Below are 55,907 nucleotides of genomic sequence, written 5' to 3'. Positions count from 1 at the left end.
AACATTTGCAGTATCATCATTTCTTTGGTCGCGATAGCGTATCCCTCCTTTTTGTCAGAATGGTGTTCAATCAATAGATCTGCATATCTCAAAGACGTTTCGTGGCTGCCAAATGAAGAATAAACCTCGCATGCGATAACAAGAAGATTAAATTGATTCGGGAATATCTGCAATGCCAATTCAATTTGCTCTTGAGCTTCATTTTGCTTTCTCAACCCGGCTAGGATTTTGGATGCTTCACCATGCCCTTGCCACATGCATGGATGATGACAAATAAGAAGTCTTGCGTATGACAATGCCTTTTCATAGTTTCCAAGCAAAGAATAAACTTCGATTGCAAGACTGAATAGTTGAGCTTGATTTGGAATCTTTTTAAGCCCTTCTTCAATCATATTTGATGCCTCTTCCAATTGTTTTAGACTCGCTAAACTCCTAGCCGCAAAATTGTACCCTTCCCACGCATTAGGATAGCAAGAAATCAACAACTCTGCATGTTGTAGAGCATTTTCATAATCTCCAATTGAGGTATATATATTAGTTGAAAGAATGAGAAGTTTGAAATGGCCAGGAAATTTATTAAGCCCCTCGGCGAGAATTTCTTGCGCCTCTTTATGTCTTTTTAGTGCTACAAGATCAGTCACTGCACGCACAAAACCAATCTCAACATCTGAATAATGTGAAATCAAACTTTTAGCACACAGTAGGGATTTCTCGTACTCTCCATATGAATGAAAAACATCACTCCCAATGACTAGGATATTAAAGTTATTTGGTAACTTTTTTAGTCCTAGATTGATATAATTTTCAGCCTTTCTTGGTTGCTCTAGTTTGGCTAGATTTACTGCCAGAAGTCCATAACCTTCCCATTTTTTGGAATGATTGTCGACTAATAATTTTGCGTATTTCAGTGATTTTTCATGATCACCAAATTCACGATAAATGTCGCTTAATATGACGAGCAGATTAAAGTTGTTGTCAAGCTCGGCCGGGCTTTCAAAAAGCTCTCTCTTTGCTGCTTCTGCATAATTTAATTTTAGATTGGCAATTGTTGAAGAGTTTTTGGTCAACAGCCCGCCAAAATTGAAGACTCATATTAAATTAGCATATGCGGCTTCGGTTCATTCCAATTGCTGATACATTGAGGTTTTAGTGCAAAGTCCTGCGTGATAAGTAGTTAGAGGAGGAGCAAGACCTGCCATCAAAGTAATGGAGAGCACCCTCCTCGCTACACATTTGTAATTGCTGCATCAATGTATTTCAACGGCGTATGCATTGGCCACGATTAGAGTTGTAACCAGTGCCGGGTACCTGATCAAGCTAGCGGATGGCACTCACCACGGCGCCAGGGTTCTTCTGCTGCATCGCCTGCCCAGCCGCGGCCATCAGCGTTTGGATTGACCACGACAGCAGCTCCTGCCGATCGATGCCGCTCTCATCGATATCGTCCTTGAACCGCGCCCATGCCTTCTTCAGAAGCCGGAAGCCCTGCGCTCTGGAGCCCCCCCCCCACGCTTGTCTCGCAAAAGTGAGTGAAGCGGTGTTGGGCTGCACCTCCAGGATCATCCCCTGGAGGTGTATGACTCCCTCAAGTGTCTCTGTTGCGGTAGCTCGCGGCATAACCGATCAACTCGAGAAAGCCGCTGGTAGAGCCGATTTTTGGCCTAACAAACATAGGACTATTTGGAGCTCGTTTTGGAGCACCCCTAGATGAAACTCAAAAAAAGTGGCTTCCCTGCTCAGAGCAAAAAGCCAACGCTGATGGTTTTTTTTTGAGGAACGGACCATACTGGGATCGACCCAGTGACAATCTCCTTGCGCGGTATATTGGTCACTTTTACTTTATTGCACTGACTATAGTTATCATGTCTCACATTAAAAGAATCAAGCTTGAATGATTTACCAATTTATCGCACCTAGCGGATCTGAAATAAAATCCTTTGTGAGTAACACTTTTATTGCGTGATTTTTTCGAATTATAAATGTGATTGGATGTAGGGTCGAGCTTCGGTGAATGATATCGGGAAATATTAATCTCTTTTTTGTTCTTGTCTTTAGGTACTCCATGTCAATTTGATTGTCTCTCTCCAGAAAGCCTTTAAAGATCAACTCTTTGTGTATCTCTTCAAAGTCCTTTTCATCGAGGGCTCCCTTTTTTTGAAGCTTGTCATTGTGGTCGTTGAGTCGATCGTACTGAACGATGTTCGGTAAGGATGTTGCGCTCAACAGCGAAGACTTTACCTTAGAGATCGCTTCGCTGTCAGAGATATCGATAAATTCAATTGTCTTACACTTTTCATAATCATCTGGGTCGCAATATGGTAATTCATCGTCATCGAATAGTTTATAGTCGTAAATGTATCTATCCATGAGATTGTTGAAATTGCCCTCGTGCTTTTTTAATAAGTCGCTTTTATTTAGTTCATCGCGACCACAATACCTTATGTGTGAATATAAGCGCTCCGATGGATCTCTTACGAGGCAAATCTTCTTAGTGAAAATTCCTAACTCTTGAAGGTGTTGGTTGTAGATCCCTTGCTTTCCTCCATGGTTGGCTAGGAATGAGCCCTGCAAATCATTAAGTGACTTGCCTTTAAAAGTTTCTACTAAAAAAGCATCATGCCTGCTTTTTTTTCCTAAATTACCGTGCCAAAGATAATGCTTAGATTTCGCGTTGTAATGTCTTTGCGATGTCTGGTAATCTTCAATAGATTCTAGCAATAAGCGAATTGGCTCTACAAAGTTTGTGCCGGCACATTTTGGAATATGAATAAAAATAAGATGTTTCCAGGATTGAAGTTTGTCGTCTTCTCTGGGGTCTGAATAATATGAAGGATGAAATGCAAATTGAATTTTTGATAGTTCTTCAGTAATGCTCTCGATCAAATTTCTTGTGGTTTTGATTCCTTCAGTAAATCCAAAAAGAGGGTCAACTCTTTTGTGCGGATTTTCGCGAGATTGTCTATAGTAAATCTGATAAGCGCGCTTTTCCTGCTCAACTCTTCCTAAGTCTCTTAAATAAGAGGTAAGGTACCGATATTCATATCCATTAGAACGAAAATCAGTGATCTCACTATTGAATAATGATTTGATGCCGGCAATGATGCACTTATATCCCTGCTGGTATTGCTGCGTGCTACGCAGCGCCGATCCAAGACCTTGGTATGTTTCCCAGTCTTCATGAAGAGCTATTGATTTATTGAATGCTTCTATTGCTAGTTGGTATTGCTGTATTTGATGTAGCGCTGATCCAAGGCCTCGGTATGATTGCCAATCTTTATGAATAGTAATCGATTTATTGAATGCTTCTATTGCTAGCTGATATTGCTGTGTTTGATGTAGCGCGAATCCAAGACCTTGGTATGACTGCCAGTGTTCTTTTAGGGCAACTGATTTGTTAAATGTATCAACTGCTGCTTGCGAGTTCCCTTCCTTAAGAAACTTATATCCATCTCCGATAAGTTGAGAAAATAAATCAACCGAATCACTGGCCTCAAAATTTTTTTGTTTTGCCAAGATTATATACAAAAATATTGTTTGTAGAATACAGCATCCCGCTTCCTTCCGCATCTCAATGGTCCTTCAGATGACGGTTATGAGTAAGACCTACACCTATGAGCGCATCAACGACGGGAGCTTCCCCATGCAGATCCAATTGGGTTCTTGGATGGTTGTCTGGAAAGAGCAGGAGCTCACCAAGTGGATTTAAGAGCAGATGGCATCCAGATGACCCCGACAGGAGGGGGACCTAAATATCCGTAAAATTCTCTATTGGCAGGCCACTCGTCAGTGCTCAGTTTTTTTGTGCCCCTTCGATACATGCAGCGGTAGTTCCGTTCATGCCACATGCGTTGACCCGTTTTAGAACTTGGATGAGGTCAGAGACCCATGAAGCAGTTAATCAGGTTTCAACGACCTTTAGGGTGGTGCCGCTTGCCCCCCCTATTTTTTTTAAGGCTCTCCTACGGATAGCGACACATGGAGGGATTGGGGATTATTAGGTCAACCCTTTGTAATGGATGAATGCGTCGAACAGAGCAGAGGGTGGTTCCTCTGCTCTTTTTGCGTTGCTACCCCCAGTAGTCCTTTGGTCGTAACGGCGACGACCAGTAGGTGAACCCCGCGTAATCCTTCGGTTGCTTTTTCAGTTAAGGGGCAATGCGTTGACCTCTGAGGCGGTGGGTCCCATTCTTTTTGTAGACAGTGATTTAAGAATGTTAAAGCCGTTAGCGAAGCAGTTTCGCTTAATTCTTTAATGCACGATAAATGATGAAAATCAGTCTTCTTATAGTAAATGAAATTTGTTTAGAGAATGTTCAGTGAGAATCCTGTGTCTCCCTCGGAAATTTTGCTGGCAGAAAATTTACAACCTTCTTTTATTCTGGCATTAATAAAATCAGTTAGCTTTAAAACCTCTTCGACCATGCTGGGAATATGGGTCTTAAAATTTAAAGGCATGTGTGCATTTTTTGGGCGAGCAAGTGCATACTTTGAACGGAAGAATTTTGGAAATGCAAAATTATATTTCAACGATATTAGCCATGCTGAAGTCATTTCTCTGTTGAAGTCGATTACATCATCAAATACAAAAAGACAGTTGTCGTTAGCTAGACAGGTTATCAATGTAAATTCTGCTAGTGAATCTAATTCATGCGCTGTATCAATAAAAATCAGGTCGTATTTTTTCTGCTCTTTGACTAAGCTTCTAAGGACTGGGATTGAGCATCCGTGGTAACTAGTAACTAATTCGGAGTATTTAGATATATTGTTTTGCCATTCTAGATGCTCCCAGTGCATGCATTGGGCGAAGCTATTTGTTTTGTTTTTAACATCAGTGAATCCTGCATATACATCAATTGCTGTGTATTTGCAGTGGCTATATTTTGCACCTTGTAGCAGTGCGATAGAAGTTCCTCCGATGTATGTACCGACCTCAAGAATGTTTGATCCAGCCGGTAGAACACTCGCTATATTTCTAAGGAACTTAAGAGCATCGAGGCTGCAAAGGCTTCTGACTCTCTCGAGTTCCTTGTCTTCTTCTGAGCTGAAGTTATCTTTGATCGAGTCGTTGTACTGATACTTTTCCTGCAGATCAATCAATAGGTCATCTAATCCAAGCGCTTTGGCAAGAATTCTTGCCCTCTTGTGTAGACCAGCAATATACGTAAATTCAATTAATTCTTCTTGAGAAAAAGTGGGAATTGTTATTCGGTCCATAAGTTTTTGTTGGCTTGGTTTCTTGCTTGAAGTTATTTCAGTATAAGTTCAAAGCGATGCTGTTTTCTTGAGTGGATTAAACCTATCTTTTGATATTATTCTTTAACATGTTTATTGCATTATTTTCTAGTATAGCATGTTATTTTCTTGAGTCAAGGTGCTTGTGCGTGAAATAATTGTTTTTGTCTTCGATATTGTTAAGAGCAGTCGTGACTTAAGTACGAATGATTTCGTTGTCTTCTACTATTCTGACCCTGAACTATTGTCGACTTACAAGTTAAACTGGTATACCATGATAAACGTCTGCACAGAGTTGGGATAACGCATAAACCCTTATCGTGAAGGCAACTCCTAGTGAAGGACAGTCAACTTGTAGAACTGGGACTCCTACCAACTGATCTCTCAGGAATGGGCAATAAAGGGTCTCCTTAGCATTGACTCACAAGATGCACACCAGACCACAACCACCAGCTGTGTTGGAGAGCTGTCGTGTTACGTGGTTTATTTATGTGACTCCTGAAGGAGGATGGGTGCTGTCCAGACTGACCACAGCGCTCAGCTTCCTGCGCGTCATTGAGTACTTGGGATCCCGCTCATTTTTCCATGCCCAGATAGAAGAGACCACCTTCTCCTTGCCGATTCCCCTGGGCCTCAACAACATCGTCTGGAACTTGTGAAAGCTGCTCCGGGGGATGGAAGAACACATGACATCCAAATGAATCCTCCAGATCAGGGATCTAGACAGCTATAGAACTCTCCGCAGGCAAGGCACTCATCAGCTCTCCCTTTTCTTTGTCCCATTCGATTACAGGGAACTGAACGCTGCTACGGATGGCGGCCTAGGCAGGGATCGCGAGTATTGGATCAACCCACTGGAAGAGGGAGAATGCGTCGAACGCAGGCACAGGATGGGATCGCTCCCTTTTTCGTAGTATGAAAACTATATTCACGGCACTCCTGAATCTCTGAAGAGGTTTGTCTCGCTGGTACTTCAGCGATTTCGACTCGTTCTTTACCCCTTTTTGTACTGCTAGGACTCTTTGCTTCCTTTTTTAGTGCTTGTAGTCGACCGAACGGAATCTTTACCACTCTTCTGACGGTTTTGTTGCTCCTCTTCCGTAACGACTGAACATTCTTGTGATTCCTTGCGCATTAAACATTTTCATTGAATACTATTTTGCTTTTTCTCGTTGCTTCTGTTAGTTTAAGGCAACTGTTTGCTAACAGTCGACAATCTTTACTCCCTTGATTAGCCAAATACATCTTACTTGCTTGGCAATCGATATCTATGATTCATTTTTCATCAGACAATAAATGTTTGTTGGTGATTTTGCAGTTGCTTCCCTGAAGAATTACTTGATGCGAAAGTCTTGCCTTTAGGTATAAAGACAAAGGTTGGCTACTTTTTAGTAACAACTAGAATAATTTCATCGCTCATCAGTAACCGCTATGTTATAATAATTGCATTCTCTATTAGGCCATGTTAAAAAATACTTTTAAAAGCTTTGATGATTACTTTAGCTCGCAAGTTGAGACTCACCTGGAAAAAATTACTTTATTATGGTTTTGCGGCCTAACTGCACTTCCTTTAAGAGAAGCATCAGAAAGATTGTTGAGAAGACAATCTCTTAGCTTAGTTTGCATGGGCTCGCGCAACGGTATAGAGCCACATCTTTTTCATGATTATGGTTTTGCCCGTGCACTAGGGACTGATATTGCACCTACTGCCAATATTTTCCCTTATATGATGCAACATGATTTTCACGATTTCAGGCCCTCCTATGTAGCTCCTTTTGATGTTTTATATTCGAATTCATTCGACCATTCTTATGATTTTGACAGATTTCTTTTGGCAAGCAGATCATTTTTAAATGACCAAAGCTTGATTATATTTGACTACAGCCCTTCGGATAATTTATATGTTAGCCCAGGCTCTGCTGACTGCCTTGCAATCAGTATGGAGGAGATGATAGAGAGAGTATATTCTGTCTTAGGTTATCAACTTGTCTGCAACGCCTCTGCTGATCCCAATATTGCTTCAGGCTGGAAGCACTATAAAGATTTGCGCCATTTAATTTTTGCGTCTCCATCGGTTTTTAAATCTAATCCCTCTATATGTGATTCTCTGAAATCTGAATATCTCGACTACTCATGCTGCGATAAAAAATTTGTTGACGACTATCTCAGAAAAGTCCAACTGATTGCAAATCATCATTTCTCTTTCTATAAGGCAGATTAAATTCTTATTGGATGTTTTAAAAATGAAATAGATAAAACCTTTCTTTCCCCATCTATACATGGTGTTCCACGATGAAGTCCGTATGTATCTTCAACCCATGCTGTACCTTTGCTTGTTGGCATTTTTATCAAACTTTCTTTTCCATAAATTTTCTCAAGGCTTTTTGCTCTAAATCGTCCTTGATGGAAATGAGTCTCATAAATTGTTTTTGCATCAAATTCAGTAACAAAATCCGTAAACCTTTCATCGTAGTCGCACATAATCTCTCTTTTGTCTGTGTAATTGCTACGTTGAAAATACTCATGGTTTCCACCTTCACTTGTGCTTAAATTTATGAAAATTTTCACAGCTTCAGTGCTGTCTATGTCTCTATGAAAAAGAAAGGCTTGATCTGATAACTCCCTCCTAGTTGGTACACGAGTATAAGGTTTTGAATGTAATATGTCCGGAGTACATATCCATACTTTGTTGGTACCAAGGTATTTTTTGATTGCACGTAAAACGCTTGGCGGGATTAGCTTGAGGAATTCGTATGAGACAGAGGAAGCTAGTTCTGAGTGTTCTGAGGCTTGTAATTTTTCATCGCGTTGCAAAACCCTATTTAACATGTCTTTGTTTATATCAAAATTTGCCCATCCCACATCTTTTAGCTGAAAAAAAATTTTGTTGCTTAACGGGTCGCGTTTCGACTCAAGTGAGTTGAACTCCGTGTTGGGTGTTGTTCTGAGGTATTTTCTCCACTCTCCTCCAGCGGTTAGTCCTATTGAATGCCTAAGTTTATAATAGCCTACAGATTTATCGGCGATACTCGTATCTGAATAACCAAATCCTCTCAATCTATATTGCGATACAAGATCATTGTAGAAATGTTGAGCACCTTCCTTTTCAATTTTTCTTATTTCGTTGATGTCAACCAATACTGAACACCCGTATTCTATTTCAATTATATCACTGCTAGGCTTCGGTGGTCATAAATATTGTTAGTCGTTTCTTCTCAATCGCAGTTCCTCCACCTGCAGCGGTATTCATCTTGATATTGATTAATCATAGCTTACCTTGTCTTTACTAGAGCTATAATAAATCCTAGTCGAATGTCGTGGTTGAGTCATGGCTATAGTGAAACTTCTTTTCGATCCACTTTTCCCAATTTTCTCACACTTCACTTCCATGTTTCATCGGTATGAATATACCTGCTCTGATGATCACAACCCACGTTTAGAGCACAATTCTCCTCTACAAGATACGCTGCCTGTGCGATCTAAAGGGATGCTTTTCAGGCCATGAATAGTGATCGTCTAATTATCAAGATCCTTCAAAAGCCAACCTATGAGAGTGACCTCGGAGGAGACTCAAAATTTCCTTGATTTTGTAGATCATGAGTTGGATTTACAAAATTTTTCCCTCGATAGTTGGAAGGAATATCTTAAAAGACTCCCTACTGTCTATAATAATGATGTCACATTCCGCTTACTTTTTGATTGGCATTGGAATCTGGCCTTAAAGCAAGGTCGAGCAGGCGTCAGGCTTCCCTCTGTTCATTTAGAGGTTTCTATTTTTACAAAGCAAGTCGAGTTGATACAGGCAGTAGGTGAGTATTTCTATCATCTAACATATCAGTATCGTGAGTTAATCCTTTTCCATGCACGAACTAATGTAAGAAATAAGTCACTTCTTGAAATCGGAGGATCACTGCCAAACGACTTGCTATTTGACCATTTAGGGGTTAGATCATACATAAATATTGAATCCCCTGACTATATTGACGCCAGGTCGAGCATCGATATGTCTTTAGGCGGTACAATAACCTCGAAGCATGGCGAACACGAAAGGAGGCGAACCATCTTCTGTAACGCTGAAGATATTGGTGAACATGTTCTCCCTGAATCAATTGATCATATATTTTCTGTTGCATGTTTTGAGCATATTTATGACCTTCCTGCTGCACTTCAAGCGTGTTATGCGTGTAATAAATTTGGTGGCACTCTTTACTCGTATTTTGCACCTATTTATTCATGCATCACTGGAGATCATGGGTCAATTCCTACACACGATAAATTTCAAGAGAAGCCTCACGGCCTCCACTTGCTAACACCGGTGGATCAGAGAAAAAAACTAATTAAAGCAGGAATTAAAGACCCCATGGAGATTCAAAATTTTCTTGGTAAAGTTAATTTTGATAGAGTACCTAATCGTCTTCTTTATGATGACTATGAGAGGATATGTACCGAATCCTTGTATTATGTCTTAGAGCTTGATCGACAAGATGATTATAACTTGTCCAAGGTCTTCCCACGACAGTTTGCGGAAGTACGACGTTCTAATCTCAATATCAATAATATGATGACGTCTGGCTTTCGCATTAATCTTTTAAAACTTCAAGCTCTACAACATATCATGTAAATACATCTTGTTTTTTCGATGTACTTTGTTTTCGCTAGATATATGGTGCATTGGAATTAAAATTAGCTGTTTTGCATAACAATGTTGTTATGCTCTATTTCTTGATATTGTCTACCATTTTGCTTAGTGCTCTTAACTTTTCTTTTTGCTTTCTGGCATTTATACTTTTTTCTTGTTGTTGGTGGCTTTCAGTTCGTTGTGCATTGTTTGTAAGCCTAGAGATTTCTAATTTTTTTGTTGAGCTCAAAGTTTACCGGACACCCAGCCAAGACGATAATCAAGACTATCTCGCCATTTTTCTTGATTAAACGCGTTCCAGCAATCAACATATGTTATGCATTTATCCTGTACCCACCTTTTTTCTCCATCTATTGAATTTGGAATTGTTAGTGATTCGCAAGATGGGCCATAGAGAGGTAGCCATTTAGAAAATGATGAGTTAGATGCAATTACATTTTTCGCGTAAAATAATGTTGCTGCATCCATTTCTATTTTGTCGCTGGATTGGATTACACAATTGATATTTGCTGAACGGCAAAAGGATTGGATCAATCCTGGTACAGGATTTACGCAGAGGTCTTGAGGGTTTTCTGGCTCACAAACTATAACCACATTTTTTGCTTTAGAATTAGATATCGCATCTATATAGTAATTAAGTGGAGGAAGGAATAGGGCACCGATAAATAATGCATCTCCAGCTCTGACGTGCACGACTATAGACTCCGATGAAATATGTATACTTTCGCGAGTTGGCAACTTTGAAAACAATGAGGTGTTGAGCCCCCTTAAAAGGGTTAGTGAGAAGTCCTGTTTGCTTGCAACTTCTAAAACATAATCTCGTAAGGTGCCCTCATCCCCATCATAGACGTTAAATTCTTCATTGAAACAATCTGTGCATGAAAGCATTATGCTTCGATTTTTTGATAGCTTGCAATTTACAAATAATATGAGGTTTAAAGCATGCATTCCATGAACCAATTTTGCTAGCTGGTCCAGAGTGTCGCCAAGCCTGCCATTTAAGAAATTTACCTTTAATCCAAATTCTCTTCTAGGTATCCCTAAAAAGAATAGTACATCTCTTGGCAGAGCAATGCCAAAACCTGATAACTCCTCGATTGTACGCCTCATCTTGTTTTTTTCTGCTGCTGAGGCTGATTTGCAGGTGCTTACTAATGCTTGTAAATACTCACTAGATTCAATCTCCTTTGTGGGAATCCGTTCCATCAATAAACCAAGAGCTCTTGTAGGTCCGCGCAATTCACAATGAGAGAGCGCATCCACGACAATGTCTTGCAGGGTTGTGCGTCTATCCATGGGCTTGCTCATTGATTGAATAATTTGGTGGGATCATAGTGCAAATACTTTTTTATCACTACCAAATCCCATTGTCCCTCGTTGCATGAGCATCTGATGATAAATGATGTTTCTGATGACTGTAGGTTATTAGTTTATTTATTGCTCATTTCACTTTTTCTTCATTTCCATTTGTTCCCTCATTGCATTATCTAGGGCAAGTGCCAAGAGTGCAGGAGGTGCGTTAACGGTTGGTATTCCCGCAGCCCTGCGAGTACCGTCGCTAAATATGAGTTGTCTCCCTTTGGTTCCCTATTGATGCCTTTCCCTTTTTAGCATTCTCAAGATCGTATCTTGAGCGAAATGGTTTTCTCCTATTAGTCTTGACTTCTCTTTTTTGTGATTATGTTTAGCGCTACGGCCCAAAGATGTTATTCGCTCTAAGTCTTATGTATTTGCTGATCCACTTCGAAATTGCTTTCAGGTTGTCCAAGGCAGTGTGAGAGAGTCCAAAGGTGCGTGTCTCGGGCTTCCAGCCTCTCCATTTTTCTTCGGCATCGGAGAGAGATTATTTGTTTGGGAGAGATTTGTTTTATGCTTCAATTCTTCCGAGGAAGCATCTCGTCTGGTGTGCATTCACTTGGATGCCTCGTTTTTGCATTGCTTTTATTGTTTTATGAATGGAACAGTAGGACCAGCCCCTGTTCAACTTGATGAAATTCTCGTTCTTCGCGGCTGAGGTCAAGCCCCACATTTAGCCCTTCTTTGAGTGCTTCCTGAAAGGGCGGCGTTGATGGCGGAGCGCTGTCAATCCAAAGTGCTGCAATACCCACCGCCGTGGCATGCCAACGGAATCGGCTCGTTGTGCCGATGTCCGGTTCATTCAACGCCTCCTCCAGGAGGATGTTGATGGTGAGGTTTGTGCTGGACATGTGCACCAGCATCGTGATCTATGGCTGGCCCTGCAATGAGCTGAGAGACTTCGTAGTGTTTGATTCACTCCATAGGGATGTCTTCGGCTTCGGATGACCTCCCTCAGCGCATCGCTCTTGTTCATGAGTGGTTCTCGCCTCGTTCTGTCGGTGGAGCAGAACAGGTTGTTCAAGAAGTTGATTCCCTTCTGCGCAGCCTCGGCTGCGAGCCGCAGATGGCGGCCCTGATCGACGCCGAATCTCGACAGCTGGGCATTTTGGTGCACTGACGATCCGTCCTCACCAGCCCGATTCAGCGCCTGCCGTGGTGGCGCAGCCATGTGCAGCAGTATTTGCCGCTGTTGCCCTTTGTTATCGAGCAGATCGATCTTGGTGCTGCTGAGATAGTGATCAGCAGCAGCCTCCTGGTTGCCAAGGGTGTGCTGACGTCTCCGGACCAGCTGCACATCAGTTATGTGTACACACCCGTGCGTTACGCCTTGGACCAGATGCACGCTTATCTTCAGCGTTCGGCGCTGGCTCGGCGTGGTTTGGGCCCTTTGATTCGCTGGCAGTTGCATGCTCTGCGGCAATGGGACCATCTCAGTGCTCAGCGGGTGGACCACCTCATTGCCAATTCTCGTTTCACGGCGCGTCGAATTCGCAAGTACTGGGGGCGGGAGGCCCGCGTGATCCATCCCCACCCCTGGAGGTGGAGCGCTTTCGCTGGAATGCCGATCGAGACGACGTCTACCTCTGTCTGTGTCGTTTGGTCCCGTACAAGCGGGTGGATCTGTGGTGGAAGCCTTCAATCGCCTGGGCCTACCCCTGCTTGTGGTGGGGGATGGTCCGGAGAAGGCGCGATTGGAGGCTCTGGCTGGTACCACGGTCACCTTGCTCGGCCGTCAGTCCCAGCAGCAGGTGGAAGAGTTCATGGCCCGTTGTCGGGCCTTTGTGTACGCCGGCCTGGAGGACTTCGGCATTGCTCCGGTGGAAGCAATGGCGTCCGGAGCTCCGGTGATTGGGTTGGGGCGGGGTGGTTTGGTGGACACGGTGCGTTGTGCGGCTGCAGGGATTCCTGAGCCCACTGGGGTGCTGTTCCCTGAACAAAGTGTCGAGTCGTTGGTGCAGGTCGTGGAGTGGTTTGAACAAGACGCATTTGGCATTCTCTGGATGCAGAAGCCATTCGTGCGTGGGCCGAGCGCTTCAGGCCGGAAGCCTTCGCGGCGCGCTTTGAATCGGTTCTGCGAACAGCCTGGAGTGCTCATCAGCGGGGCTGTGCCGTTGCAGCGAGTGGCCCTGCGGAGATGCCAGTGCTGCACCTGTGACGTTGAGTGTGGTGAGTCCCAAGTTGAGCCTTTGATCTCGGCCTCCCGGCCATCGTTGATTCAGTCCGCAGAGCGTGCAGCTCGCCGTGGCAAGTACAAGCCTCACCTTGCGCTGATCTCAGCCCCGCCATCGGATCTTTCGACCGGCACGCTGATCCGCCATCAGAACCGTTGGGGCCGAGTCTTTAAGCGCAGCGGAGACATTGTTTTTTCTCTCGCCGTACTCAGCATCGGTTCTCCGTTGTTGCTGCTTCTGGCGGGATTGGTGAAGCTCAGTTCACCGGGGCCTGTGTTTTACGTTCAGCGTCGGGTGGGCCGGAACTACCAGCGTTTTGGATGTATCAAGTTCCGCACCATGCGGGCCGATGCGGATGCCGTTCTTGCGCGTGTTCTGGAGGCAGATTCCTCGCTGCGTGCTGAGTTCGAGCGTGACTTCAAATTGAAACGTGATCCCCGAATCACTCCCCTGGGTCGTTTCCTGCGCCGCTCGAGTCTTGATGAGCTGCCACAGTTCTTGAATGTTCTGCGTGGGGAGATGAGCGTGGTCGGTCCACGCCCAATCGTCGCGAAAGAACTGGTTCGTTATGGCCCTTACATGGACGAAGTTGCCTCCGTCCGCCCTGGGTTGACCGGCCTTTGGCAAGTGAGTGGCAGAAACAACTTGAGTTACAAGAAACGGGTCAAGCTTGATCTGGCCTATGCCCGGGGTCGTTCGTTCGGCCTGGACTTTGCCATCATCCTGCGCACATTTGGTGTGTTGCTCCTTCCGATGGATCGCGGTGCTTACTGACTTGTGTTCAGCGGCTCGTGGTCCATTGGATGATCCCAAGACCACTGAGCCAGACGATCTCCAGTCGGCTTGATGCCTTCAGGACAGCTTTAACCAATGGCTCGTTTGCCGTTGGTTTGCCGGCCCCAAGCACAGGTTTCTGCACCAAGCGCTCTCCATACCTGTTCTCGCCGCCAAGTTGGATCCCGATGCAGTGGGCATAGATCGCTTCTGAACGACCTGCATTGGGGGATGGATCCGCAGAGCCATCCCGCTCAGCCGCTTGCACCCGCTGCGCCCATTGCGTCCAGGGTGGGCAGACCAGGGGCAGCGTCAGCATGACCAGACGGCAGGGCAGCCAGGTGAGTAGATCATCGAGGCGAGCGCCAGCCGTCCCCAACCAGCGCAGCCGGCCGCTGCGGTACCCGAGCATGGAATCCAGTGTGCTGCTGGCCTTGAAACCCCAGGCCAGCGCCAGCGGACCAGGGCCAGTGGGCAAGACCATCCACAGCAGGGAACCGATCCCCATCCAGAACAGTGGTGCGAACACGCCATCCACAGCATTTTCTGAGGCTGTTTCAGCTGCGGCCCTGAGCATTCCCGTTTGATCCAGGCTCTGAACGTCGCGTCCAACGATCCAGCTCAAGTTCCGGCGGGCTGGTTCGAGATCCCCCTCCGCTGCTGAGGGCAGTGCATCCACCACGGCGAGCACACTGTCCTTGAGGCTGCGAGCCGCCAGGGCGCTGGCGAGGCTCAGGGTCAGTATCGGAATGCTGAGCCATCCCCATGGGGAGGGAAGCCACAGCAGCCGCTCCAGACACCAGCCCGTCAGAACGCTGCCAAGCACAAGGATCAGGCTGATCAAGCCTCCCCCGATGCGCAGCTTGATCGGATGGTCCCCCGCCCATCTCTCGACCCAATGGCGCAACTGCTGAATGCTCCACCCCATCACCACCACGGGGTGGATCCACCTGCGCGGGTCACCGATCAGTCGATCAAGCATGGCTGCCCCGATCACCAGCAGGCCTCCCAACGCTTCTGAACTCATGGGAGGGGCGTGGCCAGAAACCAACAAAAATCCCCGCTCTGCACCGTTAGGGCAACAGAGCGGGGGGTGAGCTGAGTGATGGTGTCTGATGCCACCGGCTGTTCAGCGCTTGCGCTGGGTCAGGCGTCCTTCAGCCAGCTAAACATCGAGCGCAGGCCTTTGCCCACTTTCTCGATCGGATGCTGGGAATCACGGTCGCGCACCTTCTTCATTTCCGGCTTGCCGGCTTCGCATTCGGCCACGAAGTTCCTGGCAAAGGTGCCGTCCTGGATGTCTGCCAGAACGCGCTTCATCTCGGCCTTGGTGTCGGCGGTGATCAGACGGGGGCCGCTGACGTAGTCGCCGTACTCCGCGGTGTTGGAGATCGAATCGCGCATGGAGGTCAGTCCTCCCTTCACCATCAGATCCACAATCAGTTTCACTTCGTGGAGGCACTCGAAGTAAGCCAATTCGGGCTGGTAGCCCGCTTCCACCAGGGTCTCGAAACCAGCCTTCACGAGTTCAGACAGACCGCCACACAGCACAGCCTGCTCACCGAACAGGTCGGTTTCGGTCTCTTCCTTGAAGTTGGTCTCCAGAATGCCGGCACGGGTGCCACCGATTCCCTTGGCATAGGCCATTGCCATGCCGCGGGCGTTGCCGGAGGCGTCCTGTTCGATGGCGAACAAGGCGGGCACGCCCTGGCCGTTCTGGTACTCCCAACGCACGGTGTGGCCAGGGCCCTTCGGGGCGATCATCACCACATCCACATCGGCGGGGGGCTTGATCAGCTCAAAACGGATGTTGAAGCCGTGGGCGAAGCTGAGCACCTTGCCTGCACTCAGGTGGGGTGCGATTTCCTTCTCGTAGACGTCCTTCTGGAATTCATCGGGCAGCAAGACCATGATCCAGTCGGCCTTGGCTGAGGCATCGGCCACGCTCAGCACTTCAAGGCCGTCCGCCTTGGCTTTCTCGGCGGAGCGGCTGCCGTCATACAGGCCCACCACCACATTCACGCCTGAATCCTTCAGGTTCAGAGCGTGGGCATGACCCTGGGAGCCATAACCAATGATGGCCACGGTCTTGCCGTTCAGCAGACCGAGATCGGCGTCGGAGTCGTAAAAGAGCTGGGCCATCCGGGGCGGGCTTGCGGAACACTGCAGTGGACGAGCTTACGCAGCGGCCTGCCCCGTTCAGTTCAGGCCTCGTTCGGATGGGAGATGACGCGGTCGATCAGGCCGTATTCCTTGGCTTCTTCGGCGCTGAGGAAGTAGTCCCTGTCGGTGTCCTTCTCGATCTTCTCGAAGCTCTGGCCACTCATGTCGGCCAGGGAGCGGTTGAGCATCTCCTTCATCCGCAGGATCTCCCGTGCTTCGATCTCGATGTCACTGGCCTGGCGACGGCTGGTGCCGCCGAGGGGCTGGTGAATCATGATCCGGCTGTGGGGCAGGGCGACCCGCTTGCCTTTGGTGCCAGCGGCGAGAAGGAAGGCACCCATGGATGCAGCAAGGCCAACGCAGATGGTCACCACCTCGCTCTTGACGTACTGGATGGTGTCGTAAATCGCCAGTCCAGCCGTGACGGAGCCGCCGGGGGAGTTGATATAGAGGTAGATCGGCTTGCTGCTGTCTTCCGAGTCCAGATAGAGCATCTGGGCCACCAGGCTGTTGGCGATGCCGTCATTGACCTCAGAGCCAAGGAAGAGGATCCTCTCCACCCCGAGACGGGTGTAGATGTCGACCCAGCGCTCCATCTGGCTGCCGGGCAGGCGGTAGGGAACGCTGGGGGTACCGATCGGCATGGTTCAGAACGTTGATGAAGGAAGGGCAGGAGGTTTGGGTCTGAAGCCGTCGGTCAGACGGGGGGATTGCCAGGCAGGTCCTTGCGGCTGCTGAGCACGCGGTCGATCAGTCCGTACTCAACGGCTTGTTGAGGGGTGAGGTAGCTCATCCGGTCGGAGTCCTTGCTCAGCTCCTCCACAGAACGACCTGTGTTGGTGGAGAGGATCTCGAGCATCGCCTGCTTGTTGTGCAGCACTTCTTTGGCCCGGATCTGGATGTCCGTCGCCTGGCCGCGGGCGCCGCTGCGGGGCTGGTGCAGAACGATGGAGGAGTGAGGCAACGCGGCCCGTTGACCTTTGGTCCCTGCCGAAAGAATCACTGCCGCCGTGCCCATGGCCTGGCCGATGCAGATGGTGTGCACCGGAGGCTTCACATAGCGGAGGGTGTCGCAGATGGCGAAGGCTTCGGTCTCGAATCCGATCGCATCACCCGAGTACCAGCTTGTGCCAGTGGAGTTGATATAGAAGTAAATCGGCTTCTCTGGGTTGTCGAACTCCAGATAAAGCAGCTGAGCAATGATCAGCTCAGTCACGTCGATGCCCATCTGACGCTTGGCGTCGTCGTCAGAGAACAGGGGCAAGCCCAGGTAGACGATTCGCTCCTTGAGCAGGAGTGAGGGAAGGTCAGGAGGTGGTGTGCGCATCACGGCGCTGTCGCCGTAGTACGGGGCCGAAGTTGTCATCTCCACCATCGCGGTGGGGGGAGCCTAGCCGGGGTCAGCGGGCTTGCGGTTGCTGGTTTTGGCCGGTTTTCCCTGACTTTTCGATTTGGATGAGGGCTTGGTGTCGGTTGATGCATCGTTCTCGTCCAACCGTGCAAACACCATGCGGCCGGTTGGGGTTTGCAGGGCACCGGTCACCACCACAGGTTTGCGTTGGCCGATCAGCGATTTCGCCTCGTTGACCACCACCATCGTTCCGTCATCGAGGTAGCCGACACCCTGGCTGTCCTCCTTGCCCTCTCGCACGATCTTGAGTTTGAGCTCATCGCCTGGTTGCACTTCAGGCCGCAACGCGATCACTAGCTCACTCAGATTCATCACCTTCAGGTCTTTGACCTGGGCCACCTGCGCGAGGTTGAAGTCTGCGGTCACCAGCGTGCCGCCGGTGTCGGATGCCAACTGCAGCAATCGTTCGTCCGTTCCCTTGCCGTCGTAACGGGTGCTGTTGATCACCAGCCGCCGCCCGTAGGTTTCCCGCAGATCCTTCAGAAGCTTCAGGCCACGTCGGCCCTTGGCCCGCTTTTCGACGTTGGTGGAATCCGACAGCTGCTGCATCTCATCGATCACCGATTCGGCAACGATCACCTGCCCTTCCAGCAATCCGCAGGCGAGCATGCCGCGGATCCGGCCATCGATGATCACGCTCGTGTCCAGGATCTTGGCCGTGGCGGGGGTCAGCACCCCATCAGCCACCAGCAGCGCCTCCGTGCTCGCGGGATTGAACAGGCGAAGCAGCGTGCGGCCGTGAACTTCCGCCAGGTTGCTTCCGAGAATGCCAAAAAAGACATTGCTCACCACCGCCAGAAGGGGTTTGAGCAGAACAATTCCTCCGGAGAACGGAAGCAGCAGAACAGGCAGCAGCAGCAGGTTGGCCACCAGCAACCCCAGGATCAGGCCGACAGCCCGGCTCACCAGCAGATCGGTGGGCATGGTGCGCACCTGTTGCATCAGGCGCACCCGCAGCTTTTTGAACACCAGGCCTGCGATCAAGCCAATGCCACCGCCAGCTCCGCTGAGCTGGAGACGCAACTGTTCAGCATTGGTGGTTGCACTCACCAGGCCGTCGGGCAGCAAGTGAATCCCCATCCACCCGGCAGCTGCACCGGAAACCACAAACAGAAGCAGGATGAGCGGATCCACCATGGGTTCAGGTCGTGGTAGCTCGATCCGGATGCCAGAAGCATGCCTTATCCCATCCCGCCCCGCAGCGCCTACCTCCACATTCCCTTCTGCCACCGGCGCTGTTATTACTGCGATTTCGCCGTGGTTCCCCTGGGGGACCAGGCCCGAGCCGACAACGGGCCTGGCAGTCGCTCGATCCGTGAGTACCTGAGCTCGCTGCATCGGGAAATCGCCTCTGCCCCAGGGGGTCCGCCCTTATCCACCGTGTACATCGGCGGGGGAACGCCATCGCTGTTGTGCCCCGATCAGATCGGAGCACTGATCGATGCCTTGACTAACAAATTCGGTCTTCAACCGGGTGCGGAAATCACCCTGGAGATGGATCCGGCAACCTTTGATGCCGCGCAGTTGGCCTCCGTTCTGGCCCGTGGCGTGAACCGCATCAGCCTGGGGGGGCAGAGCTTTGATGATGCGGTGCTCGAGCAGCTGGGGCGTCGGCATCGCCAGAGCGACCTCCATGCGGCGATCGACTGGCTGGTTCAGGCCTGGCGCGATGGCGCGCTTCGGTCCTGGAGTCTCGATCTCATCCAGAACCTCCCGGGCCAGACCCTGGCCGGGTGGGATGCGCAGTTGGATCAGGCCATTGCCAGTCAGGCTCCCCATCTCTCGATTTACGACCTCTCGGTGGAGCCGGGCACGGTGTTTGATCGCCAACGAACGCTTGGCCTGTTGCAGCTGCCGGAGGACGACCTGGCCGTTGCCTTGATGGAGCGGACCACACAACGGCTGTCGGCTGCTGGACTCAGCCGCTATGAGATTTCCAACCACGCCCGTCCGGGCCATGCCTCCCGTCACAACCGGGTGTACTGGAGCGGTGCCGGCTGGTGGGGTTTTGGCATGGGAGCGACATCAGCACCCTGGGGGGTGCGTTTGGCGCGACCCCGCACCCGCGCCGCTTACGCGGAATGGCTGGATCATCGTCCTGAGGAATCAGTCGCCGAGGCTGGACTCCCCCTGGATGATCAATTGCTGGTGGGTCTGCGGCGCCGGGAAGGGGTGACCCTTCAAGGTCTTGATGCCGATGCCCTGGTGCGCCGCTGGCAACCGCTCGTTGAGCGTGGATGGCTGCAGCAGCGGGCAGGTCGTTGGTGCCTTACCGACCCCGAGGGCATGGCCCTCAGCAATCAGGTGCTGATTGAGGTGATTCTGTGGTGGGAAGAGTGTTGTTCCGTGTCTGCTGGACCCAACCCTTCAATGCGTCGATGAACAGGCGGCGGCCATCCACCAGCGCTGGGCTGAAGGGAGGTTGTTTGGCGGTGAGCCCCAGCAGGTCTGCGGTGACGCGCACCTGGCCGTCGCAGCCGTCACCTGCCCCGATGCCGATCACCGGGATGGTCAGCGCCTGCTGCACCCGGCACGCCAGCTCGGCAGGAACATGTTCCACCACCAGGGAGAAGCAGCCCTTCTGCTCGAGGGTGCGCGCCTGATCGACCAGGCGTTCCTGGCTGATGGCGTCCGTGGCCTGGCGCCTGTACCCCAGGCGATGCACGGCCTGCGGGGTGAGGCCCAGATGCCCCATCACGGGAATGCCCATGCGCACAAGACGGTCGATTACGGCGACAACCTCGGGTTCCGCCCCCTCCAATTTTACCGCCGCTGCGCTGGACTCCTTCAACAAACGCCCTGCAGCCGCCACGGCGCGGTCTTTGCCGCACTGGTAGCTGAGAAAGGGCAGGTCACAGACCAGCAGGGGCTGATCGGCCGGCATGGCCGTCAATCCCCGGGCGACTGCCTGGGTGTGATGGAGCATCTGGTCCAGGCTCACCGGGAGTGTTGTGGCATGGCCCAGCGCCACCATCGCCAGTGAATCACCGATCAGCAGCACGTCTGCACCGGCGGCCTCGGCCAGAGCTGCAGAGAGGCTGTCCCAAGCGGTGAGCACGGCGATGGGTTGGCCCTTCTGCTTGAAGCGGGTCAGATCAGAAGGACGCATGCAGATTCAGAACCCCTCGGGGGCTCATTGCTAGCATTCGGCCGATTCGGGCCCATGCGGCTCTGACGCCCAAATCTGGTCAGGACCGGAAGGGAGCAGCCACACGGGATGCTCAGGGCAGGCGTGGGTTCCGGGTCACCACATTCAAATGAGCTGTCAGACCTCGCGGTCTGACAGCGATTTCACAAGCTGCCGTTGTCCTGTTGCTGACGGCGACGCAGGAACTCAGGAATGCGGGCGCCGTTCTCTTCGGGCTCCCCACGATTCAGCATTCCGGGCGCGGAGCGGCTGCGCTCGCTGCGGTACGGCTGCTTGTTCTCGAAGCCTGTAGCGATCACCGTCACGTGGATCTCCCCTTCGAGGGCCTCATCCACCACAGCGCCAACGATGATGTTGGCTTCGGGATCAACAACGTCGTAAATCACCTCGGAAGCAGTGGTCATGTCCTCCAGGGTCATGTCCTTACCACCGCTGATGTTGATCACACAGCCCTTGGCGCCATCGATGCGCTCGGTTTCCAGCAGCGGGCTTGCAATCGCGGCTTGGGCTGCTTCCACGGCTCTTGAGCGACCGGAACCGATGCCGATGCCCAGCAGTGCTGTGCCTGCTTCGGTCATCACTGAGCGAACGTCAGCAAAGTCAACGTTCACCAGGCCCGGGCAGGTGATGATGTCGCTGATGCCTTTGACGCCCATGCGCAGGACGTCGTCCGCACTCCGGAAGGCTTCCTGAAGGGGAGCTCCGCCGATGGCATCACGCAGGCGGTCGTTGGGGATCACGATCAGGGTGTCAACGTGTTCCGCCAACCGAGCGATGCCTTCGTCGGCCTGACGCATGCGACGACGGCCCTCGAAGCTGAACGGCTTGGTCACGATGCCCACGGTGAGAGCACCGACTTCACGGGCGACTTCGGCCACCACTGGTGCTGCACCAGTCCCCGTTCCACCGCCCATGCCAGCGGCAATGAACACCAGATCTGAGCCCTGCAGTGCATCGTGCAGATCCGTGCGGGATTCTTCAGCTGCCTTCTGGCCGATGGTGGGGTTGCCGCCGGCACCCAGTCCGCGGGTCAGGGTCTGCCCCAACTGCAGCCGTTGCTGAGCCTGCGACTGGATCAGGGCCTGGGCATCGGTGTTGAGAACGCGGTATCCAACCCCCTCAAGGTCGCTGAGGATCATGCGGTTGACGGCATTGCTGCCGCCACCCCCAACGCCGATGACCTCGATGCGGGCGGACTGGCTGGGCTGGATACCAGCTGCCGTGAAAGACCCTGAGCCGCTCACCATCTCCATCGTCGAGGCAGAACCGTGTGGTTGCGTTGCATTATGTCCCTGAAGCCTTGTCTCGGCTTCAACAGATCACAAACCAGGAGCTGAGGTTGTGGTCTCCAGATTTTCCACCCGAAGGTTTCAGGGTTCAGTTTTGGGCTGCTTGGGGGCGGGTTGCGCCGGCAGTTGCAGTTCCGGGCGGTCCGGATTGCTGAGATCAAGGCTGCTGTGATGGGCCCCGCGCAGGTGCTTTGGCAACGTCCGGTTCAGATGGAGGATCGTTTCGATTTGGGTGTTTAAGAGGGCCGGTTCGCCACCGAGATGAATCCGCCCCAGCTCAGTGGTGATCAGACTGATGTTGCCGTCGGGATCAAGCACGATGGCTTTCAGCATCCCGGCGAAGCGATTCCGTTGTTGCAGCAGCGCAGCGACCTGACCGCGTTGCGGGCTATTCCAGCCGCGCACCATGATCTCCGTGAGCGGATCTGCTACGGCGTCGCTCAGGGGAATCCATTCACCTGCGGCGTTGAGCAGCCCCCGTTCCCGTCCAGCGGGTCCCCGACGCTCAGCGCGTGCGATGGGAATCTCCGGCTTCAGGCTGATGACGAGGCGAGCGGGGAACATCCGGCGCTGCACGTGAGCGCTGTGAACCGGTAAGACCCCGACCAGCTGTTGTTCCAGTTCCCTTGGACTGACCTCCAGCAGGAGTGAGGGAAAGCGAAGCTTGGCCGCCTCGATCACCTGATTGCTCTCAAGGGCAGCACCTCCGGTCAGGATGACTGCCTCAGGGCTCCGCAGCGTCCAGCCATGGCGCAGCAAGATCCAGCTGAATCCGCCACTGAGCAGCAGCAAGGCCACAAAGCGCCAGAGCTGAAGCAACAGGGTCTGGCGGCGCTGCCGGCGCAAGTCCCGGCGCCGGGCGACCTTCGCGGAAACCGGCCTTTGGGAGGATTTGTTGTTGGTCGAGACCCGGCTCACAGGTCGCATCGGGCCCGTGCCATCAGCTGCTCACCCCAGCTGCGCGCGCGGTCGGCATCAGAGAAGGGCACATCCATCTGTAGATCTTTCCCAATGAGGCGCAGCCGACAACGCCCCTGGGATTCGTCGGTGAGGGGCGCATCACCGGACGCCAGCGACATCAGCTCCACAAGCTCGAGTTTGCAGACGTCAAACGAGCCCTGATCCTGAAAACTTCCCGCCTCGAAGCTGCTCCAGTGCAGTTCTCCGTCTTTCAGACGGGCACCACCACAACCATCGAGCTTGGCGAGTTCGGAGCCTTCGGCCCAGGTGCGAAACAGGTTTTGGCGCCGCCGTTCCAGCCATCCGAGCGACGCCAGCAGCACAAAGGCCAGCAGCAGAGGAAACCAGAGCAGTCCGTGGCTCATGGGTTAGGCGAAGGACGCTGCGTTCATTCTCCTGCGGTTTGGATCAGTTTGTGCACCAACTGTTCGAGTGTTACGCCGCTGGCCGCCCAGAGCATCGGGAACATGCTCTGGGCCGTGAAACCAGGCAGGGTGTTGATTTCGTTGATCCAGAGCTGATCGTTGGTGTCGTCGTAGAAGAAATCCACCCGACCCATGCCGTTGACGCCCACGGCAGCGCAGGCCTGCAGGGCCTGGGCGCGGATGCGGTCAGCCACTTCATCGGGTAGTGGAGCGGGAATCAACGTGGTGCTGCGCCCTGCGGTGTATTTCGTCTCGTAGTCGTACCAGTCCGCATCAAAACGAACCTCACCGATCACCGAAGCTTCGAGCATGCGTCCCCCCAGGACGGCGCATTCCACCTCTCGGGCGTTGACGCCCTGCTCCACCACCAGCCTTGGATCGAGCGCTGCAGCCTGATTGAGGCCTGCTTCCAGTTCTTGGCGGGAACGCACCTTGCTGATGCCCACCGAGGAGCCGAGATTGGCGGGCTTCACAAAGCAGGGGTAGTTCAGTTCGCGTTCAATCCGATCCATGAGGGCCGATCGGCTGATCGCGTTCTCGAGTTCGGACGCGTGAAGGGCCACATAGGGCACCTGGGACAGCCCGGCGCTGGCGAAAGCAGATTTCATCGCCTGCTTGTCCATGCTGACGGCTGAGCCGAGCACGCCGGCGCCAACGAACGGTTTGCCGGTCAGCTGGAACAACCCCTGAATGGTGCCGTCTTCTCCATTGGGACCATGCAGCACCGGGTACCAGAGGTCGACCGCATCACATCCCTCCGGGAACCCCTGGAATCCTGATGGGGGCAGAGGTGGGTTGAGCTCCGGTGCGGTTTCGGAGGCCAGGGTTGCCTCGGACAGATCTGTTCCCCACCAGCGACCATCACGGTCGATGTAGATCGGCTGCACCGTGTATAGCTCTCGGTTCTGCCCGCTGCGCAGGCCTCGGACGACGGTCGCCGCAGATCGGATCGACACGTCGTGCTCTCCAGAGCGGCCTCCAAAGACGAGCCCGACCGTGATGGGACTGGACGGCATGAATGCGGCGACCCCTGAGCGGAGGGAGCGCCAAAGGTATCAGCGTTGTGCTCAGTGGGGCAGTGGGCTGCCGCTGAGTGAAAAGGAGCGCACCGCATCGATGCGCACCGGTACGAGATCGCCCGCTTTGTAGGCACGACCATCCGCTCCGGTGGAGCTGAAGAAGGTTAAGCGATTGGTGCGGGTTCGCCCCATCAGCTGCGATGGGTCCTTGGGGTTGATGCCCTCCGCCAGCACTTCTTCCGTGCGCCCCTCGTAGCGGGCATTGGCCTTGCGGGCGCAGCGTTCCACCAGGGCATTGATTTCGCGCAGGCGTTCCACCTTCACCTCCTCCGGCAGCTGGTTGTCCCAATGGGCTGCAGGGGTATTGGGCCGGGGTGAATAGGCCGCTGTGTTCACCTGATCGAAACCGATCTCTTCGATCAGATCGAGGGTTCGGCGGTACTGCGCATCGGTTTCGCCAGGGAAGGCAACGATCACATCGGCACTGAGGGAGGCATCGGGCATGCGCTCACGGATGCGGTCGATGATCCGCCGGTAGCGCTCAACGGTGTAGCCCCGGGCCATGGCCTGCAACACGTCGTTGTCGCCGCTCTGAAACGGAATGTGGAAGTGTTCGCAGAGCTTGGGCAGGTCGGCACAGGCATCGATCAGCCGCTCGGTGAAGTAGCGCGGATGGCTGGTGGCAAAACGGATCCGTTCAATGCCCTCTACGTCGTGGACGTGATGGAGCAGATCCGTGAGGGTGTGTTGGCGGCGACCCTCCGGCGTGATGCCCGGCAGATCGCGGCCATAGGCATCAATGTTCTGGCCGAGCAGAGTGATCTCCTTGTAGCCCTGGGCGGCAAGACCCTCCATTTCCAGCTTGATCGCCTGGGGCAGCCGTGATTGTTCCTTGCCGCGCACGGAGGGCACCACGCAGTAAGTGCAACGTTCGTTGCAGCCGTAGATCACGTTCACCCAGCCACAGATGCTGCTGTCCCGGCGGGCCGTGGTGATGTCTTCAAGGATGTGGTGGTCTTCGGTGGCGACCACCTGCTGACCGCTGTCCACCTGCAGCAGAAGGGTTTCAAGCCGATTGGCGTGTTGCGGTCCCATCACCAGATCCAGCTCCGGCACCCGCCGGAGCAGGGACTCGCCCTCCTGCTGAGCAACGCAGCCCGCCACCACCAGGGTGAGATTGGGGTTGCTGCGTTTCCTCTGGGCCTGTCTGCCGAGGTAGCTGTAAACCTTCTGCTCGGCGTTGTCCCGGATGGTGCAGGTGTTGTAAAGCACCAGATCGGCATCCAGTTCGGCTGACGCCTCCCGATAGCCCATGGCCTCCAGGATTCCCGCCATCCGTTCGGAGTCCGCCTTGTTCATCTGGCAGCCGAACGTGGTGATCCAGTAGCTGCCGCGCTGGGGGTTGGCGGTGGCGTCAGTGGCGAGGGGGGCGGAGGCGACCAAATCTCTGGCTCAAGCCCTCTCAGTGTGAGTCACAGCGGTGTTGTGTCAGTTTGGAGATTGACAGCCGGATGGCGATGGGCTGGGCCCTCACACGGTTTTCGCTCACCAAGGCCGTGCCCCTCACGATCAGCAGAGGCACCACAGCTGCCGTGGTGCGGTTGGAGCTCAGGTTGGAACGTGATGGGCTGGTGGGCCGCGGCGAGACCGGGGGATTTGAGACCGGCCACCGAGCCTTTGCCCTTGAGGCTGTGGAACAGGAACTGCTGGGGCTTTTGCCGCAACTGGAAGCTCTGGATCCCCACCGTCCGCAATGGTTTGAGCCCCTGCTTGCATCCCTGAGTCCCCCGGCCCGTTGTGCCATCGACCTGGCCTTGTGGGACTGGCATGGGCAACGGCTCGGCCATCCGCTGTGGCGGCTCTGGGGATTGGACCCAGCCGAGGGTGTGGCCACCAGCGTCACCCTGGGACTGGCTTCAGTGGATGCCGTGTTGGATCGTCTCGAACGCTGGTGGACGCAGCTGCCGGCGACGCGGGTGAAGCTCAAGCTGGGCAGCCCTGACGGCTTGGACCACGACCTCAGCCTGTTGGGGGCGGTGGCTCAGGCCATCACGGATCGATCCCAGCGGCAGGGTGTGGCCATCGAACTGCAGGTGGATGCCAATGGCGGATGGACCGTGAATCAGGCCAGGCAAATGCTGGAGCCCCTGGCCGCACACCAGGTGGTGCTGCTGGAGCAGCCTCTGGCTCCAGACCTGGATCCCACGCAGGACACAGCAGGATTCGCGGCGCTGCACCGGCACTGTCCGATGGCCTTGGTGGCGGATGAAAGTTGCTGGGATCTGGAGGATCTGCTGCGCCTGGCCCCAGTGGTGGATGGCGTGAATCTCAAGCTGCTCAAGACCGGGGGGCTCAGTCAGGCCTTGTTAATGGCCCAAGTGGCGCAGAAGAAGGAGCTGGACCTGATGGTGGGTTGCTACTCCGACAGTTCGTTGTTGAACGGTGCAGCGGCCCAGATCTTGCCTCTGATTCGTTGGCCGGATCTCGACAGCCATCTCAACTTGGTGGATGACCCCTTTGTTGGCCTTGAGTTGCAGGACGATCGTCTGCGGCCTTCTGCGATGGCTGGATTGGGGATCCGCCAGGCAGGAGGCACAGCTGCGTGATGAGCGGGATTCAAGCGCCGTCGGGATTTCGGGAGATGCGGTTGGTGCTGCTCCAACACGGCGGTTTGGCCAGCCTCACCGGCAAGACCGGTCTGGCCATGCTCCGCCACCGTGCTGGACCGATCGTCGCGGTGATCGATCCCGACCATGCGGGCCAGTCTCTGCAACGCGTCACCGGCATCGAGCGTGATGTGCCGGTGGTGGCGGACTTGTCTGCTGCTCTGCCCTACGAGCCTGAGGTTGCTGTGGTGGGCCTGGCTCCTTCGGGGGGGCGGCTGCCTGATCCTGTTCGCCACGACGCCTTGGCGGCGTTGCGCGCAGGCCTTCATCTCGCCAGCGGACTCCACACCCGCCTGGCCGAAGATCCCGAACTGGCAGACGCCTGCTGGCGCGACCGTTGGATATGGGATCTGCGCCGGGAGCCGGAAGGCCTCAACGTTGGCCAGGCACGCGCCGCAGAGCTTCCCTGCCGGCGCCTTCTGGCGATTGGCACCGATATGGCTGTCGGCAAGATGAGCGCATGCCTGTCTCTCCTGGAGGCAGCCCAGCGCTCCGGGATCCCCGCGCGCTTTGTGGGCACAGGGCAGGCCGGAATTCTGATCAGCGGAGAAGGGGTCGCCCTGGATGCTGTGCGCGTCGATTACGCCGCCGGTGCGGTAGAGGCGGCGGTGCTTCGCGCGGCGGCGGCTCTGCCGGAGCAGGGTCTTGTGCTGGTGGAGGGTCAGGGATCGCTCTGCCATCCGGCCTCCACGGCCACGTTGCCGCTGTTGCGGGGCACGCAGCCGACGGCCCTGTTGCTCGTGCATCGGGCAGCACAGCAGACCATCGATCGACTGCCTCAGATCCTGCTTCCAAGCCTTGAGGCCTTGGTGGCCACCACAGAATCCCTGGCGAGCTGGGCGCGGCCTGATGGGGCTGCTGAGCCAGCCAAGGTGGCCGCTGTCGCCCTTAACACCGCCCGCCTTGATGAGGCTCAGGCTCGAGACGAGGTGGAGCGCATCCGCCGGACGCTGGGTCTGCCCTGCACAGATCCGATCCGCTGGGGAGCAGAACCGCTTCTCAGGACTTTGTTGAATTGTTGAGAGGGCGAGCGAGGGGATTCGAACCCCCGAATAGCGGCGCCACAAGCCGCTGCCTTAACCACTTGGCGACGCCCGCCGCGTCCGTGAGAATCTACCAACACGAGCTGCAGCCTGCCTGGTGTCCTCTTCATCGCGTCCGCAAGGTCGGTCTGCTCTGGCGATGTTGGCGGGGGGGATTGCAGCGGTCGGGGTGCTCTCGCTGGTGGTGTCCAACCCGTCGTTGGAGGACTATCAAGCTCATGCCGGTGATCAGCTGCTCCAGTTGGGCACCAAGGAACTGTGCGACGAGCCGACCCTGCCGATGGTGCTCCGTCTCTGGATTCGCAATTGCCCTGAGCTGATCGCCTCCCAGCGGGATGCACTGGCGGCGTTGGCGGGTCAGTTCACCACCCGGCGAAACTTGTTGGTGGCCAGTCTGTATTCCACCCGGATGGAAAGGAAGGAGATACTGCCCGGTCTGCGCCTGCCTGGTTTTGAAGTGCTCAGCCTTGGTGTGGCCGGTCGTTTCGTGGTCCTCAGCACCGATGCCAGAAACGGTGCTGAGCGGTGATGGATGCCCCGTCGCTTGAGTCCAAGCCGGGGAGTGGTGTCCTTGAGGCCTGGGCGCCCCTGGGACTGCTGGATTTCGCCTCTTCAACGCCCTTGCCGGAGGTTGAGAAGCAAGGGCTGACGCCCGTGCGCCTGGCCTGGGAGCAGGGGCGTCTGCGGGAGCCCCAGCCCCTGTCTGCCGAACGCGAGCCACCGTCTCGAATGGTGTTGCCGCGCTTGGTCGACTGCCATGTCCATCTGGACAAGGCCTACACCTGGCAGGAGCATCCCAACCTCAGCGGCAGCTACGGGGGTGCCCTGGAGGCCAACCTGCGGGAGCACAGCTCCCGAACCGTGGCCTGCGTGCTTCAACGCGGAGAACGCGCCATGGAGAGAGCGTTCGCCCATGGGCTGCGGGCCATGCGCAGCCATGTGGACAGTGGAGGCCCTGGCGCTGAGCCCAGCTGGGATGCCTTGCTCACCCTGCAGCAGCGCTGGCGCCGCCGCATCGACTTGCAGCTGGTGGCGCTGGTGCCCTTGGAATTCTGGTGTTCAGCTGAAGCGGATGCTCTGGCGCGTCGTGTGGCCGCCAGTGGCGGCTGCCTTGGTGGTGTTCTGACACCTCCTTGTGGAGCGGCCGTGGTCACGGAGCAGTTGGAGGTGTTGTTGCGCCTGGCTGATCGCCACAACTGCGGCGTCGATCTGCACATCGATGAGGCGGATCATGGTCCGGCGCAGGGCATGGTTCAGCTGTTGAAGGCCCTGCAGCGCGTGCCGCTGCAGGTTCCCGTCACCTGCAGCCATGCCAGCAGTCTTTCCCTTCTGTCGGCGTCCTCTCTGGCGCGGTTGGCAGAGCGCATGGCAGCAGCGCAGCTCAGTGTGATTGCCCTGCCCCTGACCAATGCCTGGTTGCTCGCACGGGCGGACGATGCAACTCCCCTTCAGCGTCCGCAGGCCCCGATCCGTCAGTTGCAACGTTCCGGTGTTCCTGTGGCGGTGGCGGGTGACAACGTGGCCGATCCCTGGTTCCCGGGAGGTGACTTCGATCCCTTGGCCCTGCTGGCCGCATCGATTCCGTTGACTCAGTTGTTGCCCTGGCAGCGTCTGGGCCTGGCCCCTTTCACCACGGCACCGCCGGCCATTCTTCAACTGGAATGGGATGGGGTGCTGCGGGCCGGCGCTCCTGCCGATCTGATCAGCATGGAGGTCCAGGGATGGTCGGACCTGATCCGTTGTGCTCCTCAGCGTCAGGTTCTCGTGGACGGCCACTGGCAGTCGTCGCCAGGCGCTAGACCCTGACCAGTGTTACGCCACGCCATGGGTCGCGCCGAAGCCTTGATTGCCCTGCGGCAAGCCCTCAGCGTTGATCCGGAACTGGAGTTGTTGGATGAACCGGGGGAGCTGCAGCGCCATTCCCGGGACGCCTTTGAGTACTCCCCCGTGCTGACGCCGCGGCTGGAGGCCTGCCGTGCTGAGTTGGTGGTGCGTCCGCGCACGGTGGATGCCGTTGAACGGCTGGCTTCGGCCTGCGCCGAGCACCAGGTTCCCTTAACCCTGCGCGGCTCCGGGACAGGGAACTACGGCCAGTGTGTGCCTCTGCAGGGCGGCGTGGTGATGCTCACCACGGCCCTGCGGCAGATTCGCTCGATTGATCCGATCACCGGGGTGGTGACCGTGGAACCGGGCTGTGTGATGCGCGATCTGGATCAGGAGTTGCGCCGCCATGGACGCCAGCTGCGCTTGATGCCCAGCACCTGGCGCAGCGCCACAATTGGCGGCTTTGTGGCAGGGGGCTCTGGGGGCATCGGTTCCCTGCGCTGGGGCTTCCTGCGGGATCCAGGTCATCTGCTCGGGTTGGAGATCGTGCCGCTACGCCCCGATGCCCGGCGCCATCAACTCGGCGAGATGGATGCGGAGGCTTTGAATCACGCCTACGGCACCAACGGCATCATCACGGCCCTCAGCCTGGCCACAGCTCCAGCGGTCAACTGGCACCAGGTGAGTGTGGACTGCGAGCACTGGGAGCAGGCGATTGAGCTGATGCAACGGATCGCTGCCTCGGCCTTGGATCTCCATTTGGCGAGCCTGCTCGAACAGCCGCTATTGCCCCGGATGCCCAGCTGGGGTGGTCCTGCCGTCTCGGCGCACCGGCTGCTGTTGCTTGTTGCCCCCGATGGGCTCAACAGCCTGCAACGGATGGCGCAGTCAGCTGGCGCCATCCTGCGGGATCTCGGCCCTGAGGATTTCTCCGGGGGTAATGGCTTGCGCGAGCTGAGCTGGAACCACACCACCCTGCATGTGCGGGCTTCAGAGCCGGGATGGACCTACCTGCAGATGTTGTTGCCGCAACCGGAGGCCCCAGCGATGGCGGCCTTGAAGCAGCGCTGGGGTGATGCCCTGCTCTGGCATCTCGAGCTTGTGCGTCAGCAGGGCTGTCCTCGGCTGGCGGCTCTGCCGCTCGTGCGTTGGCAGGGGGCAGATCAGCTGAAGCGGTTGATGGACGACTGCAGGGCCGCGGGTGCCGTGTTGTTCAACCCCCACGTGATCACCGTGGAAGACGGCGGCCTTGGCGTAATCGATGCCGATCAGGTGGCGGCCAAGCAGCGCTTTGATCCCGAGGGCCTGCTCAATCCCGGCAAGCTTCGAGGTTGGGAGGAGCGCTCCTGAGGATCAGCAGCCCAAGCTGTCGAAGGTGGAAACTCCGGTGCTGGGGTTGATGCCATCGGCCTCGCTGCACAGCCGGCGTTGATCATCACGATCGAGCAGGGCATCCGTGAAATCGGCCCCCTCGATCTGAGCGTTGCTGAAGCTGCTGCCCGACGCAATGATCCCCGTCAGCACGGCATTGCGTAGATCGGTGGCGACGAAGTCGGCGCGATCCATCAGGGCGTCGGAGAGGTCAGCTCCCTGGAAATCAGCTTCGGTAAAGGCCCCTTGGGTGAGGATCGCGCCATGCAGGTTGGTGCCCCGGAAGTTCGCTCCGCGGCCCACGGCTCCGGCGAAGGATGTGTTGGCCAGGTTCTGCCCCTCGAAGTCGCCGTTGCTCTGGTTGGTGAGCGTGTAGTCCACCTTTTCCTGGAACAGGGCACGATCCTGCAGTCCCACTCCAGCTGAGGTGTCCAGGGCCTGGACCGGCGTTGCCATGAGCAGGAGGGGCAGGAGAAGGCCCAGCAACCAGGAGATTCGCAGCACAGTTCACGCCCAAGCTGTGCTCACTCTGCCGTTACAACGCCGCGAGCGAACAGTTCACCGATCAGATAAAGCGATCCGGCAACAATCGGCATCGGTGTCGGCCATCCATTGCTGCTGAGCTGGTGCAGCACGCTGTCGAGCCCGTCGGCCTCCTGCAGCTGGTGCTCGAGCTGGGGCAGTGCCTGGAGGAGGGCCGAACGACTCCAGCTCCTGTGGCTTGGTACCGGAATGATCCAGGCCTGGTCCTGGGGCTGCAGCAGCGTCTGGAGCATGGCGACAGCGTCCTTATGGGCCTGAATCGCCAGGATCCAAACAACACCGTTGCAGGCACCACTCCACTGGCTGCGTTCTTCGGCCAGCTGCACTGCGGCCGGTGGATTGTGGGCTCCATCGAGGCGAAGCGTGTGGACGCCCCAATGCACGGTTTGCAGGCGACCGGGCCAGTGGGCCTTGGCGAAGCCCTCCTGAATCACCGCCTCAGGCAACGACCAGCCCAGGCCCGAGAGGGCTTGCAAGGCACCGAGGGCCACAGCGGCGTTGCTTCGCTGAATGGCGCCGGGCAAGCCCAGCTGCCAGCTTGAATTCAGCGGCTTCACCCAGTGGAGCGTGGCCTGCTGAGTGCGGCAGGTTGTTTCCAGGACCTCCTGCACTTCAGGGGCTTGGGCTCCACTGATCACGGTCGCCTGAGGCGGGATCGCTGCCGCTTTTTCGGTTGCGATGGCGGTGAGGCTGTGGCCCAGGTGCTCGCAGTGGTCCATCCCAATGCTGGCGACGGCCACCACAGGACGGCAGGGATGGGCCGTGGTGGCATCAAGCCGTCCCCCCAGCCCCACTTCCAGCACCAGCAGGTCGCAGGCGTGCCGGTGGAACTCCAGCAGGGCTGCGGTCACCAGCAGTTCAAACGGGGTGAGCCGATGCCGTTCGTTCAGGGGCTGGAGCGCCTGCAACCGGCTGCGCAGGGTTTCAATCGCAATGGGGGTCCCCTGGATCCGGATGCGTTCACACCAGCTCACCAGGTGAGGGGAGGTGGTGACCCCGCAGCGGAGGCCGGCGGCACAGAGGACTGATTCCAGAAAGCTGACGATGGATCCCTTCCCGTTGGTGCCCAGCACCTGAATCGCGGGAATCGTCCGACAGGGATGGTCGAGCTCGTGCAGGGCCGCATCCATGCGATCCAACTGCAGATCCATGCCACGCAGGTCGAAGCGTGGGATTAGATCAGACAGATCGTCCACTCAGCTGAGGCTGGAGAGGGTTGCCGCCAGACGGCACAGCAGCTCGCGCACCTCGCGCTTGTTGATGGTCAGTGGGGGCACCATGCGCAGCACCGAGGGGCCGGCCGCCACCAGCAGCAGACCGTGGTCGATGGCGGCTTTCGCCAGCGCGGGGGCCGTCCAACTGCTGCCCTCCCGGATCACGATGCCCTGCAGCAGGCCCCAGCCCCGCACGCCTTGCAGGTGCTCGGGGAAACAGTTCACAAGCTCCTGGAGCCCGTCACACAGTTGTTCGCCTCGGGCTGTGACGTTGGTCAGCAGATCTCGTCGTTCGATTTCGGTGGCCACCGTCAACCCCGCCCGGCAGGCAAAGGGATTGCCGCCGAAGGTGCTGGCATGGTCGCCGGGTTCAAACACATCAGCTGACGCGTTCACCAGCAGGGCACCAATGGCATGACCACCGCCCAGGCCCTTGGCCAGGGTGAAGGCGTCAGGGGTTATGCCCAGTTGCTCATAACCCCAGAGGCGGCCACTCCGACCCATGCCCACCTGCACCTCATCCAGGATCAGCAGGATGTTTCGCTCCTTGCAGATCTCGCGCAGGCGTGAGAAGAAAGTGCGGTCTCCAGGGTTGACGCCACCCTCTCCTTGCAGGGGTTCAACCAGAACGGCCGCGATTGAGGGACCGGACTGTTCGTAGCGGTTGATCAGGGCTTCGAGGGCCTTCAGATCGTTGTAGGGGAAATAATCAAACCCGGTCACCATGGGCTCGAAACCCTTGTGGTACTTGGGTTGACCGGTGGCGGTGACCGCCGCGAGCGTGCGGCCATGGAAGCTGGCTGCTGCCGTGAGGATCACTGGCTGTTCGATGCCGCGCCGTTGATGGCCGTGCTTGCGCGCCAGCTTGATCGCGGCCTCATTGGCTTCGGCGCCGGAATTACAGAAGAAGACGCTGTCGGCACAGCTGTTGCACACCAGCCAGCTGGCCAGCTCTTCCTGTTCCGGAATCCGATAGAGGTTGGACACATGCTGGAGCCGTCCCAGCTGCTTGCGCAGAGCCCGCTGCATGGCCCTGTCGCTGTGGCCCAGGGTGCAGGTGGCAATGCCAGCAACAGCATCCAGGTAGCGCCGCCCTTGGGTGTCCTTGACCCAGCAGCCCTTTCCCTTGGCCAGAGCCAAGGGGAAACGGCCGTAAGTGTTCATGACGGCGGAGGGATGGGAGCCGGGGGACTTGAACCCCCAAGACCAGTGGCCGGCTGATTTTGAGTCAGCTGCGTCTACCAATTCCGCCAGGCTCCCGCACGGAGATTGTATTGATTGAAGGGCCCCTCTTCAGAGGATGTTGCGCTTCACCTCAGCGCCGGCAGCGCTGAGCTTGGCTTCAAGGTCGTCGTAGCCCCGATCAAGGTGCTTCAGACCAGCCACTTCGGTGATTCCTTTAGCGGAGAGGCCAGCCAGCACCATGGCAGCGGCTGCACGGAGGTCGGTGCCGGTGACGGGCGCCGCGCTCAGCTGAGCCACGCCTTCAACGATGGCTGTGCTGCCCTTGAGCCGAATCGATGCCCCCATGCGCTGCAGCTCGGCCACATGTTGCAGCCGGTTTTCGTAGATCTTCTCGCTGATCACGCTGGTGCCCTTCGCGGTACACATCAGGGCCATGAACGGTGCCTGAAGATCGGTTGGAAACCCGGGAAACGGTTGGGTGGTGATGTCCACGGCCGTGATCTCGCCGGGGGTGATCGTCACGGCTCTCCCCTTGATCTCGATGGAGCAGCCGCAATCGCGAAGCTTTTGGATTACAGCGCTGAGATGCTCGGGAATCACGGGCTCCACCACCAGTGGTGAGCGCGTGATGGCGGCCGCCATCAGGAACGTTCCGGCTTCGATGCGATCCGGGATCACCGGATAGTTGGTGCAACCTCGGAGCCGCTCCACCCCTTGAACGGTGATCACCGGGCCGCCAGCGCCGCTCACCTGGGCTCCCATGCTGTTGAGCAGGTTGGCCAGGTCCTGCACTTCAGGTTCCTGAGCAGCGTTTTCGATGGTGGAGACCCCATCGGCCAGCACCGCTGCCATCAAAATGGTTTCGGTTGCGCCAACGCTGGGGCAGTCGAGCACGATCTGAGCGCCTGTCAGGCTTTTTTTGCTGCCGGGCACTGAGGCCGTGACAATTCCGTGCTCCACGTTGACGACGGCGCCGAGGGCTTTCAAACCGCGGATGTGTTCGACAACGGGACGAGCCCCGATGCGGCAACCCCCTGGAAGGGGGACCCGTGCGTGTCCCAGGCGTCCGAGCAGGGGCCCAATACTGAAAAAACTTGCGCGAAGGCTGTTGACCAGCTCGTAGGGAGGGGCCGAGCCACTGAGCTCGGCGGCGGTGAGGCGAATGCAGCCCGACTGCCTGTCGACCTGAACCCCCAGAGCTTCAAGGATGGCGCTCATGCCATCGATGTCTGTGAGAGAGGGAATGTTGGTCAGCTCAATGGTCTCCTCGCTCAGGAGGCTGGCTGTCATCAGCACCAGGGCGGAGTTTTTCGCGCCACTGACGCGAAGCGTTCCCTTCAAGGCATGGCCGCCGCTGACATTGAGGCGTTGCTTGAGACTCTCCTGAGACACTTCTGCAACGGCCATCATCGATGAGCTGATCCCCTATGTCCGGATTTTGGCAACAGTCTTTGAGACCGTCTAGACGGCCGGCGTCCAAACTGGACAGTTTGTTACTGGGCCGGGGCAGCCACGGATCGGCGATGCCCTATGTTCATCCGGTCGAACACGACACGCCAGCGGATGTGGCGGAATTGGTAGACGCGCTAGTTTCAGGTACTAGTGGTGGCAACATCGTGGGAGTTCAAGTCTCCCCATCCGCACTAACTTTGTCGGGTAGCAGCTCTCGACAATCATGATCGTTCTCAAGATCTCCAATGCTTCGGAAGTTGTTGCTTCCAAGGTTGGCAAGTTCCTTGAGCTTCTCACTCCTGATTCCATCGATCACACCACCGTTGAGGATCAAGTGATCAAAAAAATGATCGAAAACCTTGCGGCGGAGGGAATCAAGGGGGAGATCGCAGCCATCAACGGCCTTGAGTTGGATGGCGAAAATCTGAGCGTTCACAAAGGCCTGAACGTGCGCAAACACGCAGCGTTCTGAGTCGTTCTCTGGATTCCTCCTCTCCCCTGATCAGCAGCCGACGCAATCCCCTGGTCAAACGTCTGCGAACCCTGGCCACCCGTGCGGGTCGAGAGGCCGAGGGGCTGTTGCTTCTTGAGGGCACCCACCTGTTGCAGGAAGTTCTCAGGCAGGGCAGCGCGCCTGAGGAAATCATCGCCACCGAAGCCTGGTTGCAAGGTCATTCGGCCCTGGCTGCACGTTGTTCTCAGGCGCGATGGCGGATCGTCACCGATGAGGTGTTGCGGGCTGCGCTCACAACAGTCACACCCGATGGTGTTGCCTGCCTGAGCCCCCTGGATCGACTGCCCACTGTCCCTCCAGAGCTGGACTTTCTCCTTGTCTTGGATCGGATTCAGGATCCTGGAAATCTGGGCACATTGCTGCGCACAGCCCTGGCGGCTGACGTCAACGCGGTCTGGATGGGTGCTGGTGTTGATCCCCTCGGGACGAAGGTGTTGCGGGCCTCTGCCGGTGCTCTACTTCAGCTGCCGCATCAACGCTTTGGCCCGAGCGAAGCGATGGCGATTTCACAGCTTCAGCAGGAACTGAAGCTGCTGGTGGCCCTGGGTGTGCAGGTGGTGGCCACGCTTGTGCCCGATGCGACCAAGGCTGACCCCCCTGTTCCCTACTGGGATCTCGACTGGACGCTGCCGACGGCGCTGGTGCTGGGAACCGAGGGTGCAGGTCTGCATCCGGACCTGCAGGCCTGCTGCACCCATGCCGTCACGCTCCCCCACAGCGCACGGGTGGAATCCCTGAATGTGGCGTCTGCCGCTGTTCCTCTCCTTCTGGAGCGGCGAAGAGCGACAATGACCGCCACATCGCAGCAGTTCGGGTGAGCGACGCCAGCTTCGACTTCGACGTCATTGTTATTGGAGCCGGCTACGGCGGCTTCGACGCTGCCAAACATGCCGCCGAACACGGCTTGAAGACGGCGATCGTTGAATCCCGAGATATGGGTGGCACCTGTGTGAACAGAGGTTGTGTTCCCTCCAAGGCGCTGCTGGCTGCCAGTGGAAAAGTGCGGGAACTGGCGGACGACAAGCACCTCGCGAGCTTTGGAATTCATGCTGCTCCTGTGCGGTTCGAGCGGCAGAAGATCGCTGATCACGCCAATCAACTGGTTCAGACCATTCGCACCAACCTCACCAAAACCCTTGAGCGGGCAGGGGTGACGATCCTCCGAGGCCACGGCCGTCTGGAGGGCAGCCAGAAGGTGGGGCTGCGGGAGCCCAGCGGGGTGGACAGGGTGCTGACCGCCAAGGACGTGATCATCGCCACGGGGTCTGATCCCTTTGTGCCGCCAGGCATCGAAACCGATGGCCGCACGGTGTTCACCAGCGACGAAGCCATCAACCTGGAATGGCTGCCCCGTTGGATCGCCATCATCGGCAGCGGCTACATCGGCCTTGAATTCGCTGATGTGTACACCGCCCTCGGTTGCGAGGTGACGATGATCGAGGCCATGGACAAGGTGATGCCCACCTTTGATCCCGACATCGCCAAGATCGCTGGGCGTCATCTGATTGATGGTCGCGATATCGATGCGCGTTCCGGTCTGCTGGCCCGCAAGGTCACCCCGGGCTGTCCCGTGCAGATCGAACTGACTGATTTCAACAGCCGTGAACTGGTGGAGACCCTGGAGGTGGATGCCGTTCTGGTGGCCACAGGCCGTGTTCCCAGCAGCAAGGGCCTCAACCTGGAGTCGCTCAATGTGGAGACGAACCGTGGCTTCGTCCCGATCGACGACGCCATGCGCGTTCTGGTGAACGGCCAACCTGTTCCCCATCTCTGGGCCGTCGGCGACGTGACCGGCAAGCTGATGCTGGCCCACACGGCTGCTGCCCAAGGCACCGTTGCGGTGGACAACATCCTTGGCCATAGGCGCGAGATCGATTACCGCAGCATTCCGGCAGCCACCTTCACCCATCCCGAGATCAGCTCTGTTGGCCTGACTGAGGCGGATGCCAAAGCTTTGGCGGAGAAGGATGGCTTCCAGCTTGGTTCCGTTCGCAGCTACTTCAAGGCCAATTCCAAAGCTCTGGCTGAGCTGGACAGCGATGGCCTGATGAAGCTGCTGTTCAACAAAACCAGTGGTGAAGTGCTTGGCGCCCACATTTATGGACTTCACGCCGCCGACCTGATCCAGGAGGTGGCCAATGCCGTTGCCCGGCGCCAGAGCGTGCGTCAGCTCGCCACCGAAGTGCACACCCACCCGACCCTCAGCGAGGTGGTGGAGGTCGCGTACAAGCAAGCTGCCGCCCAGCTGGCCGCCTGATCCCGTCCCGCTTTTTTCGTTCCAATCTTTCCCCTCTTCCATGGAGATCCGCCGTCGTCCCCCCAACCCCAAGGTGCGGGTGGCCCATCTCGAATATGCGGTGCCCCACGACGACGAGGAACCGCGTCACATCCTCGAGAAGATTGTCTGGGAAAAAGATCGTGAGATCGATGCCGCCCGCGATAAGGTTCCTCTCGACAACCTGAAGCAGCAGATTGCCAAGCTTCCCCCCACCAAGGATTTCCTGGGGGCGCTTCAGGCGGCCGCCACGAAACCCGCGGTGATCGCTGAGGTGAAAAAAGCGAGCCCCAGCAAAGGGGTGATCCGTGAGGATTTCGACCCGGTGGCGATCGCCAAGGCCTACGCCGCTGGCGGTGCAAGCTGCCTCTCGGTGCTCACCGACAAAACCTTCTTCCAGGGTGGCTTTGATGTCCTGGTGCAGGTGCGTCAGGCCGTAGACCTGCCTCTGCTCTGCAAGGAGTTTGTGCTGAGCCCCTACCAGCTGTTCCAGGCCAGGGCGGCCGGGGCTGACGCGGTGCTGCTGATTGCTGCCATCCTTTCGGATCAGGATCTTCGTTATCTCAACAAGGCTGCGGCGGCTCTGGGCCTCACCGTGTTGGTGGAGGTTCACGACGCCACCGAAATGGACCGTGTGCTGAGCATTGGTGGCTTCCCCCTGATTGGAATCAACAACCGTGATCTCACCAGCTTCGAGACGGATCTGGCCACGACCGAACGGCTGCTGGTCGATTTCAACGACCGGTTGAAGCAACAGGGGGTGCTGCTGGTGAGTGAATCGGGTCTGTTCAGTCGGGCCGATCTCGACCGTGTCCAAGCCGCCGGTGCTGGGGCTGTGCTGGTGGGTGAAGCCCTGATGCGGCAGCCGGATGTTGAAGCTGGTCTGGTGAAGTTGATCCAGCCCGGTTAAGGCCGTTCTTCTTTCAGTGCTGATGCAGAATTGCGACATTCTGGCCGTTCTTTGTGCTGATTAGCCTTTTGACCGGTGTCTCAGCCGGGGCTGTTCATGTGGTCGGTGGAGCTGACCACCTGGTGGCGATGGCTCCCTTCTCCCTGAGCAAGCCATGGGCCGCCTTTCGTCATGCCCTGGCTTGGGGTGCTGGTCACTCCGCCGGAGTTGTGGTTCTGGCGTTGATCGCCATTGGTCTGAAAGACCTGGCCCACGTGGAGGCCATGTCGTCTTGGGCGGAATTTCTGGTGGGTGTGGCCCTGCTGGTGGTGGGTGCCCTGGCCGTGCGCACGGCGTTCGGGCTGGAACTGCACACCCATGAGCACCGCCACGACGGTGCCGCCGAGCATCGTCATCTCCATCTGCATGTGCGCGGCGCCAGCAACCACCGTCGCCATGTTCATGCCTCCTCGGGCCTGGGCTTGCTGCATGGACTGGCGGGGGCCAGTCACCTGCTGGCTGTGATTCCTGCTTTGGCCCTGCCGCCCCATGCCGCTGTGGGCTACCTCGTGGCTTACTTGCTTGGATCCATCGGCGCCATGGTGGCCGTTGTGTCGGTGGTCTCGTTTCTCACCCTCCGCAGCGGTGCCCGGATGATGCCCTTCCTCGTGGGCGGTACGGGTGCTCTCTCAATCATCACCGGGGCCGTCTGGCTGCAGAAGACCTCACCGGCTCTGTTCTGATTCCTCGAGCGGGAGCCTGCCCACCACCTCACCAATCAACAGCTTGGCTGGCACCGCTCCGAGTTGGCGGCTGTCGATGCTTTCAACGGGATTGTCTCCCAACAACCAAAGCCCTGTGAAGTCCACTCGGCTGAGGCGCTTGATCAGGCGCAGCCCGCTTCGCTGGGGATGCCAGGTCACGACCACGGATCCCGGGCTGGGTGCGGCCGTCTGTCCCAGCCGTCTGACCAGAACCCGGTCTCCGGGTTCGAGGGTGGGTTGCATCGATCGTCCTTCGATGCGCAGCAGCAGACGTCGCCCACAAAAAAGCAGCAACAGGTCGCGAAGACCTGCTGCTGCGATGAGGGGATGGGTTCTGTCTGAACTCAGGATGCGGTGACCCAGGCGTCGGAACGGCCCTTGGACTGCCAGAACATGCCGTGGATTTTTTCAACGGCGGCCATCAGTTCCTCAGCCTTGGCCTGATCGATGTTCACCTTGCAGGCGCTGCAGAGTTTGGCTGCTTTCCAGAAGGTGTCGTGCAGGTCGGGGAAGGTGGCCAGGTGATCGGGCTTGAAGTAGTCGGTCCAGAGGATCAACAGCTCTTTCTTGGTCTTCTGTGCTTCCTCTTCCTTGATGGCCACGTAGCGGCCGAAGGTGTTGTTGTAAGCGGCCAGGGCAGCGGCGTCACCAGCTGCGGGAGCTTCCATCGCCTTCAGCTTTTTGGTCATCGACAGAACGGCTTCGGCTGCCACGCGAGCGGAAGCCGGGTCGTACACGCCACAAGGACCGTCGCAGTGGGCTTCTGCCACGGGAGCAGGGAGGGCACATGCAAGGGCGGAAAGGGCCGAGCGCAGCATCGGTTCAGAGCGGAATTAGCTTGAGTTGAGCCTATCTTCCGCTTACTTCTTCACGTCGAGCAGTTCCACCTCGAAGATCAAGGTTGCATTGGGGGGAATCACACCTCCGGCGCCACGGGTTCCGTAGGCGAGGTCGGAAGGGATCACCAGCTTGCGCTTGCCGCCCACTTTCATGCCGGCGACGCCTTCATCCCAACCCTTGATCACCCGGCCAGCCCCGAGGGGGAAGCTGAAGGGGGTGCCCCGGTCGTAGCTGGCATCGAACTGCTGCCCATCCTCCAGGGTGCCGCGGTAGTGCACCACCACCGTTTGGCCGGGGGTGGCCTCGTCGCCGCTGCCCATCTCCAGCTCGATGATTTTCAGACCACTGGCGGTGATGGTGGTGTCTGGTGCATCGAGGGGGCCGCCGAGGGCTGAGGCGTCGGCGGGAGCGGAATCGTTGGCCATGGCGAAAAGAGTCGGGTTGGGGTCGTCAGGGTCGAGTTCGAAGCTCAACGCCTGCTGGGGTTTCGAAGCCTCGCTGCGAACGGCAGCAGGCTGCGCCGGGGCTGCGGAAACGGTGGAGGGGGCCACGATCTGGCTGACCAGGGCCAGGAGCAGGCAGGCCACACAGACCGTTGTGCTGATGATGATGTCGCGCACGGAAAGGCTTCTGTTGCGCTGATTCTGACCTCCGGTCCGCGGCGTCGGCGTTCATTCAGGCCGGTTCATCTGCCGAAGCTGTTGCTCGAGGCGATCAATGCGGCCGCGCAGCTCATCCACTTCCTTCTGGCTTGGAACGCCGAAGTCCTGGAGAAGGTTGTCGCGGTTGCGTTCCAGGTTGCGCCCCATCTGCTGTTCCAGTTCGGGGGTTTCCCCGCGCAGGGCCTTGAGCACGTCGTCCACCAATGCGGACGCTTCGTTCGGATCCAGCCGGCCACTGCTCACCCAGTTCTGGGTGACGCCGCGCAGACGCTCAGCAACGAGGGTGGTGGTGCCCAGGCCGCGGAGCAGCAGTTGCTGAAGAGGATTCGCGGCATCCATGGCGACAGGTGGACGGGTCCGATCCAGGATGCCTTTGGCCGGGACTGCTGACCATGGGCAATCACCAACTGCAGGCCGGATCGCGGGCCCTGTTGGGCGGCGTTCTGGCTGGTGTGGCTCCATCCCTCGGCGGACCCCTGCTGATGGTCCCCGCCCTGGCGCTGCTCTGGTCCGTGGTTGAGCGTCCCCGCTGGTCGGCGGCCTGGGGACTGCTGGCCGTTTTGATCAGCCACCGTTGGTTGCTGGCCCTGCATCCACTCACCTGGATGGGCGTTCCCGCCTGGCTCAGCCTGCCTGTGGCGCTGGCCCTCTGGTTGGCCTGCGGGAGCCTTGCCGCTCTGCTCCTGGCCGGATGGTCTGTTCTGTCGCGGCGTCTGCCTCGCCGTTGGCCGCGTCCAGTGCGGCTGATGCTGCTGGCCGGGCTCTGGGCCCTGGCTGAACTGGTGCTGTCGGGGTCGCCGTTGTTCTGGATCGGCGTCGGCGGCACCACCCTTCCCTGGGACCGCCCCCTGGCGGGATTGGCCCGCTGGTTCGGTTCTGGAGGGCTGACCTGGCTGCAGTTGTGCTGGGGCTGCTGCCTGCTGGCGCTGTTCGAGCAACCCGCAGCCTGGCGTCGCTGGGGCCTGCTCGGATTGGCCAGTGTGCTTCTGGCCCATAGCTTGGGCAGCTGGCTGTTGTTGGCGCCGCCGCCGCCGGTCGGTTCCGTTGCTCTGGGGGTCTGGCAACCCGCTGTTCCCACGCGAGAAAAGTTCGATCTGGAGCGTCAACAGGCGCTTCCCCAAGCTCTGGTGGAGGCGATGCGTCAGCTGGAGCCCACCAATCCGGCTGCTGTGGTGGCTCCGGAAGGAGCGCTGCCGGCGCGTTTTCAGCTGCCGGTCGAGGCTCCAGCCATTCCTGTGATCAGTGGTGGATTTCGTTGGGTCCGGGGTCAGCAACGCAGTTCTCTGTTGCTGTATGAGCCGCCGGACTGGTTTCCTGTTCCCTTGGTTGACAAGCACCGTCTGGTGCCGATCGGGGAATGGATCCCGCCCCTGCCCGCCGGGCTGACGGCAGGACTGTCTGCGGTGGGTGGGTTGACCCCCGGTCCGGCCCCGAGAACGATGGCGGTGGTTGAACCCCCTGCGGCCGTTGCGATCTGCTACGAGATCGCCGATGGTGTGGCTCTGGCCCGTGCCGCTGCCGATGGCGCCACCTGGCTTCTGGCCATTGCCAATCTCGACCCCTACCCGCTGCAGCTGCAGAAGCAGTTTCTTGCCCTGGCGCAGTTACGGGCGATCGAGACAGGACGGGATCTGCTCAGCGTTGGCAACACGGGCCCCACGGCGCTGATTTCGGCCAACGGGACGGTGCAGTGGTTGCTTGCGCCTGAGGCTTCAGGCGTCGCTGAGGCCCTCGTTCAGGTGCGCCAGCGCGTCACGCCCTATTCCCGTTGGATCAGCCCCCCACCCAGAACGGTGTCGCCGTCGTAGAAAACCGCCGCCTGGCCTGGCGTGATCGAGAACTGCTCCTCCTCAAAGCTGAGGCGGCAGCGGTGGGGCCGCTGCCGCTGCTGATCGGCCTCGGTGGCCGGGAGGGGTGAAAGCTCCGCACGTACCGGCGTACTGCGGTAGCGCACTTGCACCTCAACGGTTCGCGGCGCCTCGATCGGGTCAATCGACACCCAGTTCACCGCACCCACCACGCAGCTGTCTCGGCCGGCTTCGGCCCGGGGTGCGACGACCACTCGATTCATCGCAGCGTCAAGGCGGATGACGTGAAGTGGTTCGCGCCAGGCCACACCTAGCCCTTTGCGTTGGCCGATGGTGAAGTGTTCGATGCCGTCGTGCTCGCCCACAACAGTCCCGTCCGAAAGCACGATTTCCCCCTGCCGCGGGGGCAGATAGGCATCCAGGAACGCCCGCATCGATCCGTGGTGGTCGGCCAGGCAAAGATCCTGGCTTTCCGGTTTTTCTGCGGTGCGCAGACCGTGGCGGGCGGCTTCGAGCCTTGTATCGGGTTTGGTCAGTTCCCCCAAGGGAAAAACGATGCGCCCCAGAACCTCCTGGGGCAGGTCGTAGAGGAAATAGCTCTGGTCCTTGCGGGTATCGAGGCCCCGCAACAGCTGATGGCGCCCTTGATCGCCGCCATGGCGGATCCGGGCGTAGTGGCCGGTGGCGATGCGGGGCAGCTTGCGCTCCTGCAGGGCCCAATCAAGCATCGGTCCGAATTTCACCGATCGATTGCATTGGGAGCAGGGCAATGGCGTGATCCCATCGCGATAACCATCCACCAGCCGTTGCACGATCTCCTGTTGGAACGTCTCACGCGTGTCCACCACGTGGTGGGGAATGCCGAGCTGCTCACAGATGCCGGCTGCATCCACCAGCCCCTCGGCGCAACAGGCCCCTTTCCCGCTCATCAGCCAGAGCGTCAGGCCTTCCACCTGCCAGCCCGCCTCCACCAGCAGTGCCGCCGTCAGGGAACTGTCGACGCCTCCAGAAAGACCAACGGCCACGCGGTGCTCCCCTGGCCATTGCCGGAGGCGCTCAAGAGCAGCCTCTCCAGCGCGGGTTGTGGTGGATCCAACGGCCATGGGCGGCGCAGGGAGTTCTCTCCATAGTGAGGTCCCGGCAACCGCAACTGGTGTGGCCTTCCGCTGATCCCGATCATCTGCTTGTGGATGCCGCGTCCATGGCCGCCTTTGAACAGAGGTTGTTCGACAGCGGCATGCCTGTTGCGGCCTTGATGGAGAAGGTGGGGCTGGCCATGGCGGCTTGGCTGCTGGCGCGCCGGGATCTGCTGCGCCATGGCGTGGTTGTCCTGGTGGGCCCCGGTCACAACGGTGGCGATGGTCTCGTGGTGGCTCGGGAGTTGCACCTGGCTGGCGTTGAGGTGTCGTTGTGGTGTCCCCTGCCGATTCGCAAGCCCCTCACCGCTGAACATCTGCGCCATGGCGAGTGGCTTGGTCTGCAGCGCCTGGCTGACGAGCCCGACCCCGGCGGAGCCGCACTGTGGCTGGATGCGGTGTTAGGGCTCGGCCAGAGTCGGCCGCTGCCTGAGTTCTTGGCGGATTTGTTCCGGCGTCGGCAGCAGCTGCAGCCTGGGGCGTTGATCAGCCTGGATCTGCCGTCAGGCCTTTGTTCCGACCAAGGAACCGTGTTGGGCGAGCAGGCAGCTTGTGCCTCGGTCACCCTCAGCGTTGGCTGGATCAAGCGCGGGTTGTGTCTGGACCCGGCCCGTCCCTGGGTGGGTGCGCTGGTGCGGATCGATCTGGGCTCGCCGCCTTTGGTGATGGGCAACGCCGCTGCGGTCTTGCCGCGCCGCCTGCCGGTGACAGAGGCCTGCTCGGCCCCGTTACCGCCGCTGCCGCCCACGGCGATGAAGTACGAACGCGGCCGCTGCCTGGTGGTGGCGGGCAGTGATCGTTATCCCGGCGCAGCACATCTGGCGCTGCGGGGGGCCATGGCCAGTGGCTGCGGCTGTGTTCAGGCCGTTGTGCCGCCCCGTCTGCAATCCGGTTTGTGGCAGGTGTTGCCGGAGGTGATGCAACTGGAGGACGGGGTGATTCCAGAGCGGCTGGATGCTGTTTTGGTCGGTCCCGGTCTGGGGGAGTCCAGCCATTGGTGGAACCATTGGTCGGAGCAGATGCTCAGCGTTGCTGGTTTGCTGGTGCTCGATGCCGATGGCATCAACGGTCTGGCGGCCAGTCCGGAGGGGTGGCGTTGGTTGTTGAAGCGGCGGGGGCCCACCTGGCTCACGCCCCATGCGGCCGAGTTTGCGCGGTTGTTTCCAGACTGTGGAGCAGATGACGCGCTGGAAAGGGCGATGTCAGCAGCCCGCTGCAGCGGTTGCTGCATTTTGCTGAAGGGGGCGCATTCGGTGCTGGCGGATCCATCGGGTGCAGCCGTGGTGCTGACCGGCACGTCCCCACGGGTGGCCCGCACCGGCCTGGGTGACGTGCTGGCCGGTTTTGCCACTGGTTGGGGCGCCCAGGCGGTGGCCGCACAGCAGCAGCCTGGGCTGGAAAGCTTCACTGCCGCTGCGGCTTTGCATGGTTTGGCGGCCGTTCGTGCTCGCTCCAGTGATGCTTCTGCGATTGCGGATTGTTTGAAAATCAATACAGCGCGGTGTCAGAAAAAGCAAACAACGATGTTCAACGAAGTCTGAACAAATGATTCGTTTTGATTGCCTCGACTGGCAGGTCCCACAAGAGCTTTTCTTGGCTTTTAAATCTTTCGTAAATCTGAAATGTTGCGGTTTGCTGTTCTGAATCTGAAGGGTTGCTGAAAACACTTCGACATTCTTTCTGTTCATAGGAAAGTCAACTCACTTCCGCAGCACCCAAGGTGTCCACAGCTTCCAAGCCGCTGGAGACGCAACGCCGGCGCAGCAGCGACCCCGTCAGTTGGTATCTCGCCACCATCGGCAGAATTCCACTCCTCACCCCAGCTGAAGAAATCGAGCTGGGCAATCAGGTGCAGGCCATGATGGCCCTCACCGAAGACGGTTCCCGTGAGTTCGAGGATGGAGAACTCACCACGGCACAGCGCCGTCTCCTGAGGATCGGTCGCCGCGCCAAAGAGCGGATGATGAAGGCCAACCTTCGTCTTGTGGTCAGCGTTGCCAAGAAATATCAAGGCAAAGGTCTGGAATTGCTCGACCTGATTCAGGAGGGCTCCCTCGGCCTTGAGCGTGCTGTCGAGAAGTTCGATCCCACCCGGGGGTACAAGTTCTCCACCTATGCCTTCTGGTGGATCCGCCAGAGCATGACCCGCGCCATTGCCTGCCAATCGCGCACGATCCGGCTTCCCGTTCATCTCAGTGAGCGGCTCACCACGATCCGCAAGGTCAGTCTTGATCTGGCTCACAAGCTCGGCGCCATGCCCAGCCGTGTGGAGATCGCCGAAGCCATGGACATCCCCTTGGATGAGCTGGATTCGCTGCTGCGCCAGGCTCTCACCACCAGCAGCCTGGATGCGCCCGTCAACGGTGAGGAGGGGCGCAGCTTCCTTGGGGATTTGATCGCCGACTCATCCCTCGATGAACCGCTCGAGATCGTGGAACAGCGGATTCATCACGAGCAGCTGGGCCGCTGGTTGAGTCACCTCAGCGAACAGGAGCAGCACGTGCTGCGCATGCGCTTCGGGCTTGAGGGCAACGAGCGCCACACGCTGGCTGAAATCGGACGCCTGATGGAGGTGTCCCGCGAGCGGGTGCGTCAGGTTGAACTCAAGGCGCTGCGCAAGCTGCGCAACCTGACCCGCCGTCTCCCTAGCGGCATCTGAGCCGCCTCGCGAGACGTTGGTTTCAACGGATCCCGTTCGGTTGAATCAGTCTTCCGCCCAGATGTAGCGCGTGAGTTCTGCGGGATCTGGCTCGGGTGCCGAGAGGGCGAAGTCAACGCAGTCCTGAACGATGCCGTCGATCTCCTTTTCGATGGCGCGAAGCTCTTCGCTGTTCACCAGACCCGCTTGGGTCAGGTCCCGCTCGAGGGCTTTGAGGGGATCACGCTTGGCCCAGAACTGCTTTTCTTCCTCCGCCCGCAGTTCGTCCGGGTCGGCCAGGGAATGACCCCGGAAGCGATAGGTGAGGCACTCCAGCAAGGTCGGACCTTCACCCGCCCTGGCCCGTTCCACGGCGCGTTGGGCCGCTGCCCGCACCGCCAGAACGTCCATGCCATCCACTTCTTCTCCGGCCATGCCGAAGGAGCTGGCCTTGCGCCAGATCTCCGGGTCACTGGTGGCCCGGTCGTGGGCCATGCCAATGGCCCATTTGTTGTTTTCGACCACGAAAATGATCGGCAGCTTCCACAGCTGCGCCATGTTCATGCACTCGAAGAACTGACCGTTGTTGCAGGTTCCATCGCCGAAGAACGCTGCTGTCACGGCGTTGCTGGAGGCATCACCGAGGGCGTCGCGCTTGTAGCGGCTGGTGAAGGCAGATCCAAGTGCCACGGGAATGCCCTCAGCGATGAAGGCAAACCCGCCCAGAAGGTGATGCTCCTTGGAGAACAGGTGCATTGAGCCGCCACGACCCTTGCTGCAACCGGTCTCCTTGCCGAAGAGTTCGCTCATCACTTCGCGGGCCGGCACGCCGGCACTCAAGGCATGCACGTGGTCGCGGTAGGTGCTGCAGAACCAGTCGTGCTGACGCTTCATCGCACCGATCACACCGGTGCTCACCGCTTCCTGACCGTTGTAGAGGTGCACGAAGCCAAACATCTTGCCCCGGTAGTACATCTCGGCGCATTTGTCCTCGAAGCGCCGGCCCAGGGTCATGTCCCGGTATAGCTCCAGACCGGTCTCCCGGTCCACGCTGGCCCGTTGTGCCGTCACCAATTTGGAGAGTCGTTCGGCATGGGGACCAGCAGTCGCAGTGCCAATCGGAGCGGAATCGACAGCGAGGTCCTGACCCATGTCCACCTAAGGGATTGCGATCAACTTTAAGGGCCAACCGACGAGCGATGGGCAAAACCCCTGACACTGACTAAGATCCGCGTCTCCTCGCAGCGGCGCTGTTGGATCTGCCCATCGATCATTTCCGACTTCTTGGCGTCAGTCCATCGGCAGCGCCAGAGGCGATTCTGCGCCGCTTGGAAACCCGCTGTGACAGTCCTCCGGATCAGGGCTTCACCCACGAGGTTCTGCTCCTAAGGGCCGATCTGCTGCGCCGCTCCGCTGATCTGCTGACCGATCCCGCCGACAGGGCCGAGTACGAAGCAGCCCTGTTGCGCCTCAGTGAATCCCATCCCAACGGCACGGTGGGCTTGGACCTTCCCACCAGCAGTGAGGTGGCGGGCCTGATGCTGCTTTGGGAGGCCAATGGAGCTCTCGAGGCCTTTCAGTTGGCGCGGCAGGGTCTCCAACCGCCTCAGGCCCCCGCCCTCGGCAGTGGCCGTGAAGCAGACCTGACGCTCCTGGCTGCCCTGGCCTGCCGCGATGCTGCCGTGGAGGAACAGGACCAACGGCGCTATGAGTCGGCGGCCCAACTTTTGATCGACGGCATTGAGCTGCAACAACGGATGGGCAAGCTCCCCGACCAGCAGCGCCAGTTGGAAGACGCCTTGCAAGGGCTGACTCCCTTTAGGATTTTGGATCTGCTCAGCCGTGATCTCGGCGATCAGGACTCCCATCAACGGGGGTTGACGCTGTTGGATGCGCTGGTTGTGGCCCGTGGTGGCCTGGAGGCCACCGATGCTGATGGTGATCAGCCCGGCAGCCTCAGCCAGGAGGATTTCGAATCGTTCTTCCATCAGATCCGCCGCTTCCTCACCGTTCAGGAGCAGATCGATCTGTTCAGCCGCTGGTTTGAGGGGGGCGCAGCCGATGCCGGTTTCCTCACGGTTCTGGCTCTCACTGCAGCAGGGTTCTCGCGGCGCAAGCCTGAGTTCCTCGAGCAGGCCCGCGACCGGCTGCAGACGCTTGCCAATGCCGACCTCGATCCCATGCCGCTGCTTGGCTGCCTGGATCTGCTGTTGGGCAACGTCAAGGATGCGGATCGGCATTTCGCCGTCCTGAGAGATCCGGATCTTCAGGCCTGGTTTTTGAATCACCCTGGTGATCGGTTGGCCGCCCAATGCGAATACTGCCGGGCCTGGCTTGAACGCGATGTGTTGCCGGGATATCGCGACGTCGATGCCTCCGGTGCTGATCTGGATGCCTGGTTCGCTGATCGTGACGTGCAGGGTTTTGTCGATCGTCTCGATCGCAAGGCGTCGCGCCAGATCGGTGCTGAAGAGATCAGCCTGGCCTGGGCAACGGCAGGCGATGCATCCCTTGCGGCCTCGAGCGGCGCAGCTGAATCAGACCAGGACGTTGACGCCGAAGACGCGGATGCCACGCCGTTCTGGCAGCAACGTTTCTGGCAGCAACGTTTTTGCCAGCAAAGTTGGTTCCGACCCGCTGCTGCCGCTGTTGCCCTGGTCGGGATCACCGTTGCGGGTTTCGGCCTGGTTCGACGCAGCTGGGATCCTGCGCCGCTGTTGCCGGAAACCGCTTCACTCTCCGCTGAGCAGCAGGCAGGCGACGAGGTTGACGAGACGCAGACGCTCGATGCTCCTTCGTCTCCGGTGAATGACGAGCTGGTGGATGACGAGCCCATCGCCAGCCTGAAGCCCGACCTTGAGCCTTCAGCGCCCACAGAACCACTGCTCAGTGAGGCCCCCACCCAAGCTGAGCTTCAGGCTTTGCTCCAGGGATGGCTTGATGCCAAGGCGTTGATGCTCTCCGGTGAGCCGGCTGATCTTTCCGTCGTGGCGAGGGAGCCCCTGGTGAAGCGCGTGGAGCTTGAGCGGGAAGCTGATCAGGCTGCAGGGCGATCCAAGTCGATTGATGCCTCCATCACCAGCATCGAGGTGGTCGACCGCAAGCCTCAGAGGATTGAACTGCTGGCCCAGGTGGCTTACAGCGATCGCCTTCAGGCTGCTGATGGAACCGTCATTGATGAGACGGCACCGACTGATTTCAGCGTGACCTACGTGCTCGGCAGAGATGGAACCCAATGGCGTTTGCACGACTACATCCCGGGTTCCTGAGTTGCTTGCCCGGGTTGCTTGACCGTCGCTTTTTACGATCACCACATTGATCCAGGGGCGTAACGCCGATGTTCGACGAGCTTTCAGCCCGTTTTGAGGATGCGGTCAAGGGGCTGCGTGGCCAAGACTGCATCAGCGAAACCAACGTTGATGGAGCCCTGAAGGACGTCCGTCGGGCCTTGCTGGAAGCTGACGTCAGCCTGCCGGTGGTGAAGGAGTTCGTGGCTGAGGTCCGCGACAAAGCCGTTGGTGCGGAGGTGGTGCGCGGGGTCAGCCCGGATCAGAAGTTCATCCAGGTGGTCCATGAACAGCTCGTGGAGGTCATGGGGGGCGATAACGCTCCTCTGGCCAAGGCGGCTGAAGCTCCCACCGTCGTGTTGATGGCCGGTCTTCAGGGTGCCGGTAAAACCACCGCAACGGCCAAGTTGGGCCTCCACCTCAAGGATCAGGGTCGACGAGCCCTGATGGTCGGCGCCGACGTTTACCGACCAGCCGCCATCGAGCAGTTGAAAACGCTCGGTGCTCAGATCGATGTAGAGGTGTTCAGCCTCGGTGCTGAGGTCAAACCGGAAGACATTGCAGCTGCTGGTCTGGCCAAGGCGAAAGAGGAAGGCTTCGACACGCTCCTGGTCGACACCGCCGGTCGCCTCCAGATCGACACCGAGATGATGGAGGAGATGGTGAGGATCCGCACCGCTGTGCAGCCCGATGAGGTGCTGCTGGTGGTGGATTCGATGATCGGTCAGGAAGCGGCCGAACTCACCCGCGCCTTCCACGACCAGGTGGGCATCACCGGAGCGGTGCTCACCAAGCTTGATGGTGATTCCCGCGGTGGTGCCGCCCTTTCGATCCGCAAGGTGAGCGGTCAGCCGATCAAGTTCATCGGCACCGGAGAGAAGGTGGAGGCCCTGCAGCCGTTCCATCCCGAACGGATGGCCAGCCGCATCCTCGGCATGGGTGATGTGCTGACGCTGGTGGAGAAGGCCCAGAAGGAGGTCGAACTCGCCGACGTCGAAAAGATGCAGAAGAAGCTGCAGGAGGCGACGTTTGATTTCTCGGACTTCGTGAAGCAGATGCGCTTGATCAAGCGCATGGGCTCGCTGGGGGGTCTGATGAAAATGATCCCGGGCATGAACAAGATCGATGACGGCATGCTCAAGCAGGGGGAGCAGCAGCTCAAGCGCATCGAGGCCATGATCGGCTCGATGACCCAGCAGGAGCGGGAAAATCCCGACCTCCTGGCGAGTCAACCCTCAAGGCGTCGCCGGATTGCCAGCGGCAGCGGCCATCAGGCCGCAGATGTGGACAAGGTGCTGGCCGACTTCCAGAAAATGCGCGGTTTCATGCAGCAGATGAGCCAGGGCAACATGCCCGGCATGGGCGGAATGCCCGGGATGGGCGGAATGCCTGGGATGCCCGGAATGGGTGGCATGCCTGGCATGGGCGGAATGCCAGGAATGCCTGGAATGGGTGGCATGCCCGGAGGTGGAGGTCGTCCCGGTCGCGGTGGACCACCGAAGCGGCAGCGACCCGCCAAGAAGAAGAAGGGCTTCGGGGATCTGTGAGGGCGGAACGGTATGGTGGTTGTTTGGCGGGCCTTCGGGCGTCGCCGGACCACCTCTTTTCCTTCATTCCAGGGCCACGATGATCAAGCTCCGCCTGAAGCGGTTTGGCAAGAAGCGGGAAGCGAGCTTCCGCCTCGTGGCCTGCAACAGCACCTCACGTCGGGACGGTCGTCCCCTTCAGGAGCTGGGCTTCTACAACCCGCGGACGAAGGAAACGCGCCTCGACACCGAGGCCATCCGTGAGCGTCTGGGTCAGGGTGCCCAACCCACCGATGTGGTTCGCACGCTGCTCGAGCGCGGCGGTCTTCTGGAAAAGACCGTGCGTCCTGCAGAGACCGTGGGCAAGGCCAAGCAAGCGGCCAAGCGTGAAGCTGATGCCAAGCAAGCCGCCAAGGAGGCTGCTGAGGCCAAGGCTGCAGCTGCTGAGGAGAAGGCTGCAGAAGCTGAAGCTTCCGATTCCTCAGAATCCGACTCCACCGAGGGCTGATCATTCCGGTGTCTGACGACGGCGAACGCGGCCGTTTCGTTTTCGACCTGCCTGATCCCGATGCTGCACTGGCCCTCGCCGGTGAAGCCGAAACAACCCTGCATCGCCTGGAAGCTCTGACAGGAGCCTCCATGGTGTTGCGGGGTCTTCAACTGGTGATCACCGGGCGGCCAACCCAGATTGAGAGGGCTGCTGCGGTTGTCGAATTGGTGCGCCCGATCTGGCAGGACGGCCAGTCGGTGTCACCGGTGGACCTCCAGTCGGCGCTGGGAGCACTCAACACCGGCCGTGGCGATGACCATGCCGCCATGGGCGAGCAGGTGTTGGCGAAAAGCCAGAAGGGCAACCTGCTGCGCCCGCGCACCCTGCGCCAGAAGAAATACGTGGACGCCATGGAGCGCCACGACCTCACCTTTGCCCTCGGTCCTGCCGGCACCGGCAAAACCTTTCTCGCCACCGTTCTCGCAGTTCGGATGCTCACCGAACGCAAGGTGGAGCGTTTGATTCTCACCCGGCCGGCTGTTGAAGCCGGGGAGCGCCTGGGCTTCCTGCCGGGCGACCTGCAGCAGAAGGTGGACCCCTATCTGCGTCCGCTCTACGACGCTTTGCATTCCCTGCTCGGCGCGGAGAAAACCACTGTGCTGTTGGAGAAGGGCGTGATCGAGGTCGCTCCCCTGGCCTACATGCGAGGCCGCACCCTGAGCGATGCCTTTGTGATCCTGGATGAGGCGCAGAACACCACGCCGGCTCAGATGCGCATGGTGCTCACCCGCCTGGGGGAGCGTTCGCGAATGGTCGTGACCGGAGACATCACCCAGGTGGATCTTCCGTCCACCGTGCAGAGCGGTTTGGTGGAGGCGTCCGAGGTGTTGGAGGGCGTTGAAGGGGTTGCGGTCTGCCGCCTCACCGCTGCGGATGTTGTGCGCCACCCCCTCGTGCAGCGGGTGGTGGAGGCCTATGCCCGCCGGGACGAACGCAAAACGCCCAAAGTTCAGCGTCGATAGGGAGATCCACACCCCAATCCCTTGTCACCGCTGGCAGGATGTGATGAGTCTTTGGTGACCTGGTCGACATGCCAGCAAGCAGCAATTTCCAGGAGGCGATCCGCGAGGCGCAATCGAGCGCCCTCGTCGGCCCCAACGTCGTCAATAAAGCGCTGCCCTACGTCGGCGGCGGCATGGTGCTCACTTCAATCGGTGTGATTGGTGGTCTCTCGATGATGGCCACACCGCTGTTCATGCCCCTGTTTTGGGTGGCTGTGATCGGCAACCTGGTGCTGTTCTTCGTGGCGCAGAACGTCGCCTTGAAGGGCAATAACGCCACAGCCTTGCCGCTGCTGTCGGTCTACAGCCTGATCACCGGTTTCACCCTGAGTGGTCTCGTGGCTTTGGCGGGAGCCGTTGCGGGTGTGGGTGCAGTCGGTACCGCCGCACTGGCCACCGGAATCACCTTCGTGATTGCCTCGATCGTTGGCCGTCGCATGAGCGATTCCGTTGGCCAGGCGCTCTCCGGAGTGGTGGGTCTTGGATTGATCGGCCTGATTCTGGCGATGGTCGTCCAGTTCATCGGCGGCATCTTTGCCCCTGCCATGTTCCATGGCACCAGCTTTGAGCTGATGATCGCCGGATTCGGCACCGTTCTCTTCGTGGGCGCCGCCTTCGTCGACTTTTATACGATGCCCCGCTCCTACCGGGATGACCAATACCTGGCAGGTGCCCTGAGTATGTACCTCACCTACATCAACCTGTTCATCTTCATCCTGCGCCTGATCATCGTGCTCAACGGTGGTGGTCGTCGCGACTGACCGTTACGGCTGATCCTCGCGACTGACGATGCCAACGCAACGAATCCACCTTCGCCCCGGCCTGTCCGGGGCTTTTTTTGTGGCTCAGCCCTCAGCCACGGCATAGACGCTGTCTCCGATGGCTTGTTTCTGCTCGGCGTCGTACCCCCACTTCTCCAGGAAGGCAACGTCCTCACCGCGGTTGTCGAGGGCTGCGGCCAGCAGTTGCTCCAGGCGCTCCTTCACCTCTGCTGGTTCCAGCAGCCTGAGCAGTTCAATGCAACGGCTGCTGACCCGCTCCGAGCCGGCCTGCTGGGCCTCATCTCCCGCGCGCCGGTGATGCACGGCCATGGCGGTGCTCATGGCCAGATTGCGAACGCTCAGATCCACAACGCCAGCACCGGCGCCCCGCAGTTGCCCCACGACGGCATCGGGCAGACGATCCATCAGCACGCTCTCGCCCGCCAGGCTCACCACGAAAAATCCCCGGGCACCATCACGGCTGGCCACCATTTCACCGATGCGGTCGGCCAGCACCTCATCGCTGATCTCCTCGTTGTCCCACTGCTGCAGCCAGGCCGCTGTGATCTCCATGGCCTGCTGGAAGGTGGGCTGCTGATCCGCCATGGACCTTTTCAATTCCTGCCCTAAGGCTATGGGTCGATTCAACGGGTCGATCCAATGGCGGCGCAGACTTAGAGGATGCAAGCAACTCCCCTGCTAGAGGATTACCGCTCTGGCTTCATCGCACTGATCGGTCGCCCGAACGTGGGCAAATCCACGCTGGTGAATCAGCTGGTGGGGGAGAAGGTGGCCATCACATCGCCCGTGGCCCAGACCACCCGCAACCGCCTGCGGGCCATCCTCACCACGGAGGTGGCCCAGATGGTTCTGGTGGACACGCCTGGCATCCACAAACCCCACCACTTGCTAGGGGAACGGCTGGTGAAGAGTGCCCGCAGCGCCATCGGTGAAGTGGACCTGGTGGTGTTGCTGTTGGAGGGCTGCGAGCGCCCTGGGCGCGGTGATGCCTTCATCGTGAATCTGCTGCAGCAGCAGTCCCTGCCGGTGCTGGTGGCCCTGAACAAGTGGGACAAGCTGGCGGAGGAGCTCCGCTCCGAAGCGGAAGAGGCCTATGCCGCCCTGCTGCAGGAGACGAATTGGCCGGTGCACCGCTGCAGCGCCCTGTCAGGCGATGGCTGCGCAGAGCTCACAGCAGCGATGGCGGCTCAGTTGCCCTTGGGGCCACAGCTGTATCCGCCCGAGATGGTGAGTGATCAACCGGAGCGGGTGCTGCTGGGGGAACTCATTCGCGAGCAGGTGCTTCTGCACACGCGGGAGGAGGTGCCCCACAGCGTTGCCGTCACAATTGATCGCGTTGAGGAGTTG

The 55,907-nt window shown here is 58.0% G+C and carries 54 protein-coding genes, 3 tRNA genes, 1 other RNA gene and 1 pseudogene (2 of these 59 cut by a window edge); 28 read left to right on the top strand and 31 right to left on the bottom strand.

The window, feature by feature from the left end; all coding sequences use genetic code 11:
* The 3 genes from DXY02_RS12165 to DXY02_RS05905 all read right to left on the bottom strand — a co-directional run.
* Window positions 1-1,067, bottom strand: partial view of a lipopolysaccharide assembly protein LapB gene (locus DXY02_RS12165; RefSeq protein WP_137024428.1) — the 5' portion only. The gene continues 871 nt to the left of window position 1, outside the view; 1,067 of the gene's 1,938 nt are visible here — the first part of the coding sequence; its start codon is at window positions 1,065-1,067; its stop codon lies off the left edge, out of view.
* Window positions 1,068-1,317: 250 nt separating this feature from the next.
* A complete protein-coding gene (locus DXY02_RS05910) occupies window positions 1,318-1,563 on the bottom strand; it encodes a hypothetical protein (RefSeq protein ID WP_170951504.1) in 246 nt (81 codons plus the stop codon).
* 333 nt (window positions 1,564-1,896) lie between these two features.
* Window positions 1,897-3,567, bottom strand: a complete 1,671-nt coding sequence (locus DXY02_RS05905; protein WP_114988459.1) for a tetratricopeptide repeat protein — start codon at window positions 3,565-3,567, stop codon at window positions 1,897-1,899.
* A gap of 16 nt (window positions 3,568-3,583) precedes the next feature.
* Here DXY02_RS05905 and DXY02_RS05900 point away from each other — a divergent pair, with 16 nt between their 5' ends.
* Window positions 3,584-3,706, top strand: coding sequence for an AlpA family transcriptional regulator (locus DXY02_RS05900; protein WP_198409846.1), 123 nt, complete (start codon window positions 3,584-3,586; stop codon window positions 3,704-3,706).
* Window positions 3,707-4,302: 596 nt separating this feature from the next.
* Here DXY02_RS05900 and DXY02_RS05895 read toward each other — a convergent pair.
* Window positions 4,303-5,214 carry a class I SAM-dependent methyltransferase gene (locus DXY02_RS05895; RefSeq protein ID WP_114988457.1) on the bottom strand — a complete coding sequence of 304 codons (912 nt, stop codon included), beginning with the start codon at window positions 5,212-5,214 and terminating at the stop codon, window positions 4,303-4,305.
* Between the two features lie 530 nt (window positions 5,215-5,744).
* Between DXY02_RS05895 and DXY02_RS12460 the strand changes: the two genes are divergently transcribed.
* Entirely contained in the window at window positions 5,745-5,891 is a 147-nt protein-coding gene (locus DXY02_RS12460; protein WP_170951492.1) for a hypothetical protein, read from the top strand.
* Between the two features lie 803 nt (window positions 5,892-6,694).
* Window positions 6,695-7,453: a hypothetical protein gene (locus tag DXY02_RS12160; protein ID WP_137024426.1), complete on the top strand. Its 759-nt coding sequence runs from the start codon at window positions 6,695-6,697 to the stop codon at window positions 7,451-7,453.
* Here the strand turns inward: DXY02_RS12160 and DXY02_RS12155 are convergent.
* Window positions 7,450-8,370, bottom strand: a complete 921-nt coding sequence (locus DXY02_RS12155) for a hypothetical protein (protein WP_137024424.1) — start codon at window positions 8,368-8,370, stop codon at window positions 7,450-7,452. The two genes, DXY02_RS12160 and DXY02_RS12155, sit on opposite strands and share 4 nt — an antisense overlap.
* Before the next feature lie 415 nt (window positions 8,371-8,785).
* On the opposite strand from DXY02_RS12155, the gene DXY02_RS12150 reads away from it, so the two are divergent.
* Entirely contained in the window at window positions 8,786-9,853 is a 1,068-nt protein-coding gene (locus DXY02_RS12150) for a class I SAM-dependent methyltransferase (RefSeq protein WP_137024422.1), read from the top strand.
* 243 nt (window positions 9,854-10,096) lie between these two features.
* Here the strand turns inward: DXY02_RS12150 and DXY02_RS12145 are convergent, their stop codons facing one another.
* Entirely contained in the window at window positions 10,097-11,179 is a 1,083-nt protein-coding gene (locus DXY02_RS12145) for a hypothetical protein (RefSeq protein WP_137024420.1), read from the bottom strand.
* A 641-nt stretch (window positions 11,180-11,820) separates the two neighbouring features.
* Window positions 11,821-12,090: a hypothetical protein gene (locus tag DXY02_RS05880; RefSeq protein WP_114988454.1), complete on the bottom strand. Its 270-nt coding sequence runs from the start codon at window positions 12,088-12,090 to the stop codon at window positions 11,821-11,823.
* 65 nt (window positions 12,091-12,155) lie between these two features.
* Between DXY02_RS05880 and DXY02_RS05875 the strand changes: the two are divergent.
* Together DXY02_RS05875 and DXY02_RS05870 are read left to right on the top strand one after the other, a co-directional pair.
* Window positions 12,156-13,385: pseudogene (locus DXY02_RS05875) on the top strand (glycosyltransferase).
* 31 nt (window positions 13,386-13,416) lie between these two features.
* Entirely contained in the window at window positions 13,417-14,175 is a 759-nt protein-coding gene (locus DXY02_RS05870; RefSeq protein ID WP_114988453.1) for a sugar transferase, read from the top strand.
* Between the two features lie 7 nt (window positions 14,176-14,182).
* Here the strand turns inward: DXY02_RS05870 and cbiB are convergent, their stop codons facing one another.
* From cbiB to DXY02_RS05845, 5 genes are all read right to left on the bottom strand, one after another.
* Window positions 14,183-15,202, bottom strand: a complete 1,020-nt coding sequence (cbiB, locus tag DXY02_RS05865; RefSeq protein WP_114988452.1) for an adenosylcobinamide-phosphate synthase CbiB — start codon at window positions 15,200-15,202, stop codon at window positions 14,183-14,185.
* 119 nt (window positions 15,203-15,321) lie between these two features.
* Entirely contained in the window at window positions 15,322-16,317 is a 996-nt protein-coding gene (ilvC, locus tag DXY02_RS05860) for a ketol-acid reductoisomerase (protein ID WP_114988451.1), read from the bottom strand.
* Between the two features lie 62 nt (window positions 16,318-16,379).
* The gene (locus tag DXY02_RS05855; RefSeq protein WP_006851781.1) at window positions 16,380-16,982 is read right to left on the bottom strand and encodes an ATP-dependent Clp protease proteolytic subunit; all 603 of its coding nucleotides are present in this window, start codon (window positions 16,980-16,982) and stop codon (window positions 16,380-16,382) included.
* 53 nt (window positions 16,983-17,035) lie between these two features.
* Window positions 17,036-17,704, bottom strand: coding sequence for an ATP-dependent Clp protease proteolytic subunit (locus DXY02_RS05850; RefSeq protein ID WP_114988632.1), 669 nt, complete (start codon window positions 17,702-17,704; stop codon window positions 17,036-17,038).
* 24 nt (window positions 17,705-17,728) lie between these two features.
* Window positions 17,729-18,886 carry a PIN/TRAM domain-containing protein gene (locus DXY02_RS05845; protein WP_114988450.1) on the bottom strand — a complete coding sequence of 386 codons (1,158 nt, stop codon included), beginning with the start codon at window positions 18,884-18,886 and terminating at the stop codon, window positions 17,729-17,731.
* 39 nt (window positions 18,887-18,925) lie between these two features.
* On the opposite strand from DXY02_RS05845, the gene hemW reads away from it, so the two are divergent.
* Entirely contained in the window at window positions 18,926-20,131 is a 1,206-nt protein-coding gene (gene hemW / locus DXY02_RS05840) for a radical SAM family heme chaperone HemW (protein WP_114988449.1), read from the top strand.
* Here hemW and panB read toward each other — a convergent pair.
* Window positions 20,043-20,858, bottom strand: coding sequence for a 3-methyl-2-oxobutanoate hydroxymethyltransferase (panB, locus tag DXY02_RS05835; RefSeq protein ID WP_114988448.1), 816 nt, complete (start codon window positions 20,856-20,858; stop codon window positions 20,043-20,045). The two genes, hemW and panB, sit on opposite strands and share 89 nt — an antisense overlap.
* Window positions 20,859-20,901: 43 nt before the next feature.
* On the opposite strand from panB, the gene ffs reads away from it, so the two are divergent.
* An RNA gene (gene ffs, locus DXY02_RS05830) (signal recognition particle sRNA small type) lies at window positions 20,902-20,999 on the top strand.
* Window positions 21,000-21,040: 41 nt separating this feature from the next.
* Here ffs and ftsZ read toward each other — a convergent pair.
* The 5 genes from ftsZ to miaB all read right to left on the bottom strand — a co-directional run bounded on the left by ftsZ (window position 21,041) and on the right by miaB (window position 26,033).
* Entirely contained in the window at window positions 21,041-22,150 is a 1,110-nt protein-coding gene (ftsZ, locus tag DXY02_RS05825; protein WP_114988447.1) for a cell division protein FtsZ, read from the bottom strand.
* Between the two features lie 117 nt (window positions 22,151-22,267).
* Complete coding sequence (locus tag DXY02_RS05820) at window positions 22,268-23,113, bottom strand: cell division protein FtsQ/DivIB (protein ID WP_244276168.1); 846 nt, start codon at window positions 23,111-23,113, stop codon at window positions 22,268-22,270.
* Window positions 23,101-23,511, bottom strand: a complete 411-nt coding sequence (locus DXY02_RS05815) for a hypothetical protein (protein ID WP_114988446.1) — start codon at window positions 23,509-23,511, stop codon at window positions 23,101-23,103. The genes DXY02_RS05820 and DXY02_RS05815 overlap by 13 nt, the downstream gene beginning before the upstream one ends.
* Before the next feature lie 23 nt (window positions 23,512-23,534).
* A complete protein-coding gene (locus DXY02_RS05810; protein ID WP_114988445.1) occupies window positions 23,535-24,587 on the bottom strand; it encodes a D-alanine--D-alanine ligase family protein in 1,053 nt (350 codons plus the stop codon).
* Window positions 24,588-24,638: 51 nt separating this feature from the next.
* On the bottom strand, window positions 24,639-26,033 hold the full coding sequence (gene miaB, locus DXY02_RS05805) for a tRNA (N6-isopentenyl adenosine(37)-C2)-methylthiotransferase MiaB (protein WP_114988444.1): 1,395 nt from the start codon (window positions 26,031-26,033) through the stop codon (window positions 24,639-24,641).
* Window positions 26,034-26,107: 74 nt separating this feature from the next.
* On the opposite strand from miaB, the gene DXY02_RS05800 reads away from it, so the two are divergent.
* Window positions 26,108-27,196, top strand: coding sequence for a dipeptide epimerase (locus DXY02_RS05800; protein ID WP_170951503.1), 1,089 nt, complete (start codon window positions 26,108-26,110; stop codon window positions 27,194-27,196).
* Window positions 27,196-28,278 (top strand): DUF1611 domain-containing protein, encoded by a 1,083-nt coding sequence (locus DXY02_RS05795; protein WP_114988442.1) that lies wholly within the window; start codon window positions 27,196-27,198, stop codon window positions 28,276-28,278. The genes DXY02_RS05800 and DXY02_RS05795 overlap by 1 nt, the downstream gene beginning before the upstream one ends.
* Window positions 28,279-28,281: 3 nt before the next feature.
* Here DXY02_RS05795 and DXY02_RS05790 read toward each other — a convergent pair.
* Window positions 28,282-28,354: transfer RNA gene (locus DXY02_RS05790), tRNA-His, on the bottom strand.
* An 84-nt stretch (window positions 28,355-28,438) separates the two neighbouring features.
* Here DXY02_RS05790 and DXY02_RS05785 point away from each other — a divergent pair.
* From DXY02_RS05785 to DXY02_RS05775, 3 genes are read left to right on the top strand one after another with little or no spacing between them, the layout of a single operon-like run.
* Entirely contained in the window at window positions 28,439-28,828 is a 390-nt protein-coding gene (locus DXY02_RS05785; protein ID WP_114988441.1) for a DUF4359 domain-containing protein, read from the top strand.
* Window positions 28,828-30,105: an amidohydrolase family protein gene (locus DXY02_RS05780; protein ID WP_114988440.1), complete on the top strand. Its 1,278-nt coding sequence runs from the start codon at window positions 28,828-28,830 to the stop codon at window positions 30,103-30,105. Before DXY02_RS05785 ends, DXY02_RS05780 begins: the two co-directional genes overlap by 1 nt.
* Before the next feature lie 18 nt (window positions 30,106-30,123).
* On the top strand, window positions 30,124-31,473 hold the full coding sequence (locus DXY02_RS05775) for an FAD-binding oxidoreductase (RefSeq protein WP_114988439.1): 1,350 nt from the start codon (window positions 30,124-30,126) through the stop codon (window positions 31,471-31,473).
* 3 nt (window positions 31,474-31,476) lie between these two features.
* Here DXY02_RS05775 and DXY02_RS05770 read toward each other — a convergent pair whose 3' ends face one another.
* The 5 genes from DXY02_RS05770 to murA all read right to left on the bottom strand — a co-directional run bounded on the left by DXY02_RS05770 (window position 31,477) and on the right by murA (window position 35,846).
* Window positions 31,477-31,950 carry a pentapeptide repeat-containing protein gene (locus DXY02_RS05770; protein ID WP_244276192.1) on the bottom strand — a complete coding sequence of 158 codons (474 nt, stop codon included), beginning with the start codon at window positions 31,948-31,950 and terminating at the stop codon, window positions 31,477-31,479.
* A gap of 68 nt (window positions 31,951-32,018) precedes the next feature.
* Entirely contained in the window at window positions 32,019-33,233 is a 1,215-nt protein-coding gene (locus DXY02_RS05765) for a folylpolyglutamate synthase/dihydrofolate synthase family protein (RefSeq protein WP_114988437.1), read from the bottom strand.
* Window positions 33,234-34,415 carry an aspartate aminotransferase family protein gene (locus DXY02_RS05760; protein ID WP_114988436.1) on the bottom strand — a complete coding sequence of 394 codons (1,182 nt, stop codon included), beginning with the start codon at window positions 34,413-34,415 and terminating at the stop codon, window positions 33,234-33,236.
* 13 nt (window positions 34,416-34,428) lie between these two features.
* Window positions 34,429-34,511: transfer RNA gene (locus DXY02_RS05755), tRNA-Leu, on the bottom strand.
* A 33-nt stretch (window positions 34,512-34,544) separates the two neighbouring features.
* Complete coding sequence (murA, locus tag DXY02_RS05750) at window positions 34,545-35,846, bottom strand: UDP-N-acetylglucosamine 1-carboxyvinyltransferase (RefSeq protein ID WP_114988435.1); 1,302 nt, start codon at window positions 35,844-35,846, stop codon at window positions 34,545-34,547.
* A gap of 149 nt (window positions 35,847-35,995) precedes the next feature.
* On the opposite strand from murA, the gene DXY02_RS05745 reads away from it, so the two are divergent.
* From DXY02_RS05745 to DXY02_RS05720, 6 genes are all read left to right on the top strand, one after another.
* Window positions 35,996-36,079, top strand: a tRNA-Leu gene (locus DXY02_RS05745).
* Window positions 36,080-36,111: 32 nt separating this feature from the next.
* Window positions 36,112-36,360: a hypothetical protein gene (locus DXY02_RS05740; protein ID WP_114988434.1), complete on the top strand. Its 249-nt coding sequence runs from the start codon at window positions 36,112-36,114 to the stop codon at window positions 36,358-36,360.
* 26 nt (window positions 36,361-36,386) lie between these two features.
* Window positions 36,387-37,220, top strand: coding sequence for an RNA methyltransferase (locus DXY02_RS05735; RefSeq protein ID WP_114988433.1), 834 nt, complete (start codon window positions 36,387-36,389; stop codon window positions 37,218-37,220).
* On the top strand, window positions 37,217-38,659 hold the full coding sequence (gene lpdA / locus DXY02_RS05730; RefSeq protein WP_114988432.1) for a dihydrolipoyl dehydrogenase: 1,443 nt from the start codon (window positions 37,217-37,219) through the stop codon (window positions 38,657-38,659). Before DXY02_RS05735 ends, lpdA begins: the two co-directional genes overlap by 4 nt.
* 40 nt (window positions 38,660-38,699) lie before the next feature.
* Window positions 38,700-39,587 (top strand): indole-3-glycerol phosphate synthase TrpC, encoded by an 888-nt coding sequence (trpC, locus tag DXY02_RS05725; protein WP_114988431.1) that lies wholly within the window; start codon window positions 38,700-38,702, stop codon window positions 39,585-39,587.
* 53 nt (window positions 39,588-39,640) lie between these two features.
* Entirely contained in the window at window positions 39,641-40,309 is a 669-nt protein-coding gene (locus tag DXY02_RS05720; RefSeq protein ID WP_114988430.1) for a hydantoin utilization protein A, read from the top strand.
* On the opposite strand, the gene sodX is transcribed toward DXY02_RS05720, so the two are convergent.
* The 4 genes from sodX to DXY02_RS05700 are packed head-to-tail and all read right to left on the bottom strand — an operon-like array spanning window position 40,292 to window position 42,171.
* On the bottom strand, window positions 40,292-40,624 hold the full coding sequence (gene sodX, locus DXY02_RS05715; protein WP_114988429.1) for a nickel-type superoxide dismutase maturation protease: 333 nt from the start codon (window positions 40,622-40,624) through the stop codon (window positions 40,292-40,294). The genes DXY02_RS05720 and sodX overlap by 18 nt on opposite strands.
* 50 nt (window positions 40,625-40,674) lie before the next feature.
* The gene (sodN, locus tag DXY02_RS05710) at window positions 40,675-41,148 is read right to left on the bottom strand and encodes a superoxide dismutase, Ni (protein WP_114988428.1); all 474 of its coding nucleotides are present in this window, start codon (window positions 41,146-41,148) and stop codon (window positions 40,675-40,677) included.
* Window positions 41,149-41,190: 42 nt separating this feature from the next.
* Window positions 41,191-41,790: an FKBP-type peptidyl-prolyl cis-trans isomerase gene (locus DXY02_RS05705; RefSeq protein WP_114988427.1), complete on the bottom strand. Its 600-nt coding sequence runs from the start codon at window positions 41,788-41,790 to the stop codon at window positions 41,191-41,193.
* 51 nt (window positions 41,791-41,841) lie between these two features.
* Entirely contained in the window at window positions 41,842-42,171 is a 330-nt protein-coding gene (locus DXY02_RS05700) for a phasin family protein (protein ID WP_006850663.1), read from the bottom strand.
* Window positions 42,172-42,224: 53 nt separating this feature from the next.
* Here DXY02_RS05700 and DXY02_RS05695 point away from each other — a divergent pair, with 53 nt between their 5' ends.
* Window positions 42,225-43,640, top strand: a complete 1,416-nt coding sequence (locus tag DXY02_RS05695; protein ID WP_114988426.1) for an apolipoprotein N-acyltransferase — start codon at window positions 42,225-42,227, stop codon at window positions 43,638-43,640.
* Here DXY02_RS05695 and mnmA read toward each other — a convergent pair.
* On the bottom strand, window positions 43,592-44,743 hold the full coding sequence (gene mnmA / locus DXY02_RS05690; protein ID WP_114988425.1) for a tRNA 2-thiouridine(34) synthase MnmA: 1,152 nt from the start codon (window positions 44,741-44,743) through the stop codon (window positions 43,592-43,594). The genes DXY02_RS05695 and mnmA overlap by 49 nt on opposite strands.
* Window positions 44,744-44,793: 50 nt before the next feature.
* Between mnmA and DXY02_RS05685 the strand changes: the two genes are divergently transcribed.
* A complete protein-coding gene (locus DXY02_RS05685; RefSeq protein WP_114988424.1) occupies window positions 44,794-46,317 on the top strand; it encodes an NAD(P)H-hydrate dehydratase in 1,524 nt (507 codons plus the stop codon).
* 179 nt (window positions 46,318-46,496) lie between these two features.
* Entirely contained in the window at window positions 46,497-47,435 is a 939-nt protein-coding gene (locus DXY02_RS05680) for an RpoD/SigA family RNA polymerase sigma factor (protein WP_114988423.1), read from the top strand.
* 45 nt (window positions 47,436-47,480) lie between these two features.
* On the opposite strand, the gene pdhA is transcribed toward DXY02_RS05680, so the two are convergent.
* Window positions 47,481-48,566, bottom strand: a complete 1,086-nt coding sequence (pdhA, locus tag DXY02_RS05675) for a pyruvate dehydrogenase (acetyl-transferring) E1 component subunit alpha (RefSeq protein WP_114988422.1) — start codon at window positions 48,564-48,566, stop codon at window positions 47,481-47,483.
* Between the two features lie 101 nt (window positions 48,567-48,667).
* Between pdhA and DXY02_RS05670 the strand changes: the two genes are divergently transcribed.
* The 5 genes from DXY02_RS05670 to DXY02_RS05650 all read left to right on the top strand — a co-directional run bounded on the left by DXY02_RS05670 (window position 48,668) and on the right by DXY02_RS05650 (window position 54,539).
* Entirely contained in the window at window positions 48,668-50,683 is a 2,016-nt protein-coding gene (locus tag DXY02_RS05670; RefSeq protein WP_114988421.1) for an ARC6/PARC6 family protein, read from the top strand.
* Window positions 50,684-50,751: 68 nt separating this feature from the next.
* Entirely contained in the window at window positions 50,752-52,248 is a 1,497-nt protein-coding gene (gene ffh / locus DXY02_RS05665) for a signal recognition particle protein (RefSeq protein ID WP_114988420.1), read from the top strand.
* A gap of 79 nt (window positions 52,249-52,327) precedes the next feature.
* Window positions 52,328-52,735, top strand: a complete 408-nt coding sequence (gene rpsP / locus DXY02_RS05660; RefSeq protein WP_114988419.1) for a 30S ribosomal protein S16 — start codon at window positions 52,328-52,330, stop codon at window positions 52,733-52,735.
* Window positions 52,736-52,743: 8 nt separating this feature from the next.
* Window positions 52,744-53,739, top strand: a complete 996-nt coding sequence (locus tag DXY02_RS05655; RefSeq protein ID WP_114988418.1) for a PhoH family protein — start codon at window positions 52,744-52,746, stop codon at window positions 53,737-53,739.
* 68 nt (window positions 53,740-53,807) lie between these two features.
* Window positions 53,808-54,539 carry a Bax inhibitor-1 family protein gene (locus DXY02_RS05650; protein ID WP_114988417.1) on the top strand — a complete coding sequence of 244 codons (732 nt, stop codon included), beginning with the start codon at window positions 53,808-53,810 and terminating at the stop codon, window positions 54,537-54,539.
* An 84-nt stretch (window positions 54,540-54,623) separates the two neighbouring features.
* On the opposite strand, the gene DXY02_RS05645 is transcribed toward DXY02_RS05650, so the two are convergent.
* A complete protein-coding gene (locus DXY02_RS05645) occupies window positions 54,624-55,145 on the bottom strand; it encodes a hypothetical protein (RefSeq protein WP_114988416.1) in 522 nt (173 codons plus the stop codon).
* Window positions 55,146-55,220: 75 nt separating this feature from the next.
* On the opposite strand from DXY02_RS05645, the gene era reads away from it, so the two are divergent.
* A protein-coding gene (era, locus tag DXY02_RS05640; protein WP_114988415.1) for a GTPase Era crosses the window boundary here: on the top strand, window positions 55,221-55,907 show its 5' portion. The gene runs 249 nt beyond the window's last position; 687 of the gene's 936 nt are visible here — the first part of the coding sequence; it begins with the start codon at window positions 55,221-55,223; the stop codon falls past the right edge of the window.

Origin of the sequence: Synechococcus sp. N19 (genome assembly GCF_900474045.1) — a bacterium.
Classification (GTDB): Bacteria; Cyanobacteriota; Cyanobacteriia; order PCC-6307; family Cyanobiaceae; genus Parasynechococcus.
This window is presented reverse-complemented; position numbering and strand designations above follow the sequence as displayed.

What these genes read in the sequence shown, in the direction of transcription:
- DXY02_RS12160 (WP_137024426.1), top strand. Translation starts at nt 6,695, where the DNA reads ATGTTAAAAAATACTTTTAAAAGCTTTGATGATTACTTTAGCTCGCAA.
- DXY02_RS05780 (WP_114988440.1), top strand. Translation starts at nt 28,828, where the DNA reads ATGGATGCCCCGTCGCTTGAGTCCAAGCCGGGGAGTGGTGTCCTTGAG.
- DXY02_RS05880 (WP_114988454.1), bottom strand. Translation starts at nt 12,090, where the DNA reads ATGCTGGTGCACATGTCCAGCACAAACCTCACCATCAACATCCTCCTG.
- DXY02_RS05760 (WP_114988436.1), bottom strand. Translation starts at nt 34,415, where the DNA reads ATGAACACTTACGGCCGTTTCCCCTTGGCTCTGGCCAAGGGAAAGGGC.
- DXY02_RS05770 (WP_244276192.1), bottom strand. Translation starts at nt 31,950, where the DNA reads ATGGCAACGCCGGTCCAGGCCCTGGACACCTCAGCTGGAGTGGGACTG.
- DXY02_RS05845 (WP_114988450.1), bottom strand. Translation starts at nt 18,886, where the DNA reads ATGGTGGATCCGCTCATCCTGCTTCTGTTTGTGGTTTCCGGTGCAGCT.
- cbiB (WP_114988452.1), bottom strand. Translation starts at nt 15,202, where the DNA reads ATGAGTTCAGAAGCGTTGGGAGGCCTGCTGGTGATCGGGGCAGCCATG.
- mnmA (WP_114988425.1), bottom strand. Translation starts at nt 44,743, where the DNA reads ATGGCCGTTGGATCCACCACAACCCGCGCTGGAGAGGCTGCTCTTGAG.
- DXY02_RS05800 (WP_170951503.1), top strand. Translation starts at nt 26,108, where the DNA reads ATGGGCTGGGCCCTCACACGGTTTTCGCTCACCAAGGCCGTGCCCCTC.
- rpsP (WP_114988419.1), top strand. Translation starts at nt 52,328, where the DNA reads ATGATCAAGCTCCGCCTGAAGCGGTTTGGCAAGAAGCGGGAAGCGAGC.
- DXY02_RS05795 (WP_114988442.1), top strand. Translation starts at nt 27,196, where the DNA reads ATGAGCGGGATTCAAGCGCCGTCGGGATTTCGGGAGATGCGGTTGGTG.
- trpC (WP_114988431.1), top strand. Translation starts at nt 38,700, where the DNA reads ATGGAGATCCGCCGTCGTCCCCCCAACCCCAAGGTGCGGGTGGCCCAT.
- murA (WP_114988435.1), bottom strand. Translation starts at nt 35,846, where the DNA reads ATGATGGCCGTTGCAGAAGTGTCTCAGGAGAGTCTCAAGCAACGCCTC.
- ftsZ (WP_114988447.1), bottom strand. Translation starts at nt 22,150, where the DNA reads ATGGAGATGGTGAGCGGCTCAGGGTCTTTCACGGCAGCTGGTATCCAG.
- hemW (WP_114988449.1), top strand. Translation starts at nt 18,926, where the DNA reads ATGCCTTATCCCATCCCGCCCCGCAGCGCCTACCTCCACATTCCCTTC.
- DXY02_RS05815 (WP_114988446.1), bottom strand. Translation starts at nt 23,511, where the DNA reads ATGAGCCACGGACTGCTCTGGTTTCCTCTGCTGCTGGCCTTTGTGCTG.
- DXY02_RS05740 (WP_114988434.1), top strand. Translation starts at nt 36,112, where the DNA reads ATGATCGTTCTCAAGATCTCCAATGCTTCGGAAGTTGTTGCTTCCAAG.
- pdhA (WP_114988422.1), bottom strand. Translation starts at nt 48,566, where the DNA reads ATGGGTCAGGACCTCGCTGTCGATTCCGCTCCGATTGGCACTGCGACT.
- DXY02_RS05785 (WP_114988441.1), top strand. Translation starts at nt 28,439, where the DNA reads ATGTTGGCGGGGGGGATTGCAGCGGTCGGGGTGCTCTCGCTGGTGGTG.
- DXY02_RS05695 (WP_114988426.1), top strand. Translation starts at nt 42,225, where the DNA reads ATGGGCAATCACCAACTGCAGGCCGGATCGCGGGCCCTGTTGGGCGGC.
- DXY02_RS05645 (WP_114988416.1), bottom strand. Translation starts at nt 55,145, where the DNA reads ATGGCGGATCAGCAGCCCACCTTCCAGCAGGCCATGGAGATCACAGCG.
- DXY02_RS05700 (WP_006850663.1), bottom strand. Translation starts at nt 42,171, where the DNA reads ATGGATGCCGCGAATCCTCTTCAGCAACTGCTGCTCCGCGGCCTGGGC.
- DXY02_RS05650 (WP_114988417.1), top strand. Translation starts at nt 53,808, where the DNA reads ATGCCAGCAAGCAGCAATTTCCAGGAGGCGATCCGCGAGGCGCAATCG.
- DXY02_RS05850 (WP_114988632.1), bottom strand. Translation starts at nt 17,704, where the DNA reads ATGACAACTTCGGCCCCGTACTACGGCGACAGCGCCGTGATGCGCACA.
- panB (WP_114988448.1), bottom strand. Translation starts at nt 20,858, where the DNA reads ATGCGTCCTTCTGATCTGACCCGCTTCAAGCAGAAGGGCCAACCCATC.
- DXY02_RS05855 (WP_006851781.1), bottom strand. Translation starts at nt 16,982, where the DNA reads ATGCCGATCGGTACCCCCAGCGTTCCCTACCGCCTGCCCGGCAGCCAG.
- sodN (WP_114988428.1), bottom strand. Translation starts at nt 41,148, where the DNA reads ATGCTGCGCTCGGCCCTTTCCGCCCTTGCATGTGCCCTCCCTGCTCCC.
- ilvC (WP_114988451.1), bottom strand. Translation starts at nt 16,317, where the DNA reads ATGGCCCAGCTCTTTTACGACTCCGACGCCGATCTCGGTCTGCTGAAC.
- DXY02_RS05895 (WP_114988457.1), bottom strand. Translation starts at nt 5,214, where the DNA reads ATGGACCGAATAACAATTCCCACTTTTTCTCAAGAAGAATTAATTGAA.
- DXY02_RS05810 (WP_114988445.1), bottom strand. Translation starts at nt 24,587, where the DNA reads ATGCCGTCCAGTCCCATCACGGTCGGGCTCGTCTTTGGAGGCCGCTCT.
- DXY02_RS05820 (WP_244276168.1), bottom strand. Translation starts at nt 23,113, where the DNA reads ATGCGACCTGTGAGCCGGGTCTCGACCAACAACAAATCCTCCCAAAGG.
- DXY02_RS12145 (WP_137024420.1), bottom strand. Translation starts at nt 11,179, where the DNA reads ATGAGCAAGCCCATGGATAGACGCACAACCCTGCAAGACATTGTCGTG.
- ffh (WP_114988420.1), top strand. Translation starts at nt 50,752, where the DNA reads ATGTTCGACGAGCTTTCAGCCCGTTTTGAGGATGCGGTCAAGGGGCTG.
- DXY02_RS05900 (WP_198409846.1), top strand. Translation starts at nt 3,584, where the DNA reads ATGACGGTTATGAGTAAGACCTACACCTATGAGCGCATCAACGACGGG.
- DXY02_RS05910 (WP_170951504.1), bottom strand. Translation starts at nt 1,563, where the DNA reads ATGATCCTGGAGGTGCAGCCCAACACCGCTTCACTCACTTTTGCGAGA.
- DXY02_RS05905 (WP_114988459.1), bottom strand. Translation starts at nt 3,567, where the DNA reads ATGCGGAAGGAAGCGGGATGCTGTATTCTACAAACAATATTTTTGTAT.
- DXY02_RS05775 (WP_114988439.1), top strand. Translation starts at nt 30,124, where the DNA reads ATGGGTCGCGCCGAAGCCTTGATTGCCCTGCGGCAAGCCCTCAGCGTT.